This is a genomic window from Paenibacillus tundrae (assembly GCF_030812775.1).
Lineage (GTDB): Bacteria > Bacillota > Bacilli > Paenibacillales > Paenibacillaceae > Paenibacillus > Paenibacillus tundrae_A.
Window position 1 is genome coordinate 115,344 of record NZ_JAUSTI010000008.1, and the last position, 57,671, is coordinate 173,014.

Annotated in this window: 44 protein-coding genes and 3 CRISPR repeat arrays (2 of these 47 cut by a window edge); of the genes, 13 read left to right on the forward strand and 31 right to left on the reverse strand. The window is 44.0% G+C overall.

Annotation, left to right across the window (positions count from 1 at the left end):
- Window positions 1-867 carry the 5' portion of an NUDIX hydrolase gene (locus J2T19_RS15735; RefSeq protein WP_307217658.1) on the reverse strand. The gene continues 6 nt to the left of window position 1, outside the view, so 867 of the gene's 873 nt are visible here — the first part of the coding sequence; it begins with the start codon at window positions 865-867; its stop codon lies off the left edge, out of view.
- A gap of 300 nt (window positions 868-1,167) precedes the next feature.
- Here J2T19_RS15735 and J2T19_RS15740 point away from each other — a divergent pair, with 300 nt between their 5' ends.
- The 3 genes from J2T19_RS15740 to J2T19_RS15750 are packed head-to-tail and all read left to right on the forward strand — an operon-like array spanning window position 1,168 to window position 5,230.
- A complete protein-coding gene (locus J2T19_RS15740) occupies window positions 1,168-1,602 on the forward strand; it encodes a MarR family winged helix-turn-helix transcriptional regulator (protein ID WP_307217320.1) in 435 nt (144 codons plus the stop codon).
- A 57-nt stretch (window positions 1,603-1,659) separates the two neighbouring features.
- Window positions 1,660-3,411, forward strand: a complete 1,752-nt coding sequence (locus J2T19_RS15745; RefSeq protein WP_307217322.1) for an ABC transporter ATP-binding protein — start codon at window positions 1,660-1,662, stop codon at window positions 3,409-3,411.
- Window positions 3,404-5,230 carry an ABC transporter ATP-binding protein gene (locus tag J2T19_RS15750; RefSeq protein ID WP_370874889.1) on the forward strand — a complete coding sequence of 609 codons (1,827 nt, stop codon included), beginning with the start codon at window positions 3,404-3,406 and terminating at the stop codon, window positions 5,228-5,230. The genes J2T19_RS15745 and J2T19_RS15750 overlap by 8 nt, the downstream gene beginning before the upstream one ends.
- A gap of 300 nt (window positions 5,231-5,530) precedes the next feature.
- On the opposite strand, the gene J2T19_RS15755 is transcribed toward J2T19_RS15750, so the two are convergent.
- Window positions 5,531-7,087, reverse strand: coding sequence for an ATP-binding protein (locus tag J2T19_RS15755; RefSeq protein ID WP_307217324.1), 1,557 nt, complete (start codon window positions 7,085-7,087; stop codon window positions 5,531-5,533).
- 279 nt (window positions 7,088-7,366) lie between these two features.
- On the opposite strand from J2T19_RS15755, the gene J2T19_RS15760 reads away from it, so the two are divergent.
- On the forward strand, window positions 7,367-7,705 hold the full coding sequence (locus J2T19_RS15760; RefSeq protein ID WP_307217326.1) for a hypothetical protein: 339 nt from the start codon (window positions 7,367-7,369) through the stop codon (window positions 7,703-7,705).
- 59 nt (window positions 7,706-7,764) lie between these two features.
- Here the strand turns inward: J2T19_RS15760 and mglC are convergent, their stop codons facing one another.
- From mglC to J2T19_RS15790, 6 genes are all read right to left on the reverse strand, one after another.
- Window positions 7,765-8,784, reverse strand: a complete 1,020-nt coding sequence (mglC, locus tag J2T19_RS15765; protein ID WP_307217328.1) for a galactose/methyl galactoside ABC transporter permease MglC — start codon at window positions 8,782-8,784, stop codon at window positions 7,765-7,767.
- A gap of 15 nt (window positions 8,785-8,799) precedes the next feature.
- Complete coding sequence (locus J2T19_RS15770; protein WP_307217330.1) at window positions 8,800-10,305, reverse strand: sugar ABC transporter ATP-binding protein; 1,506 nt, start codon at window positions 10,303-10,305, stop codon at window positions 8,800-8,802.
- Between the two features lie 77 nt (window positions 10,306-10,382).
- Window positions 10,383-11,444 carry a galactose ABC transporter substrate-binding protein gene (locus tag J2T19_RS15775; protein ID WP_307217332.1) on the reverse strand — a complete coding sequence of 354 codons (1,062 nt, stop codon included), beginning with the start codon at window positions 11,442-11,444 and terminating at the stop codon, window positions 10,383-10,385.
- A gap of 192 nt (window positions 11,445-11,636) precedes the next feature.
- Window positions 11,637-12,746 carry a substrate-binding domain-containing protein gene (locus J2T19_RS15780; protein ID WP_307217334.1) on the reverse strand — a complete coding sequence of 370 codons (1,110 nt, stop codon included), beginning with the start codon at window positions 12,744-12,746 and terminating at the stop codon, window positions 11,637-11,639.
- 1 nt (window position 12,747) lies between these two features.
- Entirely contained in the window at window positions 12,748-14,559 is a 1,812-nt protein-coding gene (locus J2T19_RS15785; RefSeq protein ID WP_307217336.1) for a cache domain-containing sensor histidine kinase, read from the reverse strand.
- Window positions 14,556-16,202, reverse strand: coding sequence for a response regulator transcription factor (locus J2T19_RS15790; RefSeq protein ID WP_307217338.1), 1,647 nt, complete (start codon window positions 16,200-16,202; stop codon window positions 14,556-14,558). Before J2T19_RS15790 ends, J2T19_RS15785 begins: the two co-directional genes overlap by 4 nt.
- Before the next feature lie 295 nt (window positions 16,203-16,497).
- Here J2T19_RS15790 and J2T19_RS15795 point away from each other — a divergent pair, with 295 nt between their 5' ends.
- Entirely contained in the window at window positions 16,498-16,698 is a 201-nt protein-coding gene (locus J2T19_RS15795; RefSeq protein ID WP_056694522.1) for a cold-shock protein, read from the forward strand.
- A 410-nt stretch (window positions 16,699-17,108) separates the two neighbouring features.
- On the opposite strand, the gene J2T19_RS15800 is transcribed toward J2T19_RS15795, so the two are convergent.
- Together J2T19_RS15800 and J2T19_RS15805 are read right to left on the reverse strand one after the other, a co-directional pair.
- On the reverse strand, window positions 17,109-18,797 hold the full coding sequence (locus J2T19_RS15800) for a methyl-accepting chemotaxis protein (protein ID WP_307217341.1): 1,689 nt from the start codon (window positions 18,795-18,797) through the stop codon (window positions 17,109-17,111).
- 375 nt (window positions 18,798-19,172) lie between these two features.
- Complete coding sequence (locus tag J2T19_RS15805) at window positions 19,173-21,191, reverse strand: CotH kinase family protein (RefSeq protein WP_307217343.1); 2,019 nt, start codon at window positions 21,189-21,191, stop codon at window positions 19,173-19,175.
- A gap of 489 nt (window positions 21,192-21,680) precedes the next feature.
- On the opposite strand from J2T19_RS15805, the gene J2T19_RS15810 reads away from it, so the two are divergent.
- Window positions 21,681-23,417: a methyl-accepting chemotaxis protein gene (locus tag J2T19_RS15810; RefSeq protein WP_307217662.1), complete on the forward strand. Its 1,737-nt coding sequence runs from the start codon at window positions 21,681-21,683 to the stop codon at window positions 23,415-23,417.
- Between the two features lie 92 nt (window positions 23,418-23,509).
- Window positions 23,510-25,238: a CRISPR direct-repeat array (repeat unit 33 nt; unit sequence ATTTCAATCCACGCACTCCATACGGAGTGCGAC).
- A gap of 194 nt (window positions 25,239-25,432) precedes the next feature.
- Here J2T19_RS15810 and cas2 read toward each other — a convergent pair.
- The 9 genes from cas2 to J2T19_RS15850 all read right to left on the reverse strand — a co-directional run bounded on the left by cas2 (window position 25,433) and on the right by J2T19_RS15850 (window position 36,990).
- The gene (cas2, locus tag J2T19_RS15815) at window positions 25,433-25,723 is read right to left on the reverse strand and encodes a CRISPR-associated endonuclease Cas2 (protein ID WP_145049592.1); all 291 of its coding nucleotides are present in this window, start codon (window positions 25,721-25,723) and stop codon (window positions 25,433-25,435) included.
- A gap of 8 nt (window positions 25,724-25,731) precedes the next feature.
- Complete coding sequence (cas1c, locus tag J2T19_RS15820) at window positions 25,732-26,763, reverse strand: type I-C CRISPR-associated endonuclease Cas1c (RefSeq protein WP_307217345.1); 1,032 nt, start codon at window positions 26,761-26,763, stop codon at window positions 25,732-25,734.
- Window positions 26,760-27,419: a CRISPR-associated protein Cas4 gene (gene cas4, locus J2T19_RS15825; RefSeq protein WP_307217348.1), complete on the reverse strand. Its 660-nt coding sequence runs from the start codon at window positions 27,417-27,419 to the stop codon at window positions 26,760-26,762. The genes cas1c and cas4 overlap by 4 nt, the downstream gene beginning before the upstream one ends.
- A complete protein-coding gene (gene cas7c, locus J2T19_RS15830) occupies window positions 27,406-28,275 on the reverse strand; it encodes a type I-C CRISPR-associated protein Cas7/Csd2 (RefSeq protein ID WP_307217351.1) in 870 nt (289 codons plus the stop codon). Before cas7c ends, cas4 begins: the two co-directional genes overlap by 14 nt.
- Complete coding sequence (gene cas8c, locus J2T19_RS15835; RefSeq protein WP_307217353.1) at window positions 28,276-30,207, reverse strand: type I-C CRISPR-associated protein Cas8c/Csd1; 1,932 nt, start codon at window positions 30,205-30,207, stop codon at window positions 28,276-28,278.
- Entirely contained in the window at window positions 30,204-30,926 is a 723-nt protein-coding gene (gene cas5c, locus J2T19_RS15840) for a type I-C CRISPR-associated protein Cas5c (RefSeq protein ID WP_307217355.1), read from the reverse strand. The genes cas8c and cas5c overlap by 4 nt, the downstream gene beginning before the upstream one ends.
- A 77-nt stretch (window positions 30,927-31,003) precedes the next feature.
- Complete coding sequence (cas3, locus tag J2T19_RS15845; RefSeq protein WP_307217357.1) at window positions 31,004-33,472, reverse strand: CRISPR-associated helicase Cas3'; 2,469 nt, start codon at window positions 33,470-33,472, stop codon at window positions 31,004-31,006.
- 334 nt (window positions 33,473-33,806) lie between these two features.
- Window positions 33,807-34,519: direct repeats of the CRISPR family, unit length 33 nt; unit sequence ATTTCAATCCACGCACTCCATACGGAGTGCGAC.
- Between the two features lie 15 nt (window positions 34,520-34,534).
- On the reverse strand, window positions 34,535-34,717 hold the full coding sequence (locus J2T19_RS28220; protein WP_442418847.1) for a hypothetical protein: 183 nt from the start codon (window positions 34,715-34,717) through the stop codon (window positions 34,535-34,537).
- A gap of 647 nt (window positions 34,718-35,364) precedes the next feature.
- Window positions 35,365-36,990 carry a WG repeat-containing protein gene (locus J2T19_RS15850; RefSeq protein ID WP_307217359.1) on the reverse strand — a complete coding sequence of 542 codons (1,626 nt, stop codon included), beginning with the start codon at window positions 36,988-36,990 and terminating at the stop codon, window positions 35,365-35,367.
- Window positions 36,991-37,334: 344 nt separating this feature from the next.
- Here J2T19_RS15850 and J2T19_RS15855 point away from each other — a divergent pair, with 344 nt between their 5' ends.
- Both J2T19_RS15855 and J2T19_RS15860 read left to right on the forward strand, forming a co-directional pair.
- The gene (locus J2T19_RS15855) at window positions 37,335-38,363 is read left to right on the forward strand and encodes a phospholipase D family protein (RefSeq protein ID WP_307217361.1); all 1,029 of its coding nucleotides are present in this window, start codon (window positions 37,335-37,337) and stop codon (window positions 38,361-38,363) included.
- Window positions 38,364-38,505: 142 nt separating this feature from the next.
- Window positions 38,506-40,008, forward strand: coding sequence for a hypothetical protein (locus tag J2T19_RS15860; RefSeq protein ID WP_307217363.1), 1,503 nt, complete (start codon window positions 38,506-38,508; stop codon window positions 40,006-40,008).
- 195 nt (window positions 40,009-40,203) lie between these two features.
- Here the strand turns inward: J2T19_RS15860 and J2T19_RS15865 are convergent, their stop codons facing one another.
- Both J2T19_RS15865 and J2T19_RS15870 read right to left on the reverse strand, forming a co-directional pair.
- Window positions 40,204-41,607 carry a hypothetical protein gene (locus J2T19_RS15865; protein ID WP_307217365.1) on the reverse strand — a complete coding sequence of 468 codons (1,404 nt, stop codon included), beginning with the start codon at window positions 41,605-41,607 and terminating at the stop codon, window positions 40,204-40,206.
- A 638-nt stretch (window positions 41,608-42,245) separates the two neighbouring features.
- A CRISPR array of direct repeats spans window positions 42,246-42,822; the repeat unit is 33 nt; unit sequence ATTTCAATCCACGTACTCCATACAGAGTGCGAC.
- A 228-nt stretch (window positions 42,823-43,050) separates the two neighbouring features.
- Window positions 43,051-43,572, reverse strand: a complete 522-nt coding sequence (locus J2T19_RS15870; RefSeq protein ID WP_307217367.1) for a hypothetical protein — start codon at window positions 43,570-43,572, stop codon at window positions 43,051-43,053.
- 316 nt (window positions 43,573-43,888) lie between these two features.
- Between J2T19_RS15870 and J2T19_RS15875 the strand changes: the two genes are divergently transcribed.
- Together J2T19_RS15875 and J2T19_RS15880 are read left to right on the forward strand one after the other, a co-directional pair.
- On the forward strand, window positions 43,889-44,467 hold the full coding sequence (locus J2T19_RS15875) for a TetR/AcrR family transcriptional regulator (RefSeq protein WP_307217369.1): 579 nt from the start codon (window positions 43,889-43,891) through the stop codon (window positions 44,465-44,467).
- 74 nt (window positions 44,468-44,541) lie between these two features.
- A complete protein-coding gene (locus J2T19_RS15880) occupies window positions 44,542-46,728 on the forward strand; it encodes a YhgE/Pip domain-containing protein (RefSeq protein WP_307217371.1) in 2,187 nt (728 codons plus the stop codon).
- Window positions 46,729-47,000: 272 nt separating this feature from the next.
- Here the strand turns inward: J2T19_RS15880 and J2T19_RS15885 are convergent, their stop codons facing one another.
- On the reverse strand, window positions 47,001-47,378 hold the full coding sequence (locus J2T19_RS15885; RefSeq protein ID WP_370874892.1) for a DUF4190 domain-containing protein: 378 nt from the start codon (window positions 47,376-47,378) through the stop codon (window positions 47,001-47,003).
- Window positions 47,379-47,677: 299 nt separating this feature from the next.
- On the opposite strand from J2T19_RS15885, the gene J2T19_RS15890 reads away from it, so the two are divergent.
- Entirely contained in the window at window positions 47,678-48,229 is a 552-nt protein-coding gene (locus tag J2T19_RS15890) for a hypothetical protein (RefSeq protein WP_307217373.1), read from the forward strand.
- 136 nt (window positions 48,230-48,365) lie between these two features.
- On the opposite strand, the gene J2T19_RS15895 is transcribed toward J2T19_RS15890, so the two are convergent.
- The 8 genes from J2T19_RS15895 to J2T19_RS15930 all read right to left on the reverse strand — a co-directional run bounded on the left by J2T19_RS15895 (window position 48,366) and on the right by J2T19_RS15930 (window position 55,682).
- Window positions 48,366-49,121, reverse strand: a complete 756-nt coding sequence (locus J2T19_RS15895) for an amino acid ABC transporter ATP-binding protein (protein WP_307217375.1) — start codon at window positions 49,119-49,121, stop codon at window positions 48,366-48,368.
- A 108-nt stretch (window positions 49,122-49,229) separates the two neighbouring features.
- Window positions 49,230-49,889: an amino acid ABC transporter permease gene (locus J2T19_RS15900; RefSeq protein ID WP_307217377.1), complete on the reverse strand. Its 660-nt coding sequence runs from the start codon at window positions 49,887-49,889 to the stop codon at window positions 49,230-49,232.
- Window positions 49,890-50,031: 142 nt separating this feature from the next.
- Entirely contained in the window at window positions 50,032-50,802 is a 771-nt protein-coding gene (locus J2T19_RS15905) for an amino acid ABC transporter substrate-binding protein (RefSeq protein WP_307217379.1), read from the reverse strand.
- Window positions 50,803-50,934: 132 nt separating this feature from the next.
- A complete protein-coding gene (locus tag J2T19_RS15910) occupies window positions 50,935-51,489 on the reverse strand; it encodes a DUF4825 domain-containing protein (protein ID WP_307217381.1) in 555 nt (184 codons plus the stop codon).
- Entirely contained in the window at window positions 51,486-52,181 is a 696-nt protein-coding gene (locus J2T19_RS15915) for a permease prefix domain 1-containing protein (protein WP_307217383.1), read from the reverse strand. Before J2T19_RS15915 ends, J2T19_RS15910 begins: the two co-directional genes overlap by 4 nt.
- 2 nt (window positions 52,182-52,183) lie before the next feature.
- The gene (locus tag J2T19_RS15920; protein WP_307217386.1) at window positions 52,184-52,543 is read right to left on the reverse strand and encodes a PadR family transcriptional regulator; all 360 of its coding nucleotides are present in this window, start codon (window positions 52,541-52,543) and stop codon (window positions 52,184-52,186) included.
- 442 nt (window positions 52,544-52,985) lie between these two features.
- A complete protein-coding gene (locus J2T19_RS15925; RefSeq protein ID WP_307217388.1) occupies window positions 52,986-54,491 on the reverse strand; it encodes an alpha-glucosidase/alpha-galactosidase in 1,506 nt (501 codons plus the stop codon).
- 186 nt (window positions 54,492-54,677) lie between these two features.
- Window positions 54,678-55,682: an AraC family transcriptional regulator gene (locus tag J2T19_RS15930; protein ID WP_307217665.1), complete on the reverse strand. Its 1,005-nt coding sequence runs from the start codon at window positions 55,680-55,682 to the stop codon at window positions 54,678-54,680.
- Window positions 55,683-55,901: 219 nt separating this feature from the next.
- Between J2T19_RS15930 and J2T19_RS15935 the strand changes: the two genes are divergently transcribed.
- Both J2T19_RS15935 and J2T19_RS15940 read left to right on the forward strand, forming a co-directional pair.
- A complete protein-coding gene (locus J2T19_RS15935) occupies window positions 55,902-56,192 on the forward strand; it encodes a histidine phosphatase family protein (protein ID WP_307217390.1) in 291 nt (96 codons plus the stop codon).
- A complete protein-coding gene (locus J2T19_RS15940; protein ID WP_307217392.1) occupies window positions 56,158-56,718 on the forward strand; it encodes a histidine phosphatase family protein in 561 nt (186 codons plus the stop codon). Before J2T19_RS15935 ends, J2T19_RS15940 begins: the two co-directional genes overlap by 35 nt.
- A 136-nt stretch (window positions 56,719-56,854) precedes the next feature.
- Here J2T19_RS15940 and J2T19_RS15945 read toward each other — a convergent pair whose 3' ends face one another.
- Window positions 56,855-57,671, reverse strand: the end of a protein-coding gene (locus tag J2T19_RS15945; RefSeq protein WP_307217666.1) for a rhamnogalacturonan lyase. It continues 1,520 nt past the right edge of the window; only the last 817 of its 2,337 coding nucleotides appear in the window; its start codon lies off the right edge, out of view; the stop codon is at window positions 56,855-56,857.

Genomic DNA, 57,671 nt, shown 5'->3' on the forward strand with positions numbered 1-57,671 from the left:
TGCAGGCCGATCAGGATTCAGCCGATATAAGCGAGATGGGCGATGTCCTGCACTGCCTGCATATTCCCCTGTCTCTACGACCCGATCCGCGATCTTACGGCGAAAAGCAGCCGCCAACAGCTTTTTGCCACCGATAATTTCGTATACTTTCTGTAATGCCGTTAGTGTAAACGTGTCGGGCATGAGATTAAATGCAATATCTGTATACTCCACTTTCGAGCGCAGACGCTCCAGGGCATACAAAATAATCTTGGCATGATCAAAGGCAATCCCCTGCGCTTCCATCACCCGTATGCTATTGCTCCGTACTCGCCCTGCTATCGATTCCTTGGTTTCGATCACAGCCGATAATTCCTCAGTTCCATTCGTCAAAATCAACTGTATCCGTCGCTCAGTTATTCGCCCATGCTTGTGAATATGGCGCTTCTCCTCCACCAGTCGCTGCTCCATCCGGAACCAGTCCGCTTCGCTCGCATCATCACCAGCTTCCAGCTCTAGCTCACTGCTATCCACTAATGCCATATAGGAACAACTGATGACACGTGTACGTGGATCACGGTGGACATCTCCCCAGGTGTATAGCTGTTCCAAATAGATGTTGTCTAATCCAGTCTCTGTGGATAGCTCCCTGCGCGCAGCTTCTTCCAGAGACTCATCCATGGATACGAACCCTCCCGGGAGTGCCCACTGCCCCAGATAGGGATGCCCTCCTCTTCGAATCATCAAGAGCTGAAGTGCAGGCTCCGCAAGTTTACGATAATTGGACTGTGTCTCATTGCGAATCGTAAATACAAGCATATCGACGGTGACCGAAGGACGCTCGTAATCCCCCACGTTATAGGTGGCTAGAAACTGTTGCTCACTCATTTGATCATGCTTTTGGTCATCACTTCTTGAACCGTCCACCAGAAGAACCCCCATGTACTTTATTGAAAAAAACCACTTCGATTTGTTATTAACATTTTGTTATTAACAATAAGATAATATCAATTTAACATATCGATCTCGCTCGAGTCAATATTTGCCATGCTTACGCACTGAACCTAAATAAGTAGTAAAATCCCTTGACCTTATGTCAAATCAAACTTATCATTTAGTTAGTCAACTAATTAAATATTCGTGTTCAAAAACAGGCTTTTTGAACGACCTCTAAAAGGATGGTAACGTATGAATCCAGCACGTAATGAACGGCTAATGGGACAGCTATCCGAACTCGTCAAGCTTCAGCGTTATAAAATTCATGAGAGGCTTGTTAACCACCCCGAGCTGTATCCTGGTCAGCCTCCTCTTCTATTTCAGTTGGAACGGGAAGACGGACAGACACAGAAACATCTAGCTGAACAGCTTCGGCGCACACCGGCTACGGTAACCGTGATGCTGAAGAGAATGGAAACATCGGGCTATGTAAGACGGGAACCCGATCCGAATGACCAGCGGAGTCTGCGGGTGTATCTCACGGAACTGGGGCGCACTGCACTACATGACTTAAGGGAGGTATTTCAGGAGCTGGAGGAACAGGCTCAGAAAGGCTTCACCCCCGAAGAATCACAGATGATGTCCGTACTCGCGCAGCGTATGGTGCAGAATTTGCGCGATACCTAATGTAGGACTACAGGTAATACAGCATGAAATGCAATATGAGATGAGGTGATTTTCCGATTGTGGTCATTAAAACGATTTCTAACTCCTTATAAATCAGCCGCTATCCTCGCCCCGCTGCTCATGGTGCTTGAGGTCGCCATGGATCTACTTCAGCCCAAGCTAATGTCAAGCATCGTTGATGATGGGGTGCTTGCAGGAGACCTGTCCCACATTATACGGACAGGATTATTTATGCTTTTATTTGCGCTGATCGGCTGGGTTGGAGGAGCGGGTTGTACGTTATTTTCCAGTAAGGCTGCGGTCGGATATGGTACTGATCTGCGCCAGGAGTTGTTTGATCATATTCAGACCTTCTCCTTCCGCAATCTGGATACGTTCCGTGAGGGCTCTCTAATCACTCGGCTCACGAGTGATATTACTCAGATGCAGACCTTTGTACAGATGCTTCTACGGATGTTTATCCGCTCACCGATGCTGATCATTGGAAGTGTCATTATGGCTTTTACCATTAGTGTCAAGCTGGCGCTCATTCTGATCTTGACGATGCCGGTTCTATTTATTCTGCTTTATGTACTCATCCGAGCCTCGTATCCACTGTTCGCAAGTGTTCAGGATAAACTGGATAAGGTTAATGCTGTCCTGCAGGAAAATCTTGCTGGCATTCGTGTCGTCAAAGCATTTGCCCGTGCGAACCTGGAGCGTTCACGTTTCAAGCAATCCAATCAAGATTATACCGAAACAGCGGTGAAGGCATGGCGCATTGTAACATTGAACGCTCCTGTTCTGAGCCTCATGCTGAATGCAACGATCGTAGCGGTATTATGGTTTGGTGGCTATCAGGTGGTCGGAGGTAGCATCGCTGCCGGGGATCTCATTGCTTTTATTAACTATGTAACGGTTGTACTCTCATCACTTACCTCGATCGGAATGATGATGATGAGCTTCTCGCGTGCTAAGGTATCTGCTGCTCGGATTAACGAGGTACTCCATACGCAGCCGGATATTCAGTCTGGAAGATCTATTGTGGGTGAAGGCACAACATTAAGCGATATGAATCGCCGTAGTTCCGGACAGGTGGAATTCAGAGACGTTTCCTTCCGGTATGACGGAGAACCCGCGTTGAATGGAATTACCTTTATAGCTAAACCTGGGGAAAAAGTAGCTTTACTCGGCTCTACCGGCTCAGGCAAAACCTCACTGGTACAGTTAATCCCTCGATTGTATGATGCCTCACAGGGCGAGGTTCTCGTCAATGGAATGAACGTAAAACAATGGGATCTGCATGATCTTCGCAGCCGCGTCTCCATTGTCTTACAGGAATCCATCCTGTTTAGTGGCAGCATTCGGGACAATATCGGTTATGGCAAACCGAGTGCAACAGAGGAAGAGATTCAGCGTGCCGCGCAAGCAGCGGCTGCACATGAATTTATTATGAACCTGAAGGATGGTTATGACACCGAGCTAGGACAACGAGGCGTCAACCTCTCGGGTGGTCAGAAACAGCGGATTTCTATTGCACGTGCGCTTCTCATGCAACCGGAGGTTCTCATTCTCGATGACAGCACAAGCGCTGTAGATCTTCGAACTGAAGCGAGCATACAGAAGGCATTACACACGTTGATGAAAGACAGTACCACGATATTAATTGCCCAACGGATCTCTTCTGTACAGGATGCTGATTGTATCTATGTACTTGAAGAAGGACGCATTGTAGCTAGCGGCACACATGATCAACTCATGGCACATTCGCCGCTCTACCAGTCGATCTATGATTCACAACAGCGGAAGGAGGATGTTCAATTTGGCTAAACCTATATCGTCCTCCAGTCCATCAACTGCCTTGCCTCCAATCGGTGGCAGAATGGGACCACCAGGCAGAGGGCCAGTACCCAAGGTTCGCGCGAACAATGCAAAACACGCCATTCTCCGGGTTTGGTCTTATATGGGACAACATCGAGCAGGCGTCATTGCTGCACTGGTCTTGACCGCCCTTGGCACGTTGTTAAATCTTGCTGGTCCTTACCTGCTCGGCCGAGCGGTGAACGAACATATTGTCCCCAGAATAACGGAGGGGCTTCTGAAGGAATGCCTTTTGTTACTGGCCGTGTATGTTCTGGGCTCCCTCATGATGTGGGCTCAATCCTTTGTTATGATTGGTGTGTCTCAGCTTACGGTGAAGGATCTACGCCAAGACCTCTTCTCTCGGCTTCAGCAGCTTCCAATCAGCTTTTTTGATAAAAATCAGAGCGGCGATCTCATGAGTCGTGCCACCAATGATATTGATAATGTATCCACCACACTGAACCAAAGTGTGACCCAATTGATGTCGAGTGCCATTCTGCTCGTCGGCTCATTATCCATCATGCTTGCCCTCGATGTGCGGCTCACCCTTCTAAGCTTAGTTACTGTGCCGTTAATTACGATCGCCACACGGCTGATTGCTTCCAAAACGCGAAAGCATTTTACGGCACAGCAAAAGTTACTCGGTGAACTGAATGGTTATGCGCAAGAGACGATTGCCGGGCAAAAGGTCGTTACTGCCTATAATCGTCAAGGTGAGGCTCATAAACATTTTGTCGGACTGAATGAGAAGCTACGTGTATCCAGTACGCAGGCTCAGAGTGTTTCCGGATTAGTTGGCCCTACCATGAACGTGATGAACAATATCGGCTTCGCTATTCTGGCTGCTGTTGGAGGCTGGATGGCGTATCATAATCTGACGTCCATCGGTCTGATTGTAAGCTTCCTTGCTTATTCCCGTCAGATTGAACGCCCGATTAATGATCTGGCGAACCAGTACAATTTAATCCAAGCTGCGATCGCTGGTGCCGAGCGTGTGTTTCATATTATTGATACACCAAGCGAGTACGTGGAGGAGCAGAAAAAACAACTGGATCAGATTCGGGGCAAAGTTGTATTCGAACATGTATCCTTTGGATATACACCCGAAAGACCTATCCTCAAAGATGTCAGCTTTACCGCACAGCCAGGTGAGATGATTGCACTGGTTGGCCCAACGGGTGCAGGTAAAACAACGATTATTAATCTGCTACCCCGCTTCTACGACATTACGGGTGGGCGGATTACAATCGATGATTGTGATATTGCCGAATTGGAGAAAGATCCTCTGCGGCGTGAGCTTGGCATTGTGCTGCAAGATGCTTACCTATTCTCAGGCACCATCCGGGACAATATTGCTTATGGTAAACCGGATGCAACAATAGAGCAGATTCGGCAGGCGGCCGAGCTTGCCAATGCACACTCATTCATTCGTAAGTTGCCGCAAGGGTACGATACACCAATCATTGCTGGTGGCAGCAACTTAAGCCAAGGTCAACGTCAATTATTAACCATCGCTAGAGCGATCTTGGCAGATCCAGCTATTCTCATTCTTGATGAAGCAACGAGTAGTATAGACACACGGACGGAAATGCATATTCAACAAGCGATGCGGACGCTGATGAAAGGTCGAACGAGCTTCGTCATCGCTCATAGGCTCAGTACAATTCGTGAAGCAGACCAGATTCTTGTCATTGACGCAGGAGAAATCACGGAGCGAGGTAACCATGAGACGCTGATGAAGAAGCAAGGCTTCTACTATCAGTTACATCAGGGACATCTCAGCTAATAGAGGTTGTTCAAAAAGTCCGCTTTTGATTACGAAGGATGCGCGAGCGGCATCTCAGCATCAAATATGGATTCAGCCGAAATAAGTGAATGCTTACGAAGCTTGTTTCCTTCGGAAACAATGTAGTTGCTCACGTAGTTTTGCCTACGCTCCGCTACTCCATTTCTATCCTCATCCCATCTTCTTGGTACTGAAAACCGACCTTTTTGAACATGCGCTTATAGTGACTTTACCTCTTGAAACACAACAGCAAACACGCCTTGCGTCCTTCCTCGAAGGATTTACGGCGTGTTTGTAGCTTCAAGCAACGAGCGGAAAATATAATGTAAACGTTGAACCGCTTCCCTCTATACTTTTTACAATGATTTTCCCTTGATGATCCTGCACAATTTTCTGACATAAAGCTAAACCTAGCCCCGTTCCTTCTTCCTTCGTTGTATAGAATGGATTAAATATTTTGGAGATTGTCTGTGCTGGAATACCGCTCCCTGTATCCGTAATCGAGATGAGCGCTCTATCTCCATCATGTAGAAGATCGATATGTACCTCTCCCGGATCAGTCATAGCCTCAAAAGCATTACGTATCAGGTTAATCAGCACCTGTACGATTTTGTCCCGATCCATGTTCACAACCACAGGTTGCTCCGTCATCTCAAGCGTGATTCGATGTCCGCGCGATACAGCATCTGATTCCGTTAGTGACATCACCCGCTCCAAACAATGAGCCAGCTGTTCTGGTTTCATATGATTCGCCTGAGGTTTAGAAAATTGCAAAAATTCAGCAGTGAGCTCCGTTACCCGGGTTACCTCTCCCATAATTACCTCATACCATGGAGCAATATTAAAAGCTTGTCCTTTAGATAGCTGTAAGAAACCACGAATAGCTGTCAGTGGGTTACGAATCTCATGTGCCATGCCCGCAGCCAGTTCACCGACAGACCTCAGCCTTTCAGAACGAAACGTCTCTTCTTCATTTTTGAGCCATTTGCTACGCTGTTGCCGGAGCAGACGATCCTCTGCGATTGTCATTAATTGCTGGTGTGACGATGCTTCTGCAGGGTAGGTTGACGCACTATATACCACTTGCAAACCTTGTAGCTTCTCGGATAATAACGATACCATTCGTTCATCCACATCATGGATTTCTGGATAAATAATCGCGAATCGATCACCTGCATAACGTGATATGCCGTGGGCATCTGCAAAGCGTTCCCGTATGCGATTTCCTGTATCCTTGATCACTGTACACCAATTCGCTTCGACTTCCTGGTTAAAGCCATTGAAATTTTGTATGCTCAGCAAAATCAACGTAAAGGAACGACGTTCCTCCACGACTTGTTTGATTACTCCCAAATAGCCTTCGTAATTCAGGAGCCCCGTTAATGGATCATGCAGGGTCAGGAATTGATTTTTCTCCCGAAGTCGACGCTTCTCAGCATCACTATTAATTAAGGTATGGTACAAAAAGATGATAACAACCGCTGTAATCATATCAAACAGAGATACCAACAATGTATAAGCATCAATCGGCACATACGAGAGCCGAATAGCGGTATATTGTAACATGAGAAATATTGAAATGGGCAGTGTCTGTGTTACACGCTGTTTATTCTGAATCAGGGACATAATGAGCATATAATACAGCATATTGCACCAATTCAGCTCTGTTAAATAATGAAATACCCCGAGGAAGATCCAATGTACCTTGCGCAGAACAGGATAACGCCTCTCAGCTAGGATACTCGCTACAAACAACACACCTGCACCTATGGCTAGTATCAAATAGGAGGTACGTTCCAGCATGTGAGAAGATACGATTATCAACAGACTTCCCAGTGGAAAAATGATCATTTTCATCGTGTAACTTAGCAAACAGCCTCGCCCCCTTTGGCCTATTACACTTATCCTTATCCATATCGAATGAACTAGACATTTGCATAAGAACGAGTAGTGAACATAGTGAACAATCCTATTCGCATATATTATATCGATTGTGGCGAGCTGATGTTGTCGATTAATGGAGGTACTCCTAAATTCAACATGATTCTATTTTATTTCCCCAACTGACCGTAAGCTTAATATGTTATAATACATTAATGGGTTAATTTGGATTAATTACAAATGAGGTGGTTCTATATGGAACAACGACGCAAACCAATAGGTATGGGTACACTGGCTCTGCTTGTGCTAGCTATGGGGTTCGCCTTTAATATCCAATGGGGTAAAGAGCAATTCCAATTCAGCCATTATCTATTCGATTATTTGAACTGGCCAATCTATACTAATGGTAGTCAGGGATTCCATCTTCCCTTTATTGCAGCGATCGTCTTCTGGGTAGCGACTGTAATCATTGCACGTAAGTTTCAAATGAATTATGGTGCAAAATTAGCCTACAGAATCGGTTCATTTATGCTCATAGCCAGCGTATTGTTCTTCCCCCTGTACGGAGTAATCTGGTTGATATTCGGTAGATAAAGGAATTAAAGAGCCAGCCCCTATGATCCTCAGGAGCTGGCTTCTATGGTGATTATGATTTATTTTTTAGCCATATACTTACGAATATCAAATGCAACGGCTGCCACGATGATTAGACCTTTAATTATCAACTGCCAGTATGGACTTATACCAATGAAGGTCAAGCCATAGTTAATGACCCCGAAGATCAACACACCCGCCATCACTCCAGGTACTGTCCCGATTCCTCCGGCCGTAGACACCCCACCAACAACACATGCAGCAATCGCATCAAGCTCATACATATTACCGTAATTGTTCGTTGCTCCGCCCGTACGTGCTGCTTCCAGTACACCACCCAGACCATACAGCGCACCCGCAATAGCATATAATACGACCAGGTTACGTGCGACATGAATACCAGATACATGTGCTGCCTGAATGTTGCCGCCAATCGCATACATATTTTTCCCAAGGCGTGTCTTGTTGAAGACAACCCAGCAGATGAGTGCAACAAAAATTGCAATTAATACGATATAAGGAATCGAATACCCACCGCCGAGATCAATGTATCCTGAACCAATGACGGTGAAATCTGGTCTCAGACCACCGATCGGTTGAGATTGGTTAGGCTCGGTGTCAAAATAGATCGAGTTCAATCCATAGACCGCAACCATTGTGCCTAGTGTCGCAATAAACGGAGGAACATGCAATTTGGCCACAATGATTCCATTGACTAGACCAACAGCTAACCCAGCTACAATGCCAACAAAAATCGGTACCGCTACCCACAGTTGCACAAGATCGGGAAAGAAGCGATTGGCATATTCGTCTATCTGCAACATCGAGGCCGAGACAACAGCCGTTAGACCTACAACGCGACCAGCGGACAGATCGACACCGCCAGTGATCAGTATAAAAGCAGCTCCAAGTGCGATGATCGCTCGCGTAGAGGATTGCTGTAAGATATCCCGCAAAGTAGAGAATGCAAGGAAATTCGGATCAGCTATCGCGATGCCAATGACCAGTAGAATGAGTACGATGAAGATTGCGCGCTGCGCTACATATTGCTTCACCTGATTGACGACCTGCGTGTTCATGTGTTCCCCTCCTGACTAGGCCATCCGCTGCTGCGCGGCCAGTCGCATAATATCCTGCTCCGTTGCTTCAGCTCCGTCTACAATCCCCGTTAGCCGCCCCTCACTCATGACCATGATGCGATCCGACATCCCCAGTAATTCAGGCATCTCTGAGCTGATCATAATGATGCTTTTGCCCTGACGAGCCAGGTCCATAATAATCGTGTATATCTCGAATTTGGCACCTACGTCGATGCCACGAGTAGGTTCATCCAAGAGCAAAATTTCAGGATCGGTCAGAAGCCAGCGGGCAAGCAGTACTTTTTGCTGATTACCACCCGAAAGGTTTCGAATCAGCGTGTTAACTGAAGGCGTCTTGGTTCTGAACTTCTCTGTCTGCTCACGAGCTACCTCTCGTCCTTTGGCTTCATCCAGCAATCCAATCCGGTTTCGGTACCGGCTAAGGCTAGCAATAACCGTATTTTCATACACAGATAACACAGGGAATATTCCAGTCACCCTTCGTTCCTCGGTCAGCAGTGCAATATGGTGACGTTTAGCTGCTGCAGGTGAGTTGATTTTTACTTTACGTCCATGAATGGAGATCGTACCTGAGCGAAGTGCACGGAGTCCGAATAAAGACTCGATCAGCTCCGTTCGTTGTGCCCCCACAAGTCCACCAACACCGAGTACTTCCCCTTTTCTTAGCTCAAACGATACATCTTGGAAAGAGTTCGGCTGGCTAGACGTTAGTGCTTCTGCCTTCAAAATAACATCTCCAGGTACATTCGTTCGTTCAGGGAAGCGTTCACTCAGATCTCGCCCCACCATACGGGTGATGATCAGGTCTGTCGTAAGATCCTCTGCATTCCAAGTTCCAACGACGAACCCGTCACGCATAATCGTGACTTCATCGGATATGGTCAGAATCTCCTCCATTTTGTGGGAAATGTAGATGATCGATACACCGCGGCTGCGAAGTTCATTAATAATTGAGAAGAGCTGCTCCACTTCCTTGCCCGTCAAGGAGGATGTCGGTTCATCCATGACAATCACTTTCGAATGAAAAGAAACCGCCTTGGCAATTTCCATGGATTGAATTTTCGATACGGATAGCGTTCCTGCATTCACCTTCGGATCAATGTCTAGATTCAGATCCTCGAATAACGTCAATGTATCGCTATACATCTGTTTCTCATTAACGAATAATCCACTCATAGGAAATCGTCCTAGCCAGATATTCTCCATAACCGGCCGATGGGGTACTGGATTCAATTCCTGATGAATCATCGAGATACCGTGCTGTAGTGCTGCCTTGGAGCTTGGAATCTCAACCTCCTTTCCCTCTATTCGGATGCGCCCTTCATCTGGACGGTACATGCCAAATAAACATTTCATCAAGGTGGACTTACCTGCCCCATTTTCGCCCATAAGAGCATGAACTGTTCCCGGTTTCACGTTCAAGGTGACCTGACTTAGTGCCTGCACACCCGGAAATGCCTTGGATATTCCCTCCATCTCCAATAGGTAAGGTGATTCCATCCTTCATCTCCCCTTCCTTATGCCGTCAAAAAGGACGCCCTCACCGTTCGGGCGGACGTCCCTGTGTCTGCGGTTGTTTATTGGGCGTCGGCAATGTTGTCTTTCGTAATTTTTTTGTAGGCAATCCAGACGTACTTCCCATCTGTGATGTCATAGCCGGTGTTATCCTTCGTAGGTGTTTCTCCCTTCGCCAAAACCGAGGCTAACGCAACCGTCGCAGCACCCTGATTTTTGGCATCATTCAGCACTGTTCCCAGCATCGTGCCATCTTGAAGCGCCTGAATGGCTGGTGCTGTAGCATCCACACCGACAACCGGCATCGTTTTGCCGTCCTTGAAATATCCAGCCGCCTTTAGCGCTTCAATGGCTCCAAGCGCCATATCATCGTTATTGGCTAATACTGCTTCGATTTTGTCTCCATGGGAAGCAAGGAATGCCTGCATTTTCTCCTGTCCCTTGACCCGATCCCACATTGCCGTATCCTCTGCTAAGGCTTCCACTTCAATGCCAGCATCTTGAATCGCCTGCACGGAATATTTGGTTCGAAGCTCCGCATCTTGGTGACCAGGCTCTCCTTTCAGCATGACGTATTGCAATTTGCCATCTCCGTTTTTGTCTGCCTCCGGATGAGCCTTCCAGTAGTCCACAATGAGTTGACCCGAGATTGTACCTGATTCCTCAGCCTTTGCGCCTACGTAGTACACTTTATCCCACTTGTTCATATCCTCCGCAACGGGTTCCCGGTTCAGGAACACCACTGGAATGCTGGCTGCTTTGGCTTTGTCGATAATAACGCCCGCTGCAGTTCGATCCACCGGGTTAACCGCCATGGCATTATACTTTTTGGATACAAACAGATCGACTTTCTCGTTCTGGGTTGGCTGTGCATTCTGACTATCGACAATATCCAGTGTCGCCTTCCCCTCAGCAGCAGATGTCATTGAGTTCCGTACTCCGGTCATGAAGGTATCATCGAATTTGTAGATCGCCACCCCAATCTTAGGGGTATCCGTAGCCGATGTCGATTGACCACCCGTGTCTGTTCCTGTACTTCCACCCGCACTGTCTCCACCGCTGCTACAGCCCGCCGCAGCAACCATACAAGCTGTTAACAGCAATGTCATCCAAGTCTTTTTCATATCCTAATGACCTCCCCCAAGTTCATTCGGCTTCACCGATGTCTTTATTATGAAAGGGTTTACAATAAATTCGAATACAATATCTTCATCTGTTTTATCGAAATCTTCCTCAGTTCGAGGAACGATTTATTTACACAGTCCACTCCCATGACAGAATAACCTTCCAATCGCTGTTCTCTCCAGATAACCACCTCATTGTACAAAAGGGAACAGCAGCTTCTGATTATCCATCCAGAACATATTATCTGTGCTCACCAGCTTGGTTTCCAATGTCACCCTAGGCTCTACATGGCTACTGTTCAGGCGTGCAACTGCCTGATTCACACCTAGATATCCTGCGCTGAATCCATTCTGCACGATCAATTGCTGGATAACGCCTTCTTGCAGCTGTTCCAGTTGTTGCTGCTCACTGCCGAATCCAACAAGCTTGATGCTCCCACTGCTCTGACGACGCTTCAGTTCGTCAGCTGCCCCAAGAGAGGCCGATTCCTGAAGTGTAATGATGCCGTCCACCCGGCTCTGATCCATTAACTGCTTGGTCGCTTGCCAGCAGACCTCCCGATTACTGCACACCGAATAAGGGACCATTTTCAGGTCAGGATATTCGCCCAGTGCTTCCTTGACACCCTGCTCGCGGTGAACCAAACCTGGATTCATAAGGTCTGGCCCCAGTAAAGCCACCCTCCCCTTGGTTCCAAGCAGATCTGCCATAGCATGCCCCGCCTTTCGCCCAGCCTCCAGGTTATCCATGGAGATGACACTGGTGATGCCTTTCACAGGAAACTCATCATTTAACACAATGACAGGTGCAATGTTCCCTGCTGGGCTTTTCGTTTGAGCCAGGTGTAGGATGTTACTCAGCGTCTCCTCACTAAGCGGATCAACCAATAGAGCTGTTGCTCCCTGTTGCAGTGCCTGAGCAGCCGCATCCACCTGAGCCTGTTCACGTTCAAGCTGAGGGAGATTAATCCATTGTGGATCTCTTTCATTTTTTCTTAAAAGGAGTCCTGTTCCTAATCCATCTCGTGTGCGAGAAACAGATTCGGTACCGAAAGCTTCCACCGAAACCAAGTCAGCTCCTTGTTCTTTGGCGGCAGCTTCTGCACCTAGCTGAATGGCTTCAGCCAGTTCACCCGTTCCTGCTGGCGTAATTAATGCGATACGATGCGAAGTGCCAGCCGAAGGCTCTCCTGCAATACTACAAGCCATACATAACAGTAGGACACAGCATGTGATTGCCAGCCCCACACTACGGAATATCGGGATAGAGACAGCCCCTTTGGACTTGATTGAGTTGTTCATTCTAACGCTCCCCCTCCCTTAGTTCACGCTTGTACTGAATCGGAATACGTATCCATACCGTCGTACCTTCCTCCAGTTCACTCGCAAACTCCAGACCGTAAGCATCCCCATAATAGAGCTGAATTCGGTCATGCACATTGCGAACAGCCACACCTGAACCTGCTCCGCTTTTTACGATTACATTGCCGTTTAACAAACTCGCTACCTGTTCTTCCGTCATACCTACTCCGTTGTCCATAATGCGCAACACCAGATTGGTTTCCTCTTGGTACACCCGGATCTCAATCTGCCCCTCATCCATGTCATACTCAATGCCGTGCACAATTGCATTCTCAATTAAAGGCTGTAATACCAGCTTCAGCGTCAGGCATTCCAATATCTCCTCATCCGCTTCCATGTTGAATCTGAATTTGTGCTTGAAGCGCATCTGCTGGATCGTCAAATAATGATGAGCATGCTCCAGCTCCTCACGAACCGTGATAATCGTTTTGCCCTGGCTGAGACTAATGCGAAACAAACGCGAAAGTGAAGTGATCATCGTAACGACTTCTTCATTACGGCTCATGCCCACCATACGTACAACTGAATTCAATGTGTTGTATAGGAAATGAGGATTAATCTGCGCCTGCAATGCCTCCAGCTCATACCGTCGCTTCTGCTCCTGCTCATGAATAATTTCATTCATCAATGCGCGGATTTTGTTGACCATGAGATTAAATCGCCGTGATAAGCGCTCGACCTCAAGTGGCCCTTCGATGGGAAGCTCCACGCTGAAGTCCCCCCGCTCTACCGCCTTCATTTTCCGTTCCATTCGGCGGATTGGACGAGTCAGGCTGGAAGACAGAATTAGCGACACGATAATTGCTAGCACGAGTACAACGATAAGCACCCTTATTAAATAGCCGTTCACTTCTTGACGGGTGGTTAACATCTCATCCAGATAAGCGACACCAACGATTTTCCAACCAATATTGGCAACGGACTTCACCGTATTCAGCCGTTTCTGTCCTTCTGACTCGTCCTCATAACTACCTGTGGCGACCAATGCCTGTTCAATATTTTCACGCTTGAGTCCCATATACATGAGTTGTTGCTGCGGATGATACACGATATTGCCAGCACTCTCGTCAATGATGTAGACATATCCACGTTGACCGAGACTTACCCGGCGGCTTAGCTCATCCATTTGTTTAAAATTAATGTCCACGAGCAAAATCACTTGCCGATCTTGACCATCCTGCCTTACGGTAATTCCTTTGCTCATAGATACAACCCATTTGTAGGGACCATCATACATATTTTGAATATGAGGCAATGAGAAACTAAGGTGATCCGGCACCCGCAATGCGGATTGAAACCACCCCTGCTGTGTGACATGCGCACTTGGTTTTAGCCGGGCAGAAGGTCTGTTTTTGAGTAAATGTCCTTGCTCATCAAGCAATGTAATCGAGATAATATCCTCTCTACTGCTCAGCAGTGTATCAAGCTGCTTATCCACTTGGTCACCTTCCCACGTTCCGTCCCGAAGCATATGCTCCTCAATCGCCCGATACAAGTGGGACATACTACGCACATAATCCTCCAGACTGTAGCTGACCTGATCTACAATTTGCCTAGTTGTCAGCTCTGCACTCCGCTCTGCAGCTTGAGAGAATTTGTCATGCAGGAGCATCACCATAATCGTGAGCACAAGAACAATAAAGACAGAAAATGACCATGTGATGATAAACCGGATACTGCTGACTTTAGATGAACGGAGTCGATTCTTACACCAGCCCGCCAGCCCGCTAATCCATCTGGTGAAGACGCTCATTGCGACGATCTCTCCCGAATCTGAAGTACCTTCTGTTTGCGATATTCTTTGGGCGAGATCCCTGTATGCTTTTTAAAACAAAAGCTGAAATAATTAGGTTCAGCAAATCCAACCCGCTCCGCAATCTGGAATGCCTTCAGTTCGGAGCTGCGCAGCAGTTCCTTAGCCGCTTCCATACGAATCTGCATCACATATTGAAGAAACGTAAGCTGTACTTCCTTTTTGAAAATACCGCAAAAATAACCTGAGCTAATGTGCAGATGCCCACACACCTTTTGAATCGACAGTTCCGGATCCGCGTAATGCTCTTTGGTATAGGCTAAAGCCTGTTCGACAATATCTTTGTACACATGCTGCCGTCCACTCGCAATACGCTGCTGCACAAGTATACAGACTTCCTTAACTTTGCCTTGCGCCTCAGTTAACCCCGGCAGTCGGAACATATCCGCATACAGCTGAAAGCCTGCTCCGAAGATGTCCTCCATCGCCTCCCCTGATGCCTGTGCCGCCTTCCAGACTGCAGTCAGCACCTCAATTAAGTACAATTGGATATCACTTCGCCCATGCTCCACCGTAATTTCCCGGAAAATGATCTCCAATGCCTCGATCAGTTCGGTTTCGGTTCCTGTCTTGAGGCAGCGTGTCAATCTCTGCTGTTTCAACTCATCAAAGCGCAGCTTACCCGCCGCCTGACGTTCCACATCGGCAATATATATCAATGAATCCGTGCCAGGTACAAGCCGATAATCCAGCGCAAGCAGTGCATCTTCATAAGCATGTTTTACTTCGGTAACGGTGTTCACCAGCGCACCTGAGCCAACCGTGGCGGGGATGCGCAGATAGTGGTTTATGTTGCGCAGTACATTTTGAAGTGCCACTTGTTGTCGCTTCTCTCCGTCCACTCCACCCCAACGATCCACATAGAGCAACACGACCGTGTCCTGATGTCTAAATGCATGACCCGCTTCATGCTCTGTCCATATTTCTTCCGCAATATTTAGTGCAGCGAACTGCTTCAATTCTGCATCACTCGATTCCCCCCAAGACTTCGCCGCACCCCTGCGATCTCCGTCCATATGGAGTGTGAGTACAGACACACCGTATCTCTGCCCATCGAAGTTCAAACCATACTGTTTCGCTTTTCCATGAATATAGGCAGGTGACTTTTGACGATGAAGCAAGGTTGCCAACAGATCTGCTTGCAGTAGAGGTAAGCTTGTATAATAATGCTCTCGTAGATGCTGCACATCCTCACGTTCAGCCACCTCAGCAGCCATTTGTGCACGCAGCCGAGTTAACAGCTCCATAAGATGGCCTGCCGAGAAAGGCTTTAGCAAATATTCATCTACACTGATGGAGACCGCTTGTCTGGCATAATCGAATTCATCATATCCGGTCAAAATAACGACTTTCACCAACGGATTACGCTCCCGTAACCTTCGTGCAAGCTCAAGTCCATCCATGAATGGCATGCTGATATCCGTGATCACAATATCTGGTTCAACCCGTTCAGCCATCTCTAATGCTTCTCGTCCATTCTCTGCCAAACCGACAATACGCAGGTCGAGTGCTTCCCAATCCACTTCGACCACTAACCCTTCGCGTACATCCTCTTCATCATCCACCAGCAATACCCGGTACACAGCGGATTCCTCCTTTTATTAAGCCGGTCATCTGCCCAAGCAATAATGTATATGTCGCAATACATCAAGGTTGCCATCATAATATACAATAATAATCTGTATATGTAATCGCTTTCTTTTGTGAAGCAGGAGACAGAAGGAGCTTGGAGATTCTATTCGTTGATCAGCAAACAAACGAATAGAAAAACAACCAAATATTTGATTATAATATCAAACATGGTATAATGGTATTAATCGATTATTTCGAACACTTATGACGAAGATCGGTTAAAATTATATTTTGTGGAGGAATTACATGCAAACAGGTACAGTTAAATGGTTCAATGCGGAAAAAGGATTTGGTTTTATTGAAACAGAAGATGGAACAGACGTATTCGTTCATTTCAGCGCAATTCAAGCTGACGGTTACAAATCATTGGATGAAGGGCAACGCGTTCAATTCGAAGTAACTCAAGGTAATCGTGGACCACAAGCTGAGAACGTTACTAAACTTTAATTATAATCAAGCTGCCTTGTACAAGGCAGCTTTTGTTTATTCACCTGATCGTGAAGTTGCCTGAGCAAAACACGTATCATATATGGAACACCATACAACTTATAAGGTAATACCCACCTTAAGAAACGAGGTTTTTATCCTAACTAACCAACCTAAATCGAAAGATGATTCAATCGTATTTTCAACTGTAGATGACATTCTCCATTTCTATGCTGACAAGCAACCTGCACAGCATCCAATGAAAGAACATTTGCCCGCCCTGCCTACTTCTTCTTCCACATCTGCACACCCAACACAACTACCTAATCGCTAAAATGGGCTCGATGAGAAAAAGACCCTGATTCGCTTGAAGCGATCAGGGTCTTTTTCATCTACGATCTAATAACCTAACTATTTCATAGTCACCTGCACTAGATCTTGAATGGACTCAAAGATGTCTGAAGCTCTGTTGATATATCCGACAGCACAGCTGCGGATGATTTAATCTGCTCCACAGACTGAAGCTGTTCCTGAACAGAACCAGCTGCCTGTTGTGAGTTGGCGCTTGCTGTATGCGCATGACGCGCAATCTCATGAACGGATGCCACAACCTGCTCTACGCCTGCGGACATCTCTTCACTTGTAGCAGCCATCTCTTCAATCTCTGAGGCAATCTGTTCATTCGTATCTCGAATCTGACTGAAATTCAGCTCAGTCTCTCGCGTCAAGCGAATGCCTTCCTGCACTTCATCTTTGACCTTGGATAGAGCTGTGATGGAGAGCAGCATATCTTGTTCCATACCTTGTACCAATTCATCAATCTTTTCCGAAGAGTCTCCGGCCTGTTCTGCAAGCTTACGTACTTCGGAGGACACGACAGCAAAACCTCTGCCATGCTCCCCAGCTCTAGCTGCTTCAATGGAAGCATTAAGCGCGAGTAGGTTTGTTTGCCTAGCGACCTCATGAATCGTAGAAGCCATCTGACTAATCTGAGCTGACTTCGCTTCCAACATACGCATGATCTCATCTGTTGTCTGAACTGAAGTGTGGATAGCTGACATCTGCTCCACCGTCATCTGAACAGTCTCGCCACCATTCTCAGCCTGCTTGCGTGAATATATTGCCGACTCTGAGACACTTGAAGCTTTGTCCGCCATCCGCTGAACACCTACAGCTACTTCTTCCATCGCTTGCAGATTTTCTTCCGTACTGATCATCTGGCTCTCTGCACCACGCGCTACCTGTTCCACGGAAGACGATATTTGTTCAGACTCGCTCGTTGTTCGCTCAGCAATAGTCAATAATTGACCGGTCGAATGCTCGGCTTTCTCTGCTGCCTGTAGTCCGCCTTGAATGATCAGCTTCAAGCTGCTTCGCATCTCGTTATAACCGGTGCTGAGTTGACCAATCTCATCCTGCACATGATCCTCAATCGACTGTGTGAAATCGCCTGTTCCAGCCAGCTTGATCGCTGTGGATACTCGCCCAATTCGCATTCTGACTCGACGTACGTACCATATGATGACAGTGATCGCGATCAGCATCGCAACAATACAGACAATGGCGAAGGTCTTTAGGAATGAAGAAATAATGACATCAATTAAGGATTGTGAGGCACCCACATAAAGTATGCCAATAATCTCTCTCGCTTGGTTATGGATTGGTTCATACGCTGTCTGATAGGTTTGTCCTACGACAACAGCTTCACCATAATACCGTTCCCCTTGCTGTAGAACAGCTTGAGCGACCTGTTCCGATACCTTCGTGCCCACTGCACGCTCGCCATCCACCATCACGTTGGTGGCAACCCGCTCATCTCCTCTAAAGATGGTAACGGTATCTCCCGAAGCCTCACCAAGCTCATCTACGAGATCAAAGTTGCCCTCCATCGTTACTTCACCCTTGAACAATTGTCCATCCTTGATCGCCCATTCACCCGGATACTTGTATGTAATGATATGATTCGCCATCTGCAAATCCCGTTTTGCCTTTTCCGTAGCAAATGTCGTAATTCCCTGCCTCATTTCCATGATTACGCTAACTGCCACGGCGGAGGAAAAAAGAATAAAAATGCCGATCACAATCAAACTAATTTTAGTACCAATACTCATGCTTCGCATGTACGTACGCCACCCATTTCCCTAAGTAATTGTTAATGCATTACGATGTGAAAAGCTTGAATTCGACTTATCACATATAGAGTTATCGGCAGAAATAATAACAATGTGTATAATATTTCAGTGATATATATCACAAAAATCGCTCAATAAAATCAAATCGCTTACTCATTCTCCGTAAATGTGTAAAAAAAACCTCTAACAAGGGAATTACCCTCCCTAAAAAGCAGGTCATAAGTCCTTTTTCAATCCGTCAAAGAACATATTTCCCCACTCATTGAATGCAAAAAAGGACCCGATGAAATCATCGAATCCTCCAAGCTTTTATGTCTGAAACCGTGGAATCAAACTAAAATTTCTGTCGAGTATCACGTCTAATCATTGACTCGTGATCTTAACGGTTGCCGTTGATTGATCCCAATCCACCTTCAACCCCAAAGCTTCAGAGATAAAGCGCACGGGTACAAGGGTACGACTGTTCTTGATGATGGCCGGGCTGTCAATTTCCACTGATGTACCATTGACCGTTGCTGTGCTGCTGCCAATCTTCAAGACAAATGTCTGATCATTCAATACTGCGGTTACTGTCTTCGCTGTTGGGTTCCAGGTCACCTCTGCTCCTACCGCTTCAAAGATTGCGTTCACAGGTATCATCACTTGTCCGCTAACTTCAAGCGGTTCCTGGCCAGGGAATGTAACCATCTGCCCATCCACCGTAACCGAAATCGCCGCTGGATCCGTTGTTTCGTTCGACGTCGTATTATCCGGTTGTTCATCCGTCTCTGGTAAAGGTGTCACCTCCCGTCCGAGCTGTTCTTGCAAGTTCGCTAGACGGTTAAGTGCAAACGTAGTGATCGATCCAGATGCCATGGAGCTCATGCCCTGACCTCCACCAAAGTTACCACCAGGTCTTGTTGAGTTGTCACCTGTATTCGCTGTGGGGTCGGTTGTGCCATCACCAGCTGCTGTGCCGCTAGGTCGTGTAGGCGGTGTGGTGCCATCGGGCGGAGTCATCCCCTCCATTCCTTCTGGCGGCGTCATGCCTTCCATCCCTTCAGGTGGAGTCATGCCTTCAAAACCCTCTGGCGGGGTCTTTCCACCACCCATACCACTTCCCGTATCACCATTGGCTGAATACACAATATTGGATTCAAATTGTTCTGTCGTATAGAACTTTGTTGGATCTGCATCCACATAAGAGCGAATCTTAGCTGAAAGTTCTGTGATTCGATCTTGAATGCCTTCCAAATAGTCTGTTAACTCGTTAACGTAGGTCAGATATTTCCCCTTGTACTCCGGAACGGCAAGTAAATTATTGATCATCGGTACACTTTCCATGCTAATGCCGAGCACAGGTTCATCTATGGATACATTAGTTGCGTTAGTATTCGTTGTGGTTGAGCCAGTTGTCGCTGTCCCGCGACCTCCACCACCAGCCGAATATCCATTAAAGGACATATTGAAGTCCCAAGGCACAACCGTAAATTTGCCATTAGCATCGCTATAAAGCATATAGTTATGTCCCTTGTCTCCGTTATAGCTGTCATAGTTACCTAGTACGGTATTTCCTGCAATATATTGAAGGGCAGAATCAACGTCCAGCACACTCTCGATATCACCTTTTTCACCTTCCGGCATCTCATTCAGGGCTTGAATGAAATTTTTGAGTTTTGTTTTGTCTTTATCGGAGCCCAAGTCCTTGGAGAGTGTGCTATATTCGCCATCTTCCTCATACTGAAGGTAGCTCTTCTCCTCGGTATCGTAAAGGACGCCGTCTTCATAATCTTCCCCATAGTTACGCTCCAGATAGCTGTCATCTACAGCCTCAACACCCGTGTAGAAACCAACCAGTTCACCGTTAACGTAGAGGTTGACATAGTTTGTCATCGGCACATCCATGCCAATGCTGCGCAATGCTTCATAATGGAGAATCTCACGCATATACGATGGATCGGTGTAGTTGTTGTTCAGCACCATTTTATCTAGACCAAGCAAGGTTTGTGTCTTGTCATACTTGTCGAATTTCAATCTGAAGCTGTAACGGTCGGAATCCTCCATTGAAGCTACTGATCTTAATGTCATATTGCCTTTCGTCGAGAACCCTACGTTATCCAGCTTATTGCCATCCACTTCCACGCTAACCTGTTTGTAATCCTTATCCATCGGGCTCTCAAGCATACTTTGCCAATCTGCGTCGTTAATCGTAATCTTCACATCAATAATATTATCCGTTTGAAACAAAGACTCGTAGGCTTGGGTCACGCCTGTACTTGAAGCTGTAGCTGTAGCTCTATTCTCAGCGGCGTATGCCTGTTGACCTCCGATCCATGCAAATGATGACGTAACCATCGTCACAGATAAGGCTGTCACTGCAACTTTCCGTAATAACTGATTCAAATGTGATTCCTCCTTCTTGAGTCTCTGTTAAGCGACTGCGGCTTATGAAACCATCGTAGAGGACGAACCTTTAGTGAATCTTAAATGTTGAAACGGAAGCAAAATTAAATAGTATGTATACCGATGAATTTTTCATGGTCATACAAGAAAAAAGATGAAAAAAACGCAAAATATTACCTAAGAACCAGTTCTTAAGAACTAATCAAACGCCAAAATCTAACAAAAATATGGCTATATTACGATATATCACAGGTATAGAACTTATATGGGGGTCCTGCGCATGACATGAATGATACACAAGAGAACGGATCTGCAGCAATTAGATACAAGCAAAGCATCAAAGAAACAAACCGAAGAAATTTAGGTTAAAAATTAACTTCCTTTAATAATGACCTGAACTTACATACGTAACATTTCGTCCAGGCCACACATTTTTTAACATCATTTAAGGAGTGAACCACTTTGTTAAACAAGCTTCGTTGGAGTACTATGCCTTTCTTTGCCAAAAATCTAGTCATCTCATTCGGTAGTATCGTGTTGATTGGTATCATCCTCATTACTGCCGCGTATCAGTTACAAAAGAATATTCTCGTCGAACAACTGCATGATCAAGCAACTGTCATTACCGAGAAATCGTATGTCGATCTGGACACGGCCAAAGTAAACGAAGCCATGAATGAAAAAAGCTACACAGGTCCTGCCCAGCAGGAAATGAAAGCTTACCTTGATTCCATTCACGAATTCTATCCAAACATCGCTCAGGCGTATATTTTCGGCTCAGAACTCGAAGGTGGAAACGGAACATCCATTATTGCTGTCCCTACGAACCTGGTAGAACCTTTCGAAGAAAGCAATCTTGCTGCAGGCGATATGTATGAATTACCCGAGAATAATGTTGTCGTGCTGGAACAGATGAAAGTGGACGGAAAGCCCGCGTTCAGTGACTTCTACACCGATGATTACGGCACTTGGACAACCTTGATCTATCCGATCAATAACGCCGATGGTTCCATGTACGCTGCTCTATTTTTTGATGTAGATGCAAGTGCAGTACCTAAAGGTCTGAATGAACTGCTGTTGTACGGCACGATATGTCTGGTTGGTTTCCTACTTCTATTCATGATCCTGCAGTACATTCTACTGAAGCGAACACTTGCCCCAATTCGTAGCCTCATGCACGGTATTGAGGAAGTGAGCACAGGCAACCTGGATGTAACGATTCAAGTAGGACGAGACGATCTAGGGATTATCAATAGCAAATTCAATACCATGATTCAACGAATCAACGATACGATGTACAAAGTACAGAATACGTCACATCACCTATCGAATTCATCCAAGAAATTGCTCAACATCTCTGAGAAAAATAATGAGAACATTCAAAGCATCAGTAACCATATGAAGGATATCTCAAGTGGACTTCGCTCCCAAGACCAAGCTACGGTTGAAAGTGCCCGTGCTATGACCGAGATGTCTACCGTAATTCAGACGATTGCCAGCAGTTCATCTGACGCAGCAGATCAAGCTTTAAGCATGGAGCAACGCTCCAGTGCGGGTAATGAAGTCATGCAACAGGTCGTTGAGCAGATGCGCCTCATCGCGGGCGCGGTCGAGAATACGTCCGAGTCAATTCAATCACTGGAAAATAACTCGAATCAGATTAGCAACATTGTTAATATGATCACCGAAATTGCTGGACAAACGAATCTACTCGCGCTCAATGCTTCCATTGAAGCGGCTCGTGCAGGCGAGGAAGGCAGAGGCTTCGCCGTTGTGGCTGGAGAAGTACGTAACCTGGCAGAACAATCCCAAGAATCCGCCAAACAAATACGTCAATTAATCGAAGAGATTCAACAGGATATCGTTCAATCCTCCGCGTCGATGCAGCTTGGCTCTCAGGAAGTGAAGAAAGGTCTGGAAGTCACACAGGAGACTGGCGTGTTCTTCGAGAACATTCTTACAGCAACGAATAAAGTAGCAAACCAGATTCAAGATATCTCCAGCTCGACAGAGGAAATATCCGCGAGTACACAAGAAATGTCTGCTACTGCGGATGAGCTATCTTCAAGTGTCAGCAGAGCGGCCAGCAGCAGTAAACAGATCGAGCAATCCATTGAAGAGCAAGAATCCTCCATGGCTTCCATCGTTACCGCTTCTGATGAACTGTCAGCAGTATCTGAGCAATTGCAGGAGTTAATCTCGTTCTTCAAAGTGCGAGCGAGTTGATTAGAAAAACGGCTGAATAGCAGAAATGCTGTTCAGCCGTTTTTTATTTGGAATAGGTTAAAGTATGTAATAGAAAATAGGAACGAGGTAAAAATTCAGTTAACGCACTCCATACGGAGTGCGACCAGCCATTACGTTGTCCCTCCTTGCATTGGTAATTCATTTCAATCCACGCACTCCATACGGAGTGCGACCGGAGATACAGAAAAAAACTTGCCGCCAAGATCAGGATTTCAATCCACGCACTCCATACGGAGTGCGACCTTGGATTCTCCGCATACCCAACCTTTTGAAGCTCTTATTTCAATCCACGCACTCCATACGGAGTGCGACGTGAACGATATTTAGGTGATTGCGATTATACATCAATTTCAATCCACGCACTCCATACGGAGTGCGACTCAACGCTGTAGCCCGGCATGTCGGGCTGATCGGAATTTCAATCCACGCACTCCATACGGAGTGCGACATAGTTCATCTGGGGCAAATCCAGATTCATCGTAATTTCAATCCACGCACTCCATACGGAGTGCGACCAATCGTTTCTCTCTGTATATGGCTAATATTAACGATTTCAATCCACGCACTCCATACGGAGTGCGACTTCATCAAACCGTAGGTAAGATAATCAATAGCAGAATTTCAATCCACGCACTCCATACGGAGTGCGACGATCAAAGACGTTCTGTACGGTTGGCGCCTTACGATTTCAATCCACGCACTCCATACGGAGTGCGACTCGCGCCATGTCCCGCCTAATCGATCCGGACGAATTTCAATCCACGCACTCCATACGGAGTGCGACCAACGGAGTCGCATCGCGCGTCTCTTACCTTATCGATTTCAATCCACGCACTCCATACGGAGTGCGACGCATACCTATACAAAATTTGTATAGTGATTAAATATTTCAATCCACACACTCCATACGGAGTGCGACCGATGGCGGCACCGCGTATTATAGCGATTTTTAAAATTTCAATCCACACACTCCATACGGAGTGCGACGAGCGACTTCGAAAGTTGAGTTCGATTTCCAACCGATTTCAATCCACACACTCCATACGGAGTGCGACCTACCGGACTCGACCCACTCACTGATCACATTACGATTTCAATCCACACACTCCATACGGAGTGCGACTTTTTAAAAGGGTCGTCCTGATAACTTCTACCAAGTATTTCAATCCACACACTCCATACGGAGTGCGACAGTGCCGCAATCTGACGTAGCATGATATATCACAATTTCAATCCACACACTCCATACGGAGTGCGACGTTCATCAGCACGCCTGAAGGTGTGGAATGGGTAGAATTTCAATCCACACACTCCATACGGAGTGCGACCAGTCCAGTTCAGTCAATTAGCTGCCGGAGCAGATATTTCAATCCACACACTCCATACGGAGTGCGACCTTATTTCCGATCTTATCATCCTTAGCCCATGATGATTTCAATCCACACACTCCATACGGAGTGCGACTAATGTTAATGGCCTTGGTGTAAGGAGTGTTTGATTTCAATCCACACACTCCATACGGAGTGCGACAACCGTTGGAGCAGGAGGATACCTTGTTTGGGAAAATTTCAATCCACACACTCCATACGGAGTGCGACGTAGGCGCACGAAAACCGATATCGTAGGAGTTAGGATTTCAATCCACACACTCCATACGGAGTGCGACCAAAACGGATGAAGAAGTTGCTTCCGAGAAGGTGATTTCAATCCACACACTCCATACGGAGTGCGACGATGATTACGCCAGGGCATGCCGACATCTACATGATTTCAATCCACACACTCCATACGGAGTGCGACAGCGAAAAATAACGTATCAATATCTCATATGATAATAGAGGTACGTATACTCGTCATTTTTCAATATATAAATTCTAAACATAATACAAAATGAACTCATCACTGTTACCAAAAGGTCACAAAAAGGTCGATTTAGGCAATTTCCGAGGTGCGAATCCCCCAGGAAAATCATGTGAGCATGACATTCGCACCTGCTACAAAATAAGAGTATCTCCCATATCATAAGAGGCTTTAGCCCCTACATGGCGGACTTTACTTTTATAATTGTCTCCTAAATTGTAGAAACGCAGGCTGTCTGTCTTTTTATCGATCATAGATTCAAGTTCTAACTGCAACTTTTTGAATTGAGCAGCATCTAACATACATTCAAAAACTGAGTTTTGCACCCGTTGTCCATAATCGACGCACTTCTTCGCCACACGGGACAAGCGTCTCCTGCCCTCACTATCTGTTGTACTTACGTCATATGTTATAAGAACAAGCATACGTACACCTACTTCCACATAAATGGAGGATACTCATCTAAGTCGCCACGGATATGCCTAGCGAGTAGTAAAGCCTGTGAATATGGTACGAGTCCCCAAGAAATCTGTTCGTTAAGGTAAGGATGCGTTATTTTATCTTGTTTGCGATCCTGCCATGCTTTCAACACGATCTTTCTAGTGTCGTCATCCATAATGACAGCTCCGTTTTCTTTCGAGTAGAACCCTCGACCATTAATTATTTTCTTATTGATCAGAGATAACACGAACCGATCTGCATAGACACCCCGAAGTTCTTCCATCATATCTAACGCTAGAGAAGCTCTCCCTGGACGATCCCGATGCAAAAAACCAACATATGCATCAAGTCCTACCGATTCCAATGCAGATTTCATATCATTAGATAGTAGCGTATACGCGAATGACATCAATGCATTAACTTTATCAAGCGGCGGGCGCCTGGAGCGACCATAGAAGTAGAAAGATTCTTTTTGTTGCAGAATCAACTCATCTAGAACAGAGTTGTACTGTACCGCTGCGGCACCTTCTAATCCACGTAAGACATCCAATTGCTCTACTTCTCGCAAGAGTTTCATTGTTTCACTAAGTGATGCTGTTACTTTCTTCAATCGGTCCGTGTCCAACCTTAACGCATGATCTCTTGTCGCTCGTTCTAACAGCCATTTGTTATTGTACAATTTGCCGATAATCATATTCCGTGCTAGACGGGCACTTCGCACCTCATTATCCGATATGCGATATTGTTCTTTACGTAGTACAACGTTGCCTCGATCTTCACCAATTACTCGTGCAAGAAACCGCCCAGTAGTCGTCATAAATGTCAGATTAATATTCCGTGTGGCACATGCTCCCATCAGGGCAGGGCTTACTCCTGCATAACCAAACGTGTAAACAGATTCAAGATTATGCAATGGGTACCGTGCCAATACTGCCTCATCCTGCTTGATTACAATATTTTCACCGTCTAATGCGAGATATGTATCCGGTAGTGTTATGAACAGCGTATTCAGCAGTTTCTTCATTCATTTAACCTGCTTTCAATGTAACTAGATACAGATCGTTTACTCAAAATATCAGGCACACAGATATGGATAAGCGAACAACTCTTACAATGAGGACCAGCTTTAGCCTTAGGCGTATGATTCCGCTCATAATAATGTCGCATTTCTTTTACACTTTCCCTTACTCGTTCCCGGTCTGCCTCAGTAATAACGACTTCCACCCTGTGTTTGATCTCATCGTAGTAGAAAAAAGCTGTGTGCAGCTCACACATTAACATTTCCTCTAAGCACATCACCTGAGCAACCAATTGAGAATGATCCGAATCATTCCGCTTCGGTTTGCCACGCTTGTACTCTACAGGATAAGGAATGTATGTACCTTCCTCTCCTGCAAGTGGAACACCATTCGGGTCTCGGATAAATTCTACTACATCACAGATACCTGTAATTCCGAGCGTTCTGGATTGCACAGGCAGTGCCCGCACCACCAGCTTGTCTCCTCGTTTTTCACGGATCAAGGGCTCGTCAGCTTTACGATGTAGATGATCCCCTTCTATGGTTCGCACGTTATCTTCCCATTGCTGTTCAATATGAATTAACGCCCACTGTCTCCGGCAAAAATTAAAATGCTGAATGCCAGATAACAATAGATAATCCTCTTCCTTATAGTCCTTCATACTGTTGAACTGCCAAGCCTTCTAGCGGCACTAAAGTGTACTCATAATCTTCATAAGACTTCGGTTCCATGACATCTGGCTTTAGTCCAATTTGCAACGAACGATGTACTTTAGCTGATGAATACTGTCCCATTTTGGAGTTATGTTCCCACCAATATAGTTGATGAACCTCCATACTTCCATCTGGACGAGCAGACGAAGTATCATTCTCAAATAGCGTTCTTAATGATTCACGAATTTTCTCGGCATCCTCATATGTAAAACCTGTTTTCTCCGCAAGTTGTGTGTTGATACTACCGTAAAATACATACACTCCAAAATCTACACGGTGCTTCATACCCATCGTATCCGATCCTTTTTTATCCGGGTCTTTCGCCGTCGTGACCGAGTTGACACTCTTGGTAATCTGCATACTCGTTATATCAATCCGATCCAGGCTGACAGCGGTATGAATAGAGACTGGACCACGAATACCAACGGATACGTCGGTTCCACTAAAAGCAAATACTTGCCCAAAGCTTCGCACATCAATCCATGACTGACAAGCAGCATCAGCGTATAGTTCTTTGTTTGCTTTTTTACCTTTGGCGTGTTCTTGTACACTCTCATTGGCATCTACACGATCTTTAATAGAGCGGTAACCATCTGTACGCTTCTCATCCGATTGCACCAGGATAGACTCCCCCATATCCAATAACCGATTGCGAATCTTGCGCTTAATGCACACATCAGAGATTTCACCCAAACCATCATAGTTCTGACGAGGACGATTTCCATTCAGCGGATCACCATTCGGGTTCGCATTGCGAACGGACAATACAACAGCAAAATCAATTTTGCGATCAAGTGTACTCATTTAGTTATCCCCTTGTTCATTCAATTGGTTTTCATCGTTATCTTCGAGAGCAGCCACGGCAGTATCTTTCTCTTTTTTACTCGTGTACAAATCATTACGCTGGCTGTAAAATCCGAGTAAGTACAGACCAGTAAGCGGTTTGTCTGTATAATCTTCGATCTGAAGCTTAGCACCTACTTCATCCAGTAACGAATTATAATATCTTGCGCCAGTTCCCATTCGGGCCTGATACGGTTGAAGGTTGGATTGTATAATACTCCACGTTCTACCAGGGCGTTGTGCAAAAGCGTTCATATAACGAATCGCATTCGTTGCCCTTTTTTCTTCCTTGCCTAACGCACTTCGTTCCAATACATCTGCGATAGCCAGCATTCTTCCAAATAAATAACTTCGATCTGTTGCTTCGAGATTAAGCGCCACACCGTATCCCTCCTCTTTGTTCACCAATGCACATGTGATGCTAAGTGTTTTCTCCCACTCCCACGGTTCCATACCTACAGGGTTCGAAGCACGATGTATTACACTGCGGACGATATCCAATGGAATAGGTTGTTGATCAATGATACATGGTAGCATCCGCTCCATAAGCCCTTTCACGATCTTATCACTGACTCGCTGACCATAGGCAGCAAACGCAATATCTTTTGTTGCTGGCGCTCCGATAAACGAGATAAACTTATCATTTTTATTTTTCCGATAGCGATGTAGCCAATAACAGCTTTCGTGCCAAGCTGCAATTCGATCCAAATACGCATTCTGATCTAAATTCCGATAATACATAATGGACATCCTGCCCGGAGTAGCCGCATCCAGTGTCATGATGGTTACTTCGTGCAACGATTTATAATCTCCGTCGTAACGATAACCTTGAATTGCCTTTCGAATCTTTAAAGCAAACTCTTTATGCGTACTGTCACCATTAGTGAACGAATCTTCCTCATCATCGCCCCATAAACTGAATGTATCTTCTTGAGGTTCTGGCATATTAAGATTCGTACTTGCCCACACCAGAAAAACTTTGCCGTCAATTGTTGTTCCTTGTTTATCGATTAACCACTTGAGTGCATTATGGCCTTTCTGAGAAACCTCATAACTAACCACAGCCGCTTCACGGCTATTACGAAATCGCCCTCGATAGGTAAATCCACTGGAGTCATTGGCCGAGATCAGCTTGGATTTATCTCCAGAGTGACGTATGCGCGACGCATGTTTATCTGCAACTGGCAGATAATCCCCCGTAACAAAACAAATATCTTTATCTTGCAAACTCATCTCATAAAATTGAATAAAAGATTGCTGCACGGACGTATCTCGCCACAATCTGGATTCTGGTTCACCGGGAATGTTCACTGCAAATCGGACAAACGCCCCGCTCTGATCGGATGCAATGACATTAAAAATGTCAGGCTTCCTACTCTCCTGATCCACCGATCCAGCTGCCCACTTCTCTAGTAACTTTCCACGGTTATCCTGATGGAGCACACCTCTATCTATTAAATCAGCGATTAGCGTACCACTGCTCACATAATTCAACACGCTTTGCACCTTGGGATGGCTGAAGGGCGAATCGCACCATGCTTTAAGCTGAGCTAAATAATCCTGATAAGGGGTTCCTTTAACTTCACCGCAGTATGATGTATAGTCCCCTGCAACGTACATTAACTTATCAAAAAGCGGATATGGCACCGGCGCACTTGTTCGACTCGCGGCAGCCTCGGTACAAGGAATAATGGTACTCCCATCGTTTTTATCTACCACATCCGCTTTAACGATATTCCCATCTCCATCCAGATGTATTTCAATATGTGCAGTCTGAGTCGTATGAGATATAGGGATCAAAGCGTACTCTTTACCATTTTTCTTCATTTCAAACTGTCCGACAACCTTGGAATGGTCATCATAGGTTTTACTTAAATTGGCAAGCCAGTTCATTCACTCACCTCTTTTCCAAACCATTCGGAATGTAGGTCATCGACCGACTGCATATTGGAGGTATTGAACACTTTCGTTGAACCCTCCCCAATTTTGCGAACTAACGTACATTCATCTGGACGATCGAATTGTATAATGCCATACTTCATTTTTGCTTTCCACAGGCGCACTTCACGCTCGTTACTTCCTGTCTCGTCAGGGTAACTGATCCCATGCAGCATCGTGCCAAAGTCGAGTTCCCCGATACGGTCGTAAAACCCCTCTTCTTCCCCAAACTTACATGGCTCCACATATGCTTGGCATTCACGTGTACCTAGAAAAATATCTCTTCTTCCTCCGACCTGAACGGCTCGTTTGGCTATATTGTGATGTTTATGTTCGTTCTGATCATGAAGCAGGTCTTCACGATGAGGATTAAATTCAAAATGAGCTCTCACCTGATAACGAACATCTCTTAGATACGTATAATAGGCCAGCGTATTACCACCGCTGTATTCAATTGGACGCATTCCTTTGGACTCGGTCTGGATTGGATTCATGACACGTACTTCGTCCACAATCCAAATTAAGGTGGGTTTCCAGTAAACTGATTCCACAATGCCTTTAAGTGCTTGATATGTAGGGATTTGATATGAAAACTTCTCTCCCCCAAGCTTGGTAAGCGGGTCTGTGAACAACGCATATTTACCGGATACTTCAAATTCGATTTGATTCCTCATGGTTCAACTCCTTTCTATGCTATATAGCAGGGAGATCATGTGTCATGAATCTCCCTGCCACATGTTGAGTTTACTTCTCAAAACATAGCCATGTCCCAAGTACCCTCACCCTTAGGTTCCACACCGAAATGTTCAGAATACGCTGGTTCGCGTAGAGCAAGGACATGGCCGTGCAGCAAGGGTATAACATCCCCATTTTTCTCTAATTGTCGGAGTTCCTGATCATAGATGTTCACCGTATATTGTTGAGCTTCCCGTAAAAATTCTCCTAATTCATTCGGCTCCAACGCACCATTTAAATCTAAGATTAGCCTCTTCCCTTTTGCTCCATAAGGTACAAGAACCGCTGTAGCCCTATTAGATATGGCCTCGAAATACTTCTCCGCTGTAGCTATTGCATAATGGTTCAGTACCTCTGGTTGCTTGGCATGTCTGTTCTTATATGCATCCACGTAATACCTATTACGATCAATCAAATCAAACAAGTTTTTCTGTTCAAGTTGCTTAATTGGGTAGTGCATCTTTTCCTCAATATGATGAAAATAATATTTAAAATAACAGGCGATAGCTTCGCTAGATAATAGGTCATTTCCCAATGACGCTGGATTGACCCTAAATTCCTGAAGGACTCGTTCTGTTTTATCCGCACCAATTTTTATTTCAGGCAAGTGGGTTAACACTTCATCCGATGCTCGAACAATATACACATTACGTATCTCATCTTTGCCATGACGATTACAACGTCCAGCGGCCTGTGCAATAGAGTCAAGTCCAGCCAATGACCGTATAACACATTCAAAGCTAATATTAACGCCTGCTTCAATGAGCTGTGTGCTCACACAGATGATTCGTTCGCCTTTTTCCAGTCTTTGAATCAAGCCATCTTGTTCTTCATTCCCTGCAAAAACGTCCTTCCGATGTGCAGGACACATATTGGTACTCAAATGTACGATTTGAACATCTTCGTCATGCAGCCACTGCACTTCATTTAATGTTTCGAATAACTTCCGAACGGCCGTTTTGGTATTTAAAATCACCAATACACTGTTCACTTCCCGCATCTGTTCCTGTACAAAACAAGATAACTCATCCGCTCCCCAGCCTGCTTGCGCTTCCTGAGTAAGATCATGTAATTCAACACGTTTGAAACTGCGTCCCACATGTTCTAAATCTTGAATTATCTCAGGTTCATTCGAGAAGTGAAGCTTATGTTTTACAAAATCTAGCCCTGGTTGAGTCGCTGTACAGAGCAATAAGCTTGAACGTCCAATCACATTCAGAAAGTTAAGTGCCGCATTGAAAAGGGAGATACAATTCACAGGAACAGACTGCACTTCATCAAACACGATAACGGCATTAGAGAGCTGATGCAGCCTCCTTACATTACGAGTCCCACTGGCATAAAACGTATTGAGAAACTGAATCATAGTTGTAAAAATAATTGGGCGATCCCAGTGATCTCGAGCCAATTTGAGATTTTTTTTGCGAACCTCATATTTTTCGCCGTCGTCATCCTCATGACGATCTTCAAACTTGTCATCTACTACGTTGGAATGATGTTCAAGTATCATATCGTCATTTTGTAAAATACTACGAATTTCGGCAGCGTTCTGTTCTATTATGGTGGTGTAAGGAACGATATAAATAATGCGTTCTTTGTTATGTTCGATAGCGTGTTTCAGTGCGTAGCGCATACTGGCAAGGGTTTTGCCACCACCTGTTGGGATCGAAAGAGTGTATACGCCAGAAGGACGGAACGCGAATTCTTCGCACTGGCGTGACATTTCCCTTCGCAATTGATTAATTGGTGTGTTGGCAGAGTCTCCTTGTTCAAGCCCAGCCAAGTGCTGAGACAATAGTGTAAAGCTTGTTTGAAAAAAAAATCGGTGATCTATTGATTCTAGCGAGGTCTCATTTTCCTCGAAACGTCGTGTATTGGTTCGATCTGCGTCAATAAGACAACTAAACATGTATTTCATAAGTAATGATCCCGTAATGAGTGGAAGCTTGTGATCCTTAATGATCTGTATGTAGTGTTGTAGCTCTGAGGTAGCGAGTTCGAATAATGTATCTAAATGCTCAGGAGGGGTGTGCTTGTAAAACTCTTCTCTTGCTTGTTCGTATTGTTTTAATTCCTTTGTTATGACACGCTCTATATAAGGAGAAGTTTGATCAGGAGAGATGTAATCTCTCAAACCTTGATGATGTGAGATAATACAGTTGGCAACCCATTCGGCTGTACATTTAGCTTGTGGTGTTGCCCCACTAAAATGGTAACGCTCATGGATCAGCTTGCCTCCAGCGGTAGAATGATCTACAGACCCTCTTCTTGGAGGTTTGTCGGGATTTGCTACGGCTTCTTGAATGTAACTTAGGAACTCATCAGTGTATTTGCCCATATCATGTAAAAGACCTGTTATCCCAGCTAAAGTTTTGATGCCAATCTTCTCTCCAGCTCGCTCTGCTCCCTGCTGTACCTCGTTTAAATGATCTTGTACAGTCTGGATCTCGTTGTCTTTTTGACGGATATGCGCAATGTAGCTCATGAATGCTCACCACCATTATTTTTCAAGACCTTTCTCCCAAGTAAATAGGTAAAAAGACTTGTATAGTAATTTTCGACATTCACATACATTTCCCTTCTAAGAATTGTACTTTTATAGAATATTATGTAATTTGGTGTTAGGTTCAGTCGGTTTAACTGTTTTCTTTCCTTTCTTGGATACAAAAAAGCATACCTCATCTAATTGAGATATGTCTTTTGTTTAGGCCAAAACTAGGACTCGTATCAAAGGTAGATTTCATGTCTTCGTTAATGTTTTTGCCGCACTCGTATAGATTGCGAAAATACTCTGATTCTTCTGGTGGTGATCATAAGGAATTTCAATACAAGTACTCCATACGGAGTGCGACGTGTTGGTCTGTTAAATCCTATTAAATCCGTAGTGATTTCAATCCACGCACTCCATACGAAGTGCGACCCAGACGACGGTACGGTTAATGTGGCTGTATTGACATTTCAATCCACGCACTCCATACGAAGTGCGACAAGATGGTTTATTAATCCGTCCTATCGTATCTCTGATTTCAATCCACGCACTCCATACGGAGTGCGACACCATTCATGTCTGTGGCGACAGACTTAAACAGAGATTTCAATCCACGCACTCCATACGGAGTGCGACCAATACTGAAACTATTCGACGGCAATACGAGGCTGTATTTCAATCCACGCACTCCATACGGAGTGCGACTTAACAATTATATTGCTCCAATCCAGAGTCTATATATTTCAATCCACGCACTCCATACGGAGTGCGACCCAATAGAGATGCCTTAATGTTAAATTGCGTTAAAATTTCAATCCACGCACTCCATACGGAGTGCGACGTGGGTATTGAATTTGTTGAACGTACCCAGTAAATTTCAATCCACGCACTCCATACGGAGTGCGACGCCCTTGAGTTGTACCCAGACCACCTCACCGTAGGAATTTCAATCCACGCACTCCATACGGAGTGCGACATGCCGCTGCGATGGATGCTCAGGCAAAGGCTTTAATTTCAATCCACGCACTCCATACGGAGTGCGACTCAAGGCCTGTATTTTTACAGCAGAACAGATGGACCATACGGAGTGCGACCTAACAAGGTATCATACAGCACATTTATGAGACGGAATACGGAGTGCGACTCCATACGGAGTGCGACACCAGTTGTTTCGGTTATGGATGATATGCCTAACCGAATACGGAGTGCGACTCCATACGGAGTGCGACCCAAGAAGGTCACGATACCTCCATTGTAGTGAATGGAATACGGAGTGCGACTCCATACGGAGTGCGACTCACAGCGTTCATCATCAACTGGCCGGATATGCTATACGGAGTGCGACTCCATACGGAGTGCGACAGCGGAAACATACGTAATAAGGATATATTATCACTACTTATCGCGTAATTCCGATATTTATAACAAGTATTTCGTCCATTATATAAAATAAAAGTAAATAAGTTCAATATCGATGTTGCCATAAGGTCATGAAAATGATTCTTTCGACAACATTCGAAGTGCGAATGTCCCAGGGAAATCATGTGAGCTTGGGGTTCGCACCTGAATTCGTCCACTTAACCATCCATGGTGCAAGTTGCTTCATCGTTTCTTGCTTAGTCGTCTAAAAATGATCCGTATACATCATTACATTTATTATATATTGCTTATATTTAATGAACAAAAGCAGGCAATCATAATGATCAGCTGCATTGATTGTTTTGCAGATCTATAGCTTGGCATTAGTTTAACCTTATGCCCGACTGTCTGATCTCACTCCCCTCTAAAATCTATCTTTAATAAACTCAGGTGGTTTTTAACGCGAAACCAATTACGAGTGTTAGAAATTTCGTTGTTAACCTCTTGAACGCGAACGTATACCAATCAATTCAACCATCAAAACCTGAGCGGAATACTTCTTTGCCTTTTGCATTGAAAATAACATACTTACTTTTATTCCCTAGCGGTATACCACTGTACATTCCGTCACCTAGATAGTTTACGAATTCATATTTTGGAAATATCCGTTTCCCCGTCTCAATATTGATTGCTGTGGTTATCGAGCCATCCTTCGCTTTTAAAGCATATTGAATCGTTGCGATCGGATCAATATCGTGATAATAGTCGGTACGATCGATATCAAGAATTTCGTATTTCACATCCATAACGACTTTCCCACGACTATCCACGATCCCATAGTTCTTCTTCAGCTTTACCCGGTATAGCGGATTCTTTGTGGTCACTTTCTCAATCTGGTTATTCATGTAATTGCTTCGCTCGAAAAGTGGAACCATTTCATCGTATTTGGTAGGCAGAATGATTTCACCACGAGTTCCAATTAATCCATACTTACCATTCTTGCGAATGACGGCACTTCCCATTTGGAACAGGTTAGCCTCTTCGTACTGAGCGGATATTTTAATGTCTCCCTGCTTCGAAACATAGCCCCATTTTTGATTAAGTTTCACAGCAGCTAGGTCCTCTGAAAAAGCTTGAATATCTGTATACTTGGACTCGAATAGTAGCGTTTGATCTTTTTTATAAACTGTCCAACCGGCACTTGGATCTTTCATGTCTCTCACAGCATAACTTCCATCTCCTGAGAGAATAACTTTTTGCTCATCTTGAGGTTCAACAATTATCTTTCCGGATACATCAACGACTCCTTCGCCACTTCCTTGGATTTTCCATAGTCCATTCTGTGGTTCATCTAAACTGTGATATTGTTTATCTAAGGGGATAACCAAACCATCCTGTTGAACAATAGCACTGTACGCATCACGGTGGAGCCCCCACTCTAATGTATTCCCTCTGAATTCAATTTTGTTACGGAATTCAGCAGGTACCACAAGTTGTCCCTTGTAATCCATACTCCCCCACTGTCCATTTATTTTTACGGGGAATACTCCTGATTTACGATAAGCTGTTCCATATTCCTTGTCTTCAATGTTAAACGCCGTAAGCAATTTTCCTTTGGTATTAATGAGTGCCCACTTACCATTCTTTTTGACCAATGCTGCTTGATTGTAAAAGCTTGTTCCTGCCTCATATGTAGGAGAAATAACGAATTTCCCTTTGGTATTTAGGTAGCCAATCTTCCCATTTTTCTTGGCGATCGCCAGCCCATTGTCAAACCCACCGATATATTCAATGCTTTTGTCCTGAAATATTACTTTGCCCTTACTGTTAATTAACTGATTTCTATTTACGACTGCAACGCCCTGATAGAATGCATCTCTTGCTAATTGAAACTGTGGCTTAATGACAAACTTGCCCTGGTAATTGATGAATCCCCACTTCCAGTTTTGACGAACGGGGATGAGGCCATTCTCTGCTCGGTCAGTGAACCACAGATGGCTCAACCCAACATGTTCCTGCGCTTTATCCCACTCATGATATATTGGCTCGTTCCCTGCTAGCGCGACCCTCGGCGATAACGAGATTGCCGCGATGAGCATCAAGATTGAAACGCCGAAAATCCCCATGTATTTTCGATACTTTACCCTTTTCTTCAATACCATACTCCTCCTCAATTTAAATCTAACGACTTACTCTTTCATTAAGACATAAGGAAAGACAACTATCAATAGCTTAATGATCAAAAGGAATAGTTGCTAAGCTAACTCACTGTCCCAGGATTTCTCTGCTGTTAGTTGACAACATTGAATATACATGTGGTCAATATTAATCACGATCCGATCTTCCCCCTCCACATACTGTGAGGACATTACCTTAATAATAATTAAAAATAACTATTCTAAGTACTATCTATAATGGCTTACTTTCAAATTTCAAACTAAAAAAGGGGAGATTTCTAAAACTATCTATTGCTATAATACTTACAAAGGAGAGGATATAGATGAAAATTCTCAACAATTTGGATTCCAATCATTATATCGAAATGAGAGAACTTTTTCGTGAAATGGATGAGTTACACATTATAAGTCCGTTTCTGATGGAGACATTTGACTTATTCTTCGAAAATTTTATAGCACCTTCGGAGATTAAACGTTTAGTCTTAGTAACCACCCTTCGTGACAATGATCCCGATGTATTTAAGAAATCGAACTCATTTCATTCATTATTGTATAACTGCCGCTTACATAAGATTGATTTACAAGTACATATTGATAATAAACTTCATGGGAAAATTTATATCGGTTCAAAAAACTCAACACCTATCAAGGGAATTATTACTTCAGCTAATTTTACAGAAAGCGGACTAAATCTGAATCACGAGTGGGGCGTACTAATAGAGAGCCCTCAAGATCTCACTAAGATTTTAGAAGATATATTTAAAATAAGCAGTTGTCCGTTAACTACAGATGATCTTACTCAGATCATTATGAATATTGATCGTTTCACAGAACTGTTTAAGCCGGCAGAATCTAAATTAGAATTAGTAGTTAGTCATCTTCTTCAGTATCCTGTTACCAATAAAGTTCCTGATGTTCGCTATTTTATAAAACCCGTTGGCTCTAAAGAAGATCCATTTTCAGTTAACAGGGTTTTGTTAAATGATATCGAAGCAATGCACTTTTCTAAGCGTCCAAATGATGTGCGTATTGGAGATATTCTTATTTGTCATGGAGTAGGGTTAACCAAGCTTTTAGGTTATTTCGAGGTGATAAGCGATCCGTATATTTGGAATAGCGAATACCGTTGGTCTTGGGAGTTGAAGGCCAAAAATCTGAATCCAAGGTACAGTTCTAGGTGGAATGACTTCAATCATACATTAGCAAATTGTATAGCATCATTTGATCCAAGTTTAATGGTCACGCATGCACAGGGAAAAACGTTGGGGGGACTTCAACACGGACATGATAGACTGAGATTAACAGATGATTTTGGTCTACACCTCATTAATATCATAGATAATAGCAAATAAAGAAACATCAACTTCCTAGTGTAGTTTCGTTGATTACACACAATTCATCATAATAAATAAGAAATGTGTACCAATGTAAATATTTTATCTGTTTCATGTAGCTTTAATGATATATATCGGAGTAAAAAGAGAGGTTTTGTAAATGGAAAATATAAGTTATGATAAATCAACTTTTAAAGAGATTTATCATGGGAAATTATCAGAGGGGTTTGAATCGGATTTTTATGAAAAATTCAATTCAAGCTACAAAGATTTTCTACAATTACAATTTGAAAGTCATGCCAATAAGACTAAAAAAATGGCTGACTTTATCGGATTAAAAGAAAAGGAACTCATTTCTCATTTGAAAACATATCAAATTATTAAAACAGTGAATTTAACTAACTGGATGGAATTTATTTCTGGAAATATTTTTGTATTTGTTTTAAAGGCTGTTTTGACTGCTATAGGTACATTCCCTATTTTCTATCTGATTGGATATCTAATCCTTTACGGTTACTTTTTCGGTCAAACTGACAATGCACTCCTTGATATTGTTATAAAAAATGTGCCACTTAATCGTTTCTCCTGCTATATAGCTGGGTTTCTCTTTTCTGGTGTAGTTGCTTTTTTCATTTCTTTATATAGATTAAAAGGTTTAGGATTAACGTTTATACTCTTTGGAATCTTTTATTTCCTATTTGCATCGACTGTCAGTTTGTCGCTTATATTAATCAACGCCAACTCTTCGATTGAAATTTCAGTTTTTATTAGATTCATGTTAGTATGGCTCATTCCTTTAATGGTATCATTATTTCTAATTGCCTTGTTCTATCTCATAAATGTAATATCAAAACATTATAAAATTATACTGGTAGTGCTAATTATCGGTAGTCTAATACCAATAATTTTCGCAAAGATATTTGGGTTATTGTGGTCTTTGGTAGTGTATTCAGCATTCGTTATAGTACTAAGTTCAGTGATAATTAATATAATGGAACGCTCTCCTCGTAATACATTAAATAGAACAGACAGTGTCAAAAAGAATAAATCACCTGGTTTCAAATTTTCTATTAAAGAATTTTTTTACTTTGTTCTGTTTGTATTATCACTCTTCATCGTTATAGTTATCCCAATGCTTTCTTTTATCTTTTTCTCAACAGGAAACTATATTAGTACTACTTTAGATTTAGTTAAGCTGACAGCAAATGAAGAGATACAAATCAATGGCACTGTAATTAATGGTAAGTTAGTTGCCGAAGATGACCGTTATCTTTACATATCCACCACTTCAAAAAATCTTCTTGAAATAAGCAAAGACTCATCTATACAAATAACTAAACCTAACCAACTTACAGTGTACTCTGGGGAATCAAAAGACTGGAAAATCACAATAAGTGTATCTCTAAGAGATAACGAACTATGGTACAATGGTTTTATAAAAAAGTTAAGTTCAGAAAACACTAGTCAGTTATCTTATCAATTTGATACCTTTGAAAAGATAACTTCAATCCATTCAGAACCAAAATCAGATTATTATATTTTTGGCAAGTTATCTGATGATAGCATAAAAAAACTCACATTCATTAACCTTTCATGGCTTTCTACTAATGGTTTAATTAATGATGAGAAAGTGATACTAGATGTTTCAAATGGCATCAATTGAGCCAGGAGACATTAAAAACATTATGAGTATTTATGTAGTAAAAACAACAAGACAACCTAAAAGGGCAGTCTTGTTGTTTTTACTACTATAGGAGGCGAGCGAAGTCGAACCCCTGTCCGAAGATACAACACATAAGCTTCTACGGGTGTAATCACAGTTTTGATCGATCAGACAAACGCCACGACATATTTTTTGTCATCTTAAAACTGGATGTTCGAAGTCATCTCCTAATAATTCTGCCACTCTAGCTCTTACTACTGGCATATAGCGGTGTTTATATTTAGTTTCACCAGAAATCTGACCGTTATTATACATTATCTCAAGTAGTTCTAAGATATCCTCGCGATTGAATTTATCAAATATTGGGAAAATTTCAGTTTCAAAAACATAAGGAGTTGAATCATAGCTACTACTCTCCTTCAACCATCGAAGCGAAAACCCAACTAAAGATTGTATAGAGTTTCTTTTCTCCGCCTCATGTAATAGATAATTAACTTGTTCTACTGTGATAGAAGTATCTTGCTTATAGTAATGGTAAAAATTAGAGTCATCAATAGTACTGGAAACATTTACGCGGTACTGAAAAATTGCATTCAAATGTTCAGTAAAGCTATCTTTACTATATAATAACCGCACATATAAATTAATATTTTTATCAGCCTCATGTTGTATCACAGTATCCACATGTTCCTTCATTTCTCCGTAGAATAAACCGAATTCACTCAAAAAGTAAATTAGAAGTGCTTGAGGTGATGTCACTAATGTCAAATCTACTTGCTGAAGCCTTTTATACTCAATGTATATCCCTGTATTGATAAATGCATCTTCTTCATTTATTTTTATATTACAATATTCGAGGACTCCTTCCTTTAGGTACCCTAAAAATTTATGCTCATCTCTCTTAATCAAAGCTACTAGAGCATAGTAACAACCTAGTCTATTTTCATTGTAATCTTCGCCGTATTTTTGAAAAACAAACTTCCACAAGGTTTTGAATAATTCTTTCTCTGACTTCCTATTTAGTTTGTTATAGTACCTAGTAACTAAATGCTGAGTGAATCTCTCTATATTATTGTTTCCTATTTCTTTAAAATACCTCTTAATATCCTCTAAAATTGGCTTAATTATTTCTTTAGCAAGTATAGTCTCCTTCAGAAAAACAGTTTCAAACATATTTCTGATGTGTGCTCTTGTCTGATCTTTATTAGGGATATACAAATTCGTGTCTTTTAATGCTGGGTGAGCACAATGATGTCTATCTTCTCTAAGCCTCTTAATTAAATCAATTTCTTGTTCATCTATTAATTTTGTTTGTCTTACGCCACCTATAAGTTTCTTTTCCCATTCAGAATACTTTTCGTCGATGTTAGACTGGCTATCCCCGAGTTCAGAAAGTATATCATTTGCTTTTTGATCCTCATAAACCTCACTTAACGTTCGTAGCTTATAAATAAAATCACAAAGCACTACATTATGCAAAGAAACAATAGCAGATCTATAAAACCCCATATTGTAGCATGCTATTACCTCGGCAAGATATTCTCTAACGACACTATTGGGGACATTTTTCAGTTCTTCTTCAAAAATAAAGTCAGTCATAATTTGCTCCTTAATTTATGTATTTGGTATTTGCTTATATTCTCGTATGGGTCTATATGAGGTAGAGAGAATCTAAGAAAGATACAGATGATCATCTTCGATCGTTTAAGCGACAATTGATAAATTCGCCAGGCTAGACATCGAAGATGATCGGATTATGAAACAACTGCTTCAAACACTAATTTACAGAATGGCTCAATAAAAATTCACTACAACATTACTCGCCCCCATATTATTGGGGCTTAGTAAAAGAGGAGCTTAAAAGCTAGCCCCTCTACATTTTAGTAACACTGAGCACTCCACATGTGTGGACTGCTCAATATAGACTTAATTAAAGATGTGACAGTATTCGTATATTATATTAGATTAAAATATGAATACCCTAGTATATTTGGAACCAATATAGGTTTATTCGTACATTATTACATTCATTTAACATCTAATGCTATTTTTGCAATAGAATCTTCAATATCTTGAATTTGATCAGTCCATATATTCTTCCTTTGCATTTCAGCTTTCATGACTTTATAGTCTGGCGCGTTTAACAATACTGTTGCTACTGTTGCACTGTATATACCTACTTCAGTACCCTTTGAGTGCGACGACTTACTAATTCCTTTGACCTTTGATTCTCCATTATTTCAATCCACGTACTCCATACAGAGTGCGACACCTTGAACGAGCACTCGTTGAACCTTTACTGTTATTTCAATCCACGTACTCCATACAGAGTGCGACGTGTGCGCCTAACGGCGTACAAACCCGTTAAGGCTATTTCAATCCACGTACTCCATACAGAGTGCGACGCTGCTTCTTTCGGATCGTCAACCGCTGCCTTCCAATTTCAATCCACGTACTCCATACAGAGTGCGACCCATTTGGGCCACAGATTATATTCATTTTATGGTTATTTCAATCCACGTACTCCATACAGAGTGCGACCGGATGCACCTAAGGGTCTCGTGGTCGCGACAGGTATTTCAATCCACGTACTCCATACAGAGTGCGACTTTTGTACCTAAAATCTTACAAAAATCGAGAAACAATTTCAATCCACGTACTCCATACAGAGTGCGACCCAACCAGCTCACTTTACAGGGGAATTGCTTACCTGATTTCAATCCACGTACTCCATACAGAGTGCGACGTGATACATTTCGCTCATGGGTCGAGCAGTTAGTTATTTCAATCCACGTACTCCATACAGAGTGCGACAGCGGAAATATACGTAATAAAGTCATATATCATTCAAATCATCACGTATTTCCAGTAATTGTTACACTTATTCTCTCATCATATGATAAACAACTAGAGAAACTCAAGGCATGTCATTGCCAAAAGGTCACAATAGTATTACTTTCCACAACATATGAGGTGCGAATCCTCCAGGAAAAGCATGTGAGCTTGGCATTCGCACCATCACCCACCCTGCATTAGTCATAATCAATCAACAGCTACCAAGCCCCATTTTCCATATTCGTCTTTTGCAAAATAATACGTAATCCCATATTCCTCTATACTATTGGTATCTCTCAATATTTCACCGAGCACACCTACAAGAATGTGGTTCTTCGTTGTGTCCTCGGAAACGTGCCCAATCTCCGTATATCTTACGTTGCCTCCGAATTGCCCCCAATGCCGATCAGCTGCTTCTGGATCTAAGAACAAACTCCCAAATGCAGCCTGATCCGATCTCACGTTAGCTTCTAGAGCTTCTTTCAATACCTCTTGGATCTCATCATTAAAGAGAGGATCATGTTCCTGCTCCCAATCAATGAATACACCTTGTTCAAAGTTGGTCTCACTGTCCTCCGACTCAGTCTCCTGCTGTGCGGTTACCGCTTCTATTTGCACGTTATCCTTACTTTGCTCTGCTGACGAGCTGCCCTCTTTGTTCAAATCATTGCACGCCGCCATTCCAAATGCGATGCATATCATTACTAGAATACTAGCTACTTTTCTCATTCTATTAACCCTCATATATGAAATGATTGATCTCAATCTCACACCGTTCTCTATTTATAGATTAAAGCTATTTTATCATACAAAATAATCCATATAATCAAAATCTAAGATAAGCAGGATTTCAGCTCTATTTTCCAAACATCTCACTTCCATAACTCAAAACATTTATTAAAAATATGATATAGATCACTTTCTCCTCCCCCAGGAAGGTGCTACATTTGTTAACGACCAATTGACCGTAATAGTAAACCGGTCATATTGAACAGGATTCACTACTATGATCATCATTCCACCTCATAAAGGAGATGCATAACTTATGGCTGCTATGGATCGAAGGCAGCAAATTATGAATTCGGCAGAACGATCGTTTGCCTTATTTGGTTACAAGGCCACAACGATGGAACAGGTCGCCCGCATTGCGAATGTAGGCAAAGGCACGATCTATACCTTTTTCGATAACAAAGAAGAACTGTTCAGGGAGATTCTGCGCTCCATCATAAGAGACATGAAACAGATTACGGAAGAGACCGTGCAAGACGATCAACCTTTTCTCGCCAATGTGCACCAGAGCATGGATGCCCTACTGGAGTACAGGCAGAAGCATGAATTGTTAATCAAGTTGTTTCAAGAGGTCAATGAGTTCGGCACACCACAAGCGAAGGAGGGTCTACAAAAGGTAGAGTCAGCCATTCTTGAATATATGGAGCGTCAGGTTACGAGAGCCATGGAGCTGGGACAGATTCGCCAAGACAATCCCAAGATCGTCTCTTTTGTGCTCCTGAAATTGTACGTCACCTTAACCTCCGATTGGAACAAAACGAATCCAGCCTTACAGAAGGCTCAGATACAGGCATTTGTGAGTCAGTTTCTCCAAAGTGGACTATCCCCAACCTAGAGACTGGCTCCACAATCCATACAGAACAATATAGAAATAATAACGATCGTGTGATCATGGGGAGAGAGCGCATAATGAGATCCATACAAGTATTTTTTCAAGATATAAAGTCATCCTTCAAGAAACCTAAAGTATTCATTCCAATCCTCGTGGTGTTGTTTATTCCGGTGCTGTACAGCGGCATGTTTCTCAACGCATTCTGGGATCCTTATGGCAAAATGAATGAGCTTCCTGTAGCTGTGGTTAATAACGACCAAGGTGCTACATTTAATGACCAAACCTTAGAAGTCGGCAATAATCTCGTCGATGAATTGAGAAAAAGTGATGATTTCCGCTGGGAGTTTGTAAGTCGTGAGCAAGCGGATCAAGGCATGAATGACAATGCGTACTATATGACGATTGTGATTCCCGAGGACTTTTCCGCAAAAGCAACAACGCTAATGGATGATCACCCTACACCAGCAGAGCTTATATATGAGCCTAACGAAGGTTACAACTTCTTGGCAGGGCAGATTGGCGGTACCGCAGTCAAACAGATTAAGGCAAAGGTATCTGCGAAGGTCACTGAATCCTACACCGAAACACTGCTAGATCAAGTAGCAACGATATCTAGTGGTCTATCTGATGCGGGTGATGGTGCGAGCAAGCTAAATGAGGGCTCAGCGAAGCTGAATGATGGGGCTAGCAAACTGAAACAAAACCTGTCCAAACTCGTGGACGGCACAGATCAACTCCAAGCTGGCGCAGCAACTCTGCAAGAGGGTACAGCTACACTCGCAGAAGGTATCGGCACACTTCATCAAGGTGCAAACTCTCTATCCAGTGGACTCTCCCAACTCGCCGCTGCTGGACAGAAGCTGGAGAACGGAGCCACACAAGCTCAAGCTGGAGGTCAGCAACTACAAGCAGGTATCCAATCTGCTTATGATGGTGCTTCTAAGCTGGAGGCTGGTCTCGCTGCATCCGAAGAAGGCAGTGCGAAGTTAACCGCAGGTATTCAGGCTTCTGTTGATGGCAGCAGCAAAGTAAGCGAAGGAGCCAAAGCTGTTGCACAAGGATTAGCTCAGTTAACAGCGGCAAGCCCAGAGCTCGCCAGCAATCCGGCCGTACAGCAATTGCTTGCTGCAAGTCAGGCGGTTGCTGCGGGTAGTGAACAATTAGTGCAAGGTGGACAACAATTGGTCACGGGTAGCCAGAACCTACAAGCAGCTCAACAGCAATTACATCAAGGCAGCACACAGCTTGTACAAGGTGAACAACAATTGCTTCAAGGTGCTTCCCAGCTCTCTGCTGGACAAGAGCAATTAGCTGGAGGCTTACAACAGTTCAATGCCAAATTATCTGAAGCCGCTGCGGGCGGAGCCAAACTTGCAGTAGGCGCAGATCAACTGAATACTGGTGCAGGCAAATTAGTGGCTGCTATGAATGAATTTTCAGGCGGCATGACTACAATCGCAGACGGCTCCAGACAGCTGGATGCAGGCGCAGCCCAGTTGCAGGATGGTACCACGAAGTTAACCGACGGATCAGGCGAACTTGCGAGCAAACTGCTTGATGCTGCGGAAGAAACATCCAGTGTGAAAAAGACGGATGAACTGGTATCCATGTATGCTGAACCTGTTCAAGTCGAAGAGCAAAAGCATAACGAGGTACCTAACTATGGAACAGGGTTCTCTCCTTATTTCCTTTCCTTGGGTTTATTCGTCGGAGCTTTGATTGCAACATTAGTTGTACCTACGCGCAATAGCTCAGTCATAGATGCGAGTGGTTGGAATCGTTTTGTGAGTCGAACCTTAGCTTTTACATTAATGAGTGCTATTCAATCTTTGCTCGCTTCGTGGCTCGTTCTGTCAGGACTGGGGCTAGAAGTGAAAAGCGTTCCACTGTTTCTCTTATTCAGCTTCGTCACCAGCCTCAGCTTCATGTACATTATCCAGGCTCTCGTGACATGGCTTGAGAATCCAGGACGCTTCCTGGCTATTCTCATGCTGATCTTCCAATTGACAACAAGTGCAGGTACGTTTCCACTGGAACTTATCCCGAACTGGCTAAGAGTATTCAACCCATGGTTGCCGATGACTTACAGTGTGACTGGATATAAAGCAGTAATCTCAAGTGGCCAATTCGGTGTCGCATGGGATCAGATCTGGCTTTTGTTGATCTTTGCCTTTGTAGGATTGGCAGGTTCGTTCACCTACTTCATGGTGCATCGTGCTGAGAAAAGCGAAGTCGTTCAAGGTGAAGCAGCACTTCAGATGTAAAAAAATAGCAGGCAAGGCGGATATCATGGATGCATTCACCTCAACTTATGAACGAAGGTGGTTGCGAGATATCTGTCTTGCTTTTTTTATTGGGACGATTCGATGTTGATCATGCGCTATGTATCTTCTTTATTTTTTACGGCTACCACAATGGATAATTAAAAGACGATCCTCAGGTAACTACACCTTACGGATCGTCTAATGATTAACCCTATAAAATCACACTACATGCTCCGCCTTCAGGTGGTATGTACGTAGCCTGAAATATCTGCTTAGAACAGATACGTGAGTGAATACGTAGATGAGTACGCATCCCCATAGAGGACGACTGCTACGATAATAAACAAAATGATCAGTGCATAAATCAGTGTGCCTACAATTCCACAAACCAGGCCAGCAATCGCTAACCCTTTTCCCTGTTCCATGCGAACCTTGATTTCTTTAAGCGAGAGTGCTGCAAAAATAATAGCTACGATTCCGATGATAAATCCGATATATGGAAGCATAATCGACAAAATCCCCAACACAAGTGCTGCAATTGATTTGCCGTTGGTTTTCGGTGCCATATATGGTGGATAAGGCGGAAATGGTGGTAGTGGATCATTATAGTTCGGGTGTTGATTCTGATTCTGATTATAATTCTGATCCACATTATTCTGACGGTAATCCAAGGTAAATCCTCCCTATTCATGAAGTATTATCATTATACTTGATTATGCAACAAACCAATATATGTATTTATATAATAAAATTAATATCTCCGAATGTATTTCCTCTTATCTAAGGTTTGCACATTTTATAATTCTTCTTTAAATTCCAACTACTGTTTTTTCTTCGTTTATATCGGTCTACCTCGCAGTTAAATGAAGTAACAGACTACAAATACATCTAAAGCCCTCAATAAATAGTAAAAATATGTTATTCTAACTTAAGGAATGGGAGGTATAATATGTACAAAATTGCTCTTATATTGATATCCATAATTGGTTTGATGGTGGGATGTACCCCATCTGAAGCACCTGTCGATACGTTGCAGCAGGCGGAGCAGAACCAGGATCAAGCACAAACGATCAAGGAACTTGAAGAGGAAAACCAACAACTTCAGGAACAGATCAATCAACTTCAGGTAGATGTAAATAGTGAGGAGATTAGAAATAATCTGAGAGAAACATTGAATATGACGTTTAAGCTAATTGCTGCCATGGAGTCAGGGGATACTGCATACATGAAGTCCATTTCCTCACCAAATGTGGAGATGTCTCAGGATAACAAGCAATTCATCATTACAAAGGAAGATCAATCCTATGAGGTCAACTTCATTACCGGATTATCGTGGGATGAGTTCGAATTCAGAGGTTACGATCAGACGGATCCAGATCATTTTATGCTCTTCATAGCCCATTACAATTATACAGAAGGTTCTGAAGGACATACCGCGTACGAGTTCTCTTTTGTTCGTTCGTCTGAAGGAGAATGGCTGTTTGATGGGTATATTTCTTAAGCGAAAAAATAGAAAGGCCTCTGATTAACCACATAGGGTGAAGAGGCTTTTTTTCATATGTCTCGGTGCCTGATAACAAAAAAACACGTAACGACAGTATCTTGAAATACCTCATTACGTGTTTATATTTTTAAAATTATCCTTCCACCTCTACCCGTTGTAAAAACGTGCGTGTGCGCTCCAATATCGGCGTGCCAAAGATCTGTTCTGGTGGGCCGGCCTCGGCAATTTCTCCGTTGTCCATGAAGAACACGCGATCCGCTACCTCACGGGCGAAGCTCATCTCATGGGTTACGATCATCATGGTCATGTTCTCCTGTGCTAACTGTTTAATTACACGGAGCACCTCACCTGTTAACTCTGGGTCAAGTGCGGATGTCGGCTCATCGAAGAGCAGAATATCCGGCTGCATCATTAAGGCACGGGCAATCGCCACCCGCTGCTTCTGTCCACCAGACAGGTTCGCTGGATAAGCATCAGCCTTGTCTGATAGCCCTACTTTGCCGAGCAGTTCTTGGCTACGATGCCTGATCACTGCCGCGCTTTCTTTTTTCAACGTCTTCGGAGCCAGCTCCAGGTTCGCTTGCACAGTCAGATGGGGGAACAGGTTAAAATGCTGGAATACCATACCCATCCGGTCAGTGATCTTCCGAATCTCCGCAGCATTTGCATAACTTCCGTTATCCGCCATCTTCTGTCCTTGAATGCGAACCGTGCCTCCTGTGATCTCTTCGAGATGAATGAGGCTACGTAGCATCGTACTTTTACCCGAACCAGACGGACCGATGACAGCAATGACTTCGCCGGGTGCAACGTTAAACGACACCTGTTTGAGCACATCCAGTGCACCAAATGATTTTTTTAACTGAGTTACTTCTATTATATGTGTCATCCATACACAGTCCTTTGATTAAATAATTTGAAAATTCATTCCAACACCACGCCGGAAAATTGATCTGTTATCGAAGTAATAGGTGTAAATATCCTTATCGTCCAGCTATTACTCAAACGAGAAACGCTTCTCCAATGCCTTAAACAGCAAGGTAAGCACAAGCGTCATCAATAAATACATAACTGCAGCAATAAAAAATGGAATCAACTGAATATCTCTGTTCACCGCAGCTTGAGCATAATACAGCAATTCAGGCACAGCGACAGCATATAACAGTGCCGTATCCTTGATCAACGTAATTGACTCGTTCGCCGTTGCGGGCAACACCACACGGATCATCTGGGGAATAATAACTTTTACCATCGTCTGGGTCTTAGACAATCCAAGTACCTTCGCTGCCTCATGTTGCCCCTTGTCAATGGAGAGTAAGCCCCCTCGGAAGATCTCCGCAAAGTATGCCGCATAATTGAGCACAAATGCCATCGCCGCTGCAACGATACGCTCAAACACTAGATATTCGCCGATTACTGGCAAGAGCGGAAGACCGAAGCAGAAGAACAAAATTTGCAGTAATAGTGGTGTTCCACGCATCACATAGACGTAAGTGTGTGCAATCCAAGCAAATGGTTTAAACCGGCTACGCATCATTAACGTAATACCAAAACCAAGCGGTATAGATAGAACAATTGCCAATAAAAACATCAAAATCGTCGTCTGAGCCCCTTCAAGCATAGGCTTCATCACCGTTAATATATAATCCCAACTCATGAATATGTCTCCTCTAATCTGTTAACCCCGCACTCCTCGCGGAAGCATCACATGCTCCATTGCGGAATACGGGGTCATTATGGTAGTGAACATCCTGGACAAGCCAGCTCCATTCACATCAGTATGTCAGGCAATCGCCTGTCTATTTCAAAACCTTATCTTCACCGAGCCATTTGGTTGAGATTTCAGCTGCTGTGCCATCCGCATTCAGCTCATCAAGCGCTTTTTGCAAATCGTTCAGCAAGGCCTCATTTCCCTTTTTGATACCAATACCATATTGCTCTGGGGCAAGGGATTCATCCAACAATTTGTAGGTTCCCTCTTCCTTCCCCATGTAGTATCTAGCAACGACCTCATCGATAATCACTGCATCCAAACGTGTCGTTTTCAAATCTGTCAGAGCCAGTACGTTATCTTTGAACTCGGAAGCTTTTACTTTGTCCTTCAGTGGACTTGCCGCCAGTGCATCTGCCGCAGAAGACAGTGCTTGCAAGCCTACGTTTTTGCCGTCCAGTTCATCTAGCTTGGTAATAGGTGAATTCGCAAGCGCAATGACAACCTGACTATTTTCCAGATACGGCTTCGTGAATAACACTTTCTCTTTGCGTTCATCCGTAATCGTGTATCCGTTCCAGATCATATCGATCCGACCACTGTTTAGCTCAGACTCTTTGGAAGACCAGTCAATCGGCTGGAAAGTAACCTCTTTACCCATTTTCTCCGCTGCTGCCCGCGCATAATCAATATCGAAGCCAACAATTTCATTCTGTTCATCCCGGAACCCCATCGGTGCAAACTTATCATCAATTCCCACAATAATGGTGTCATCGTCCTTGCTTCCGGAACTGGAGCATCCAGCCACAACAATCATACATATACTGATGAATAATAGTAAAATCGCTTTTTTTCTCATCTCTCTTACCCCTCCATGTCTATAAGCCAAACCAAAACGCTTTAGTTCGTTACCACGTTATCAGAGATTTATAATAACATAGCATGGGAGAAGAGTCGAGCCTGTTGTCCAATTCCGTTCATTTCATACCACTTAATTGTCAATAATTTGTGAAAAAGCGATCTCCACTTGCTCTGGTGACACGAGCTGCTCACGTACATAGGAATCCCATTTATTTGGCGCCTGAAGCGCCTCTAGTTTAAGTCCAGCCCATTGTTTAGTAGCCTCTCGATCCAAAGAATAACGCGTATCCTCCAACTGGTACACGATGTGTTCCAGATTATCAATCAGTACAAAATTGGCAGTTGCATTATAAACAAGCATCCGCTTCAGTTCTTCCTCCTGCAACTCATCCGAACGTAAACTGTAATTCACTTCCGCCGTAAATGTATCGGGATATAGCTGATAACCATTCAAATATTCAGCCAAAGGTAACCCCTGATTCAGATGGCTCAGATTAGAGAAGTCGCCCATATATGGACTCCGATATTTCTGTAAGGCAGTAAAATCGTGGGTTAAAGGATTCTGCTGCTCGGCGGTATAAGCCTGCTGCTTCGCTTCAATTCTAGGATTAATGATCCCTTCAACCACAGTAAGAGCTACGAGTCCGACGAGCACTAACACGATGATCCAACGATTCTTCCTCATCCTCTGATCTCACCTACCTCAAATTCCTTTACTAAACGTCCTGCCTTCTGCACAATCAACGGCACGATAATGGTCAGCAAAGGGATCACAAAAGCAATAACTAGTACAGCAAATTGATACGGCCCCTCCACCTGAACAGGGCGACTATACCAGATGTTACTTCCGAATCTTAATGCAGCCTGCGTGCCCCACAAAACTAGGATTAATACAGCCCACATCCACCAGGCGATGCGCGTGCACTTCCTTAATGTGGTTGATCGTATAACAGTCATCGCTTCTGCATTCCGTTGACGTTCTCGATTGCTTAACATATATAACAGGTATGCCCCGCCCACAAGTGCACTTGCAATCGTAAGCCAAAAATTAACGATCTTACCCTCCATCAGAACCCGCATCGGAATCGTAATGATCCAAGCGATCAAACAGTAGATCAATGCAGACTGCAACACCGCAGTCCAATAAGGGAATCGTTGTACCTGATGTTGGTCACTCATAATCTGATCCAGACCGGCAATATGCTGAATAGCCTTCTCAAAAGCTTGTTCCTCACTCATTCCCTGATCGATATAATCCTCCATGCGAGCTGTAAGGTTGCTATGTATCTCCTCTTTCAATTCTCTGTTCGCTGTTGTATCCTGCGCATGTTCAAACAGTCGTTCCATATGCCTTGAAATACGTTCTTCTAGATTCATATCTACCCTTCATCTCCCTCTGCTCTAGATATAATGATCATGCTGTCAATCAATGTCTTGGCTGCTTGCCAGTCCTGAAGCTGTCTATCGTAGGCGATCCGACCCTCTGAAGTGATTCGGTAATATTTGCGTCTCCCGCCCTGCGTCTGTTCTCCCCAGTACGATTCTACATATCCATTCGACTCCAACCGCTTCAAGCTAGAATAGAGCGAGGGTTCTTTCAATTCGAACTGTTCTCCACTCTTACGATAGATTTCCTTAATAATGCCGTACCCATAATGATCTGTCGCCAGAAGCACACTCAGAATCATGGGATCAATATTTCCTCGAATCAAATCACTATTAATGGTTTGCTCTTGCATCTGACCGACTCACCGACTTTCCTTAACCTGGGTATACTATAAGACATATTACTATGTCTGTAAAGGTAATATGCTTATCATAATAAAATTAAAACAAAAAAATAGTGATACACACCAGTACGAGGACTGAGCACATCACTATTTAAACTAGAGGTTCTTATTCGATAAGGGCTGTTTTCAGTACCGAGAAGATGGGATGACGCCTCTAGAAATGGAGAATGTAGCGTAGGCAAACCTACGTGAGCAACTACATTGTTTCCGAAGGAAACAAACTTTGTAAGCCTCCACTTATTTCGGCTGAATCCCATATTCGACGTTGAGATGCCGTCAGGCATCCTTCGTAATCAAAAGCGGACTTTTGGGGGACATCCCTAGAAGGGGCTTACCGTGACCGTCAGCCTGCCGAATCAGCCTCTATTTATACAGTCATAATAATACTAAACTATTGTTGTACTTTCTCACGATCTTTGCCTTTGTCGGACTCACCAGCATTTTTGTTCGCTGCATCCCGATCCTGCTGCATTTCTTCCACCGTCTTCACCTTGAGACGCGCAGCACCCTCATATTCCTTCGTTGGAATGAGATTACCTGCAGCCAGTCTCGCTTCAGCGGCAGCAATCGCTTCTCCATACTGTGGCAGCCATTGTGCCTGAGCAACCAGCATCTCGTCAACCATCTGCCAGATTTCCTTCGGGTTACATACCGCACCAACGAGCGGATCCATCATGAAGGCTTGGCGGAGCAGTGTGTCATCTCCATGGACAGCCGCCTCAACGGCAAGCCGCTGCACCGAAATGCTCACATTACATACGGCTGCTGGCCCGAGTGGAAGATCACCTACATGTGGCATTGAAATCCCATTGCGATCCACATACCCCGGCGCTTCGATTATCGCATCATCCGGCAAGTTGGAGATGATTCCATTATTCACGGTGTTAAAGTGACCACGATACACACGCCCTGTCTCAAGTCCTTCGATAATATAGGAACCATGTTCCTCCCCACGCTTTTCTGGAACAAACCGCATCGGTTCATCCTTCATCCAGTTCGGGAAATCTGTCTCAAACCAGTTTCTTCCTTCAGTACACACACGCAAGTATCCACCAGTCTCACCATTAATCCAGTTACCTAGATCAATCCAATCTGTGATCTCTTCTGGACGCTTACGATACCAAGGCACATACTCACTAAGATGACCATTCGATTCTGTGCTATAGTAGCCAAACCGGCGTAACATATCAATTCGAACCTTCTCCGTACGACTAAACTCTGGGTGCTTCTCGAAGGCTTCAAGCAGATCGTCCGTGAGATCACGTCCCTTATGAGAGGCCTGAATGTACCAAGTCTGATGATTAATCCCGGCACATATGATATCGACTTCACTCTTTTGCAATCCAAATGCTTCTGCAATCTGATGATGCCCGTGCTGCACACCATGACACAATCCAATCGTACGCACGCCTCCATACTTATTACATGCCCAAGTTAACATTGCCATCGGATTGGAGTAGTTCAAGAGCAATACATCTGGTGCACTGTGCTCACGAATATCCTTACATATGTCCAGCATCTCGGCGATCCCACGTTGCCCATACATGATGCCACCCGCACAGAGCGTATCGCCTACACATTGGTCAACGCCATATTTGAGCGGGATATCTACATCGGTTGCAAAAGCCTCCAGTCCACCTACACGAATGGTGCAGAGCACATACTTAGCATCCTTGAGCGCTTCTCTGCGATTTGTTGTTGGCTGGATTGTAATATTCAGTCCATTCTCACGAATGTCCCTCTGACATAACTCTGTAACCATGTCCAGGTTATGCTGATTAATATCACAGAACGCGATCTCAATATCGCGGAGCTCTGGAACAGTTAACAAATCTCGCAACAGCCCTCGTGTAAACCCAATACTTCCCGCACCGATAAATGCCACTTTAAAAGACATTGCTAATTCCTCCCCGTGATCCGAAATTTGTGCTTCGGTCATAATCTCATCTCATGTGGATGTACTTCGTGAAATCATTGTAACAACGGCGGAGAAGGAAGCGTTATCAAAATCATGACTTGTTTCAGGTTGAGGTTGTCAAAAATCCTAACCTTTGAAGATTGTCCGCAAGCTCTGCTTGTCCCTTCACTCTTCCATTGGATAGTGACTGACATGACGGTCTTTGGAAGAACGAAAAGCTACTGGAGTAAGAGACGTATACTTTTTGAATAACATATGAAAATATTGCCGGCTCCCCACCCCGACATAATCGGAAATTTCGGATATAGGAATATCGGTCTGTTGTAGCAGCATCTTAGCCTTCTCCATCCGAAGCATCGTCAGATAATCTGTTGGTGTTCGCTGCGTGTGCTGACGGAAAATACGATGCAGATATCCTGGATGTAAATTCACGGCCGCCGCAATGTCTTTCATCTGAATGCTACGATCCATGTTCTGATGCATGAATTCCACTGTTCGTTTCACATACAGCTCTGTCTGATCCGAGGCACTCCGACTCATCTCCCCACGCAGACGCGCAACACGAATCAACAGTTGAATAAACAGGGTACGCACCAGAATGCCTTGATCCAGCGCTTTTAAGTTTCGTGCCTCTCGATGCTCCCACCGCTCTTCCTGAGAGATCACCCCGATTGGCTGGAAGCTTCGTCCTTGCTCTAATAATCCGCGCTGATCCAGCTCTAATACGAGGCTTTTCATAATGTAATACACCTCTTCGGGGTCAGGCAGTACCAGATAGGCACAAGCATGCTGAAGAAATTGCTGCACCTCTTCTTCTTCCAGCGCCAATTGGCGAATAGAGGGTTGAACCGATGCCGACGATGTGGAGACGGCAAAGCCAAATTCAACGTTCAGCATGCGGCACGCAGCGCCATCCTCGACTAATAAGCGGTGCGGAACACTGGCATCGATCAGGATGAACTGCCCTTTTTTCAACAGGGTCTGCTCCTCGCTCCCATCTGGCATTTGCACATCCACACGACACATTCCCGAGATAATGTACATAATTTCTGTAGAATCATGATCATGATAGTTCATCCGGTAGTTATTCCACTGCTTGTAATAATAGGCATAGAAACGAGGTTCACAGTTCTTGCTTCGTAATTGCTCCTGAAACAAACTGCCTGTCATAGGTACGTCTTGCTCTTGTTCCATTCTGCACACCTTCCTCGCTGCAGTAATCCTCACTTCCTACTATTGTACCAATAGCCCTTGCGTAAATTAAACTACCTAGCTCAATAAAAAGCTGCTATTATATTAGATAATAATCTAATTAGATGAATGCGAAATTAATTCTATCCAAAATAATAAAAGCAACTCCATATTTAAATACCTAGGAGGTCTATGATCATGAGCATGATGATTTATGTTGTCAGACATGGTATCAAGGAACAGCATATGGGAGATGTCGGACTAACGGAGAAAGGGATCGTTCAAGCTGAACAGACCGCGGAATATTTCAAAAAATTGCCGAATGCCCGGATCTTCTCCAGCCCGCTTCGAGGAGCAATGGATACAGCTAATTACATCAGTCTTGCTAATGGAGGTTGTTCAAAAAGTCCGCTTTTGATTACGAAGGATGCCCTGAGGCATCTCAACGTCGAAGTTGGAATTCAGCCGAAATGTCCGTTGCTCACGTAGTTTTGCCTACGCTCCGCTACTCCATTTCTATCTTCATCCCATCTTCTCGGTACTGAAAACCACCCTTTTTGAACACGTATTAAATGCAATTCCTATAGAGAAAGATCAACGACTCCGTGAGCGTGCCAATTGGGGAGATGCCCCTGAACAGACCTTCGAACAATTCGTCGAGATGTGGAATCGTTGTACGCGTGAACCGGACTATACCCCACCAGTAGGCGACTCAGCCAGACAGGCTGGGGAACGTTTAGCCCATTTTCTATCTGAGTTAGCGCTGTCTGAACCTGAGCAGACTACGACTGACCATTATATCCTTGTCACACATGGCGGGTTAATTACGGATTTCCTCGTTCACACCCTGCCCACGCAAGAACTTCACGCATGGGTTCCTGATTTCGTTGCTGTACAACATACACTCATTCCCGAATGCTCCATCACCACACTCGCATATGAGCAGGGACAGGTTATGCTTAAGGATCTCGCCTCTGTGCAGCATTTACATTCTGATGTTCGTGAGCAAGAGTAGAAGAATTGAACAGCAATCATAAAACCTGATCGTAAGAAAGAAAAAGCTCTGACTGCCCCATGAGTTTAACCACGGGACTCTGTCAGAGCCTTCTCCAATGCTGCTACTATTAATCCGGATTCACTTGTGGTTCAGCTTACTTACCGCCCTTACCCGTATGAAATTTAGGCAGTGGTACTTTTGACCAGTCTATATCCGAAGCCATATAGAAGGATGGATAGGAAGGCTGATTGTATCCGCTGTTCTGTCCAGCAATACCTACGCGGTACATTGGATCATGCATGAGCGTGTACAGCTTCCGATCCGTCTCTTCCGTGCTGAGATAGATACGGATTGCAGAGCTGTCCGCGGTTCTCACCAGCATCTCTTCTCGCCAATCTCCGAAAATATCTGCGACGAGACCAGGTGTACCCTTGGTGTAGTTATTGGTCAACGTTCCTGTTGCGGTTAGCAACGTACCACGGTTCCAATCCTTAATGGTAGGCGTGACATCAATAGCGCCATCCACGATCTGTGTCGTCATATCTCCAGCCCAGCGAATGTTCATATTCGTACCTGGTGCTGTGTCACTTATTTTCTCACCTTGGGCTGTCCACAATCCCACTGCCCACGTCTCCAGTCCACGGCGGGTTGGATCAACATCCCCAATCATTCCGCGTCCTGTGTCTTTACCTGTGTAGCCACCATAGATCACTTCACCAGTCTTCGCATCACGCAGAGAGTATCCATACGGAGCCCATGGTCCGCCTTCATGCACCATGAAGATCTCAAGTCCTGGACGATCCGGGTCAATATCAGCGACATGTAAGGCATCCCCATGACCCAACTTTGCAATCGTTCCCGGCGCTGCACTTTCAGCAGGCATGACATCCTTCGAGTTATACAGCACACTACCGTCATGATCTATCGTAACAGAGCCGTATACAATCTCTTGTTTACCATCCCCATCGACA

Coding starts and splice junctions, on each gene's coding strand:
- J2T19_RS15740 (WP_307217320.1), top strand. CDS start 1,168: ATGAATCCAGCACGTAATGAACGGCTAATGGGACAGCTATCCGAACTC.
- J2T19_RS15755 (WP_307217324.1), bottom strand. CDS start 7,087: ATGAAAATGATCATTTTTCCACTGGGAAGTCTGTTGATAATCGTATCT.
- J2T19_RS15760 (WP_307217326.1), top strand. CDS start 7,367: ATGGAACAACGACGCAAACCAATAGGTATGGGTACACTGGCTCTGCTT.
- mglC (WP_307217328.1), bottom strand. CDS start 8,784: ATGAACACGCAGGTCGTCAATCAGGTGAAGCAATATGTAGCGCAGCGC.
- J2T19_RS15770 (WP_307217330.1), bottom strand. CDS start 10,305: ATGGAATCACCTTACCTATTGGAGATGGAGGGAATATCCAAGGCATTT.
- J2T19_RS15775 (WP_307217332.1), bottom strand. CDS start 11,444: ATGAAAAAGACTTGGATGACATTGCTGTTAACAGCTTGTATGGTTGCT.
- J2T19_RS15780 (WP_307217334.1), bottom strand. CDS start 12,746: ATGAACAACTCAATCAAGTCCAAAGGGGCTGTCTCTATCCCGATATTC.
- J2T19_RS15785 (WP_307217336.1), bottom strand. CDS start 14,559: ATGAGCGTCTTCACCAGATGGATTAGCGGGCTGGCGGGCTGGTGTAAG.
- J2T19_RS15795 (WP_056694522.1), top strand. CDS start 16,498: ATGCAAACAGGTACAGTTAAATGGTTCAATGCGGAAAAAGGATTTGGT.
- J2T19_RS15800 (WP_307217341.1), bottom strand. CDS start 18,797: ATGCGAAGCATGAGTATTGGTACTAAAATTAGTTTGATTGTGATCGGC.
- J2T19_RS15810 (WP_307217662.1), top strand. CDS start 21,681: ATGCCTTTCTTTGCCAAAAATCTAGTCATCTCATTCGGTAGTATCGTG.
- cas2 (WP_145049592.1), bottom strand. CDS start 25,723: ATGCTTGTTCTTATAACATATGACGTAAGTACAACAGATAGTGAGGGC.
- cas1c (WP_307217345.1), bottom strand. CDS start 26,763: ATGAAGAAACTGCTGAATACGCTGTTCATAACACTACCGGATACATAT.
- cas4 (WP_307217348.1), bottom strand. CDS start 27,419: ATGAAGGACTATAAGGAAGAGGATTATCTATTGTTATCTGGCATTCAG.
- cas7c (WP_307217351.1), bottom strand. CDS start 28,275: ATGAGTACACTTGATCGCAAAATTGATTTTGCTGTTGTATTGTCCGTT.
- cas8c (WP_307217353.1), bottom strand. CDS start 30,207: ATGAACTGGCTTGCCAATTTAAGTAAAACCTATGATGACCATTCCAAG.
- cas5c (WP_307217355.1), bottom strand. CDS start 30,926: ATGAGGAATCAAATCGAATTTGAAGTATCCGGTAAATATGCGTTGTTC.
- cas3 (WP_307217357.1), bottom strand. CDS start 33,472: ATGAGCTACATTGCGCATATCCGTCAAAAAGACAACGAGATCCAGACT.
- J2T19_RS15855 (WP_307217361.1), top strand. CDS start 37,335: ATGAAAATTCTCAACAATTTGGATTCCAATCATTATATCGAAATGAGA.
- J2T19_RS15860 (WP_307217363.1), top strand. CDS start 38,506: ATGGAAAATATAAGTTATGATAAATCAACTTTTAAAGAGATTTATCAT.
- J2T19_RS15865 (WP_307217365.1), bottom strand. CDS start 41,607: ATGACTGACTTTATTTTTGAAGAAGAACTGAAAAATGTCCCCAATAGT.
- J2T19_RS15870 (WP_307217367.1), bottom strand. CDS start 43,572: ATGAGAAAAGTAGCTAGTATTCTAGTAATGATATGCATCGCATTTGGA.
- J2T19_RS15875 (WP_307217369.1), top strand. CDS start 43,889: ATGGCTGCTATGGATCGAAGGCAGCAAATTATGAATTCGGCAGAACGA.
- J2T19_RS15880 (WP_307217371.1), top strand. CDS start 44,542: ATGAGATCCATACAAGTATTTTTTCAAGATATAAAGTCATCCTTCAAG.
- J2T19_RS15890 (WP_307217373.1), top strand. CDS start 47,678: ATGTACAAAATTGCTCTTATATTGATATCCATAATTGGTTTGATGGTG.
- J2T19_RS15895 (WP_307217375.1), bottom strand. CDS start 49,121: ATGACACATATAATAGAAGTAACTCAGTTAAAAAAATCATTTGGTGCA.
- J2T19_RS15900 (WP_307217377.1), bottom strand. CDS start 49,889: ATGAGTTGGGATTATATATTAACGGTGATGAAGCCTATGCTTGAAGGG.
- J2T19_RS15905 (WP_307217379.1), bottom strand. CDS start 50,802: ATGAGAAAAAAAGCGATTTTACTATTATTCATCAGTATATGTATGATT.
- J2T19_RS15910 (WP_307217381.1), bottom strand. CDS start 51,489: ATGAGGAAGAATCGTTGGATCATCGTGTTAGTGCTCGTCGGACTCGTA.
- J2T19_RS15915 (WP_307217383.1), bottom strand. CDS start 52,181: ATGAATCTAGAAGAACGTATTTCAAGGCATATGGAACGACTGTTTGAA.
- J2T19_RS15920 (WP_307217386.1), bottom strand. CDS start 52,543: ATGCAAGAGCAAACCATTAATAGTGATTTGATTCGAGGAAATATTGAT.
- J2T19_RS15925 (WP_307217388.1), bottom strand. CDS start 54,491: ATGTCTTTTAAAGTGGCATTTATCGGTGCGGGAAGTATTGGGTTTACA.
- J2T19_RS15930 (WP_307217665.1), bottom strand. CDS start 55,682: ATGACAGGCAGTTTGTTTCAGGAGCAATTACGAAGCAAGAACTGTGAA.
- J2T19_RS15935 (WP_307217390.1), top strand. CDS start 55,902: ATGAGCATGATGATTTATGTTGTCAGACATGGTATCAAGGAACAGCAT.